At 63.1% G+C, this 57,671-nt stretch carries 43 protein-coding genes (1 of these 43 running past the window's edge); 27 read left to right on the top strand and 16 right to left on the bottom strand.

Annotation, left to right across the window (positions count from 1 at the left end):
• The 5 genes in view from BMZ91_RS13640 to BMZ91_RS13620 are tightly spaced (at most 7 nt apart) and all read left to right on the top strand, a layout consistent with a single transcriptional unit that may run on beyond the window.
• Positions 1-364, top strand: the 3' end of a protein-coding gene (locus BMZ91_RS13640) for a hypothetical protein (RefSeq protein WP_092839942.1). The gene continues 1,031 nt to the left of window position 1, outside the view; only the last 364 of its 1,395 coding nucleotides appear in the window; its start codon lies off the left edge, out of view; the stop codon is at positions 362-364.
• Between the two features lie 7 nt (positions 365-371).
• On the top strand, positions 372-1,715 hold the full coding sequence (locus BMZ91_RS13635) for a glycosyltransferase family 4 protein (RefSeq protein ID WP_425441578.1): 1,344 nt from the start codon (positions 372-374) through the stop codon (positions 1,713-1,715).
• A complete protein-coding gene (locus BMZ91_RS13630; RefSeq protein WP_092839939.1) occupies positions 1,712-3,736 on the top strand; it encodes an acyltransferase family protein in 2,025 nt (674 codons plus the stop codon). Before BMZ91_RS13635 ends, BMZ91_RS13630 begins: the two co-directional genes overlap by 4 nt.
• The gene (locus BMZ91_RS13625) at positions 3,733-5,316 is read left to right on the top strand and encodes a GMC oxidoreductase (protein WP_092839937.1); all 1,584 of its coding nucleotides are present in this window, start codon (positions 3,733-3,735) and stop codon (positions 5,314-5,316) included. The genes BMZ91_RS13630 and BMZ91_RS13625 overlap by 4 nt, the downstream gene beginning before the upstream one ends.
• Positions 5,313-6,080 carry an SDR family NAD(P)-dependent oxidoreductase gene (locus BMZ91_RS13620; protein ID WP_092839934.1) on the top strand — a complete coding sequence of 256 codons (768 nt, stop codon included), beginning with the start codon at positions 5,313-5,315 and terminating at the stop codon, positions 6,078-6,080. The genes BMZ91_RS13625 and BMZ91_RS13620 overlap by 4 nt, the downstream gene beginning before the upstream one ends.
• Here the strand turns inward: BMZ91_RS13620 and BMZ91_RS13615 are convergent.
• Positions 6,072-6,827: a WecB/TagA/CpsF family glycosyltransferase gene (locus BMZ91_RS13615; protein ID WP_092839931.1), complete on the bottom strand. Its 756-nt coding sequence runs from the start codon at positions 6,825-6,827 to the stop codon at positions 6,072-6,074. The two genes, BMZ91_RS13620 and BMZ91_RS13615, sit on opposite strands and share 9 nt — an antisense overlap.
• Before the next feature lie 252 nt (positions 6,828-7,079).
• On the opposite strand from BMZ91_RS13615, the gene BMZ91_RS13610 reads away from it, so the two are divergent.
• From BMZ91_RS13610 to BMZ91_RS13585, 6 genes are all read left to right on the top strand, one after another.
• Positions 7,080-8,198 carry a Gfo/Idh/MocA family protein gene (locus tag BMZ91_RS13610; RefSeq protein WP_092839928.1) on the top strand — a complete coding sequence of 373 codons (1,119 nt, stop codon included), beginning with the start codon at positions 7,080-7,082 and terminating at the stop codon, positions 8,196-8,198.
• Complete coding sequence (locus BMZ91_RS13605; protein WP_092839925.1) at positions 8,189-9,154, top strand: NAD-dependent epimerase/dehydratase family protein; 966 nt, start codon at positions 8,189-8,191, stop codon at positions 9,152-9,154. Before BMZ91_RS13610 ends, BMZ91_RS13605 begins: the two co-directional genes overlap by 10 nt.
• The gene (locus tag BMZ91_RS13600; RefSeq protein ID WP_092839922.1) at positions 9,151-10,401 is read left to right on the top strand and encodes a glycosyltransferase; all 1,251 of its coding nucleotides are present in this window, start codon (positions 9,151-9,153) and stop codon (positions 10,399-10,401) included. The genes BMZ91_RS13605 and BMZ91_RS13600 overlap by 4 nt, the downstream gene beginning before the upstream one ends.
• Entirely contained in the window at positions 10,398-11,363 is a 966-nt protein-coding gene (locus BMZ91_RS13595) for a glycosyltransferase family 2 protein (protein ID WP_092839919.1), read from the top strand. The genes BMZ91_RS13600 and BMZ91_RS13595 overlap by 4 nt, the downstream gene beginning before the upstream one ends.
• A 15-nt stretch (positions 11,364-11,378) precedes the next feature.
• Complete coding sequence (locus BMZ91_RS13590) at positions 11,379-13,484, top strand: NAD-dependent epimerase/dehydratase family protein (RefSeq protein ID WP_092839916.1); 2,106 nt, start codon at positions 11,379-11,381, stop codon at positions 13,482-13,484.
• A 180-nt stretch (positions 13,485-13,664) separates the two neighbouring features.
• Positions 13,665-14,780, top strand: coding sequence for a CpsD/CapB family tyrosine-protein kinase (locus BMZ91_RS13585; protein WP_143076352.1), 1,116 nt, complete (start codon positions 13,665-13,667; stop codon positions 14,778-14,780).
• Here the strand turns inward: BMZ91_RS13585 and BMZ91_RS13580 are convergent.
• The 7 genes from BMZ91_RS13580 to BMZ91_RS13550 form a co-directional block, all read right to left on the bottom strand.
• Positions 14,774-16,069: a GumC family protein gene (locus BMZ91_RS13580; protein ID WP_245736383.1), complete on the bottom strand. Its 1,296-nt coding sequence runs from the start codon at positions 16,067-16,069 to the stop codon at positions 14,774-14,776. The two genes, BMZ91_RS13585 and BMZ91_RS13580, sit on opposite strands and share 7 nt — an antisense overlap.
• Before the next feature lie 217 nt (positions 16,070-16,286).
• Positions 16,287-16,934, bottom strand: a complete 648-nt coding sequence (locus BMZ91_RS13575) for a 4'-phosphopantetheinyl transferase family protein (protein ID WP_092839911.1) — start codon at positions 16,932-16,934, stop codon at positions 16,287-16,289.
• Positions 16,935-16,938: 4 nt separating this feature from the next.
• Positions 16,939-21,522 (bottom strand): MupA/Atu3671 family FMN-dependent luciferase-like monooxygenase, encoded by a 4,584-nt coding sequence (locus tag BMZ91_RS13570; protein WP_092840137.1) that lies wholly within the window; start codon positions 21,520-21,522, stop codon positions 16,939-16,941.
• Between the two features lie 10 nt (positions 21,523-21,532).
• Positions 21,533-22,537 carry a glycosyltransferase family 2 protein gene (locus tag BMZ91_RS13565; protein ID WP_092839908.1) on the bottom strand — a complete coding sequence of 335 codons (1,005 nt, stop codon included), beginning with the start codon at positions 22,535-22,537 and terminating at the stop codon, positions 21,533-21,535.
• Complete coding sequence (locus BMZ91_RS13560) at positions 22,534-28,944, bottom strand: type I polyketide synthase (protein WP_177193870.1); 6,411 nt, start codon at positions 28,942-28,944, stop codon at positions 22,534-22,536. The genes BMZ91_RS13565 and BMZ91_RS13560 overlap by 4 nt, the downstream gene beginning before the upstream one ends.
• A 118-nt stretch (positions 28,945-29,062) precedes the next feature.
• The gene (locus BMZ91_RS13555) at positions 29,063-30,430 is read right to left on the bottom strand and encodes an oligosaccharide flippase family protein (RefSeq protein ID WP_092839903.1); all 1,368 of its coding nucleotides are present in this window, start codon (positions 30,428-30,430) and stop codon (positions 29,063-29,065) included.
• Positions 30,431-30,523: 93 nt separating this feature from the next.
• Positions 30,524-31,369, bottom strand: coding sequence for a glycosyltransferase family 2 protein (locus tag BMZ91_RS13550; protein WP_425441577.1), 846 nt, complete (start codon positions 31,367-31,369; stop codon positions 30,524-30,526).
• Between the two features lie 96 nt (positions 31,370-31,465).
• On the opposite strand from BMZ91_RS13550, the gene epsE reads away from it, so the two are divergent.
• On the top strand, positions 31,466-32,701 hold the full coding sequence (gene epsE / locus BMZ91_RS13545) for an exopolysaccharide biosynthesis GT4 family glycosyltransferase EpsE (RefSeq protein WP_092839897.1): 1,236 nt from the start codon (positions 31,466-31,468) through the stop codon (positions 32,699-32,701).
• Here epsE and BMZ91_RS13540 read toward each other — a convergent pair.
• Entirely contained in the window at positions 32,685-35,591 is a 2,907-nt protein-coding gene (locus BMZ91_RS13540; protein WP_245736382.1) for a calcium-binding protein, read from the bottom strand. The genes epsE and BMZ91_RS13540 overlap by 17 nt on opposite strands.
• Positions 35,592-35,778: 187 nt before the next feature.
• Here BMZ91_RS13540 and BMZ91_RS13535 point away from each other — a divergent pair, with 187 nt between their 5' ends.
• The gene (locus BMZ91_RS13535) at positions 35,779-36,276 is read left to right on the top strand and encodes a L,D-transpeptidase family protein (RefSeq protein ID WP_092839894.1); all 498 of its coding nucleotides are present in this window, start codon (positions 35,779-35,781) and stop codon (positions 36,274-36,276) included.
• Here BMZ91_RS13535 and BMZ91_RS13530 read toward each other — a convergent pair.
• Positions 36,273-36,926: a YggS family pyridoxal phosphate-dependent enzyme gene (locus tag BMZ91_RS13530; RefSeq protein WP_092839891.1), complete on the bottom strand. Its 654-nt coding sequence runs from the start codon at positions 36,924-36,926 to the stop codon at positions 36,273-36,275. The two genes, BMZ91_RS13535 and BMZ91_RS13530, sit on opposite strands and share 4 nt — an antisense overlap.
• A gap of 143 nt (positions 36,927-37,069) precedes the next feature.
• On the opposite strand from BMZ91_RS13530, the gene BMZ91_RS13525 reads away from it, so the two are divergent.
• On the top strand, positions 37,070-37,549 hold the full coding sequence (locus tag BMZ91_RS13525; protein WP_092839888.1) for a DUF3576 domain-containing protein: 480 nt from the start codon (positions 37,070-37,072) through the stop codon (positions 37,547-37,549).
• 68 nt (positions 37,550-37,617) lie between these two features.
• On the opposite strand, the gene BMZ91_RS13520 is transcribed toward BMZ91_RS13525, so the two are convergent.
• Positions 37,618-38,862 (bottom strand): glycosyltransferase, encoded by a 1,245-nt coding sequence (locus BMZ91_RS13520; RefSeq protein ID WP_092839885.1) that lies wholly within the window; start codon positions 38,860-38,862, stop codon positions 37,618-37,620.
• 151 nt (positions 38,863-39,013) lie between these two features.
• On the opposite strand from BMZ91_RS13520, the gene leuS reads away from it, so the two are divergent.
• The 4 genes from leuS (at position 39,014) to BMZ91_RS13500 (ending at position 43,738) form a co-directional block, all read left to right on the top strand.
• Positions 39,014-41,575 (top strand): leucine--tRNA ligase, encoded by a 2,562-nt coding sequence (leuS, locus tag BMZ91_RS13515; RefSeq protein ID WP_092839882.1) that lies wholly within the window; start codon positions 39,014-39,016, stop codon positions 41,573-41,575.
• On the top strand, positions 41,562-42,053 hold the full coding sequence (gene lptE, locus BMZ91_RS13510; RefSeq protein ID WP_092839880.1) for an LPS assembly lipoprotein LptE: 492 nt from the start codon (positions 41,562-41,564) through the stop codon (positions 42,051-42,053). Before leuS ends, lptE begins: the two co-directional genes overlap by 14 nt.
• Positions 42,050-43,078: a DNA polymerase III subunit delta gene (gene holA, locus BMZ91_RS13505; RefSeq protein ID WP_092839877.1), complete on the top strand. Its 1,029-nt coding sequence runs from the start codon at positions 42,050-42,052 to the stop codon at positions 43,076-43,078. Before lptE ends, holA begins: the two co-directional genes overlap by 4 nt.
• 72 nt (positions 43,079-43,150) lie before the next feature.
• On the top strand, positions 43,151-43,738 hold the full coding sequence (locus BMZ91_RS13500; protein ID WP_092839874.1) for a glutathione S-transferase family protein: 588 nt from the start codon (positions 43,151-43,153) through the stop codon (positions 43,736-43,738).
• Here BMZ91_RS13500 and BMZ91_RS13495 read toward each other — a convergent pair.
• Positions 43,714-44,886 (bottom strand): TIGR03862 family flavoprotein, encoded by a 1,173-nt coding sequence (locus BMZ91_RS13495; protein ID WP_092839871.1) that lies wholly within the window; start codon positions 44,884-44,886, stop codon positions 43,714-43,716. The two genes, BMZ91_RS13500 and BMZ91_RS13495, sit on opposite strands and share 25 nt — an antisense overlap.
• Positions 44,883-46,199, bottom strand: a complete 1,317-nt coding sequence (locus BMZ91_RS13490; protein WP_092839868.1) for a mechanosensitive ion channel family protein — start codon at positions 46,197-46,199, stop codon at positions 44,883-44,885. The genes BMZ91_RS13495 and BMZ91_RS13490 overlap by 4 nt, the downstream gene beginning before the upstream one ends.
• A gap of 68 nt (positions 46,200-46,267) precedes the next feature.
• Between BMZ91_RS13490 and BMZ91_RS13485 the strand changes: the two genes are divergently transcribed.
• Positions 46,268-46,567, top strand: coding sequence for an HNH endonuclease (locus BMZ91_RS13485; protein ID WP_092839865.1), 300 nt, complete (start codon positions 46,268-46,270; stop codon positions 46,565-46,567).
• A gap of 78 nt (positions 46,568-46,645) precedes the next feature.
• Here BMZ91_RS13485 and BMZ91_RS13480 read toward each other — a convergent pair whose 3' ends face one another.
• Together BMZ91_RS13480 and BMZ91_RS13475 are read right to left on the bottom strand one after the other, a co-directional pair.
• Positions 46,646-47,278 carry an enoyl-CoA hydratase/isomerase family protein gene (locus BMZ91_RS13480; RefSeq protein WP_092839861.1) on the bottom strand — a complete coding sequence of 211 codons (633 nt, stop codon included), beginning with the start codon at positions 47,276-47,278 and terminating at the stop codon, positions 46,646-46,648.
• Complete coding sequence (locus BMZ91_RS13475; protein WP_092840131.1) at positions 47,275-48,024, bottom strand: SDR family oxidoreductase; 750 nt, start codon at positions 48,022-48,024, stop codon at positions 47,275-47,277. The genes BMZ91_RS13480 and BMZ91_RS13475 overlap by 4 nt, the downstream gene beginning before the upstream one ends.
• 128 nt (positions 48,025-48,152) lie before the next feature.
• On the opposite strand from BMZ91_RS13475, the gene BMZ91_RS13470 reads away from it, so the two are divergent.
• From BMZ91_RS13470 to BMZ91_RS13455, 4 genes are all read left to right on the top strand, one after another.
• Entirely contained in the window at positions 48,153-49,679 is a 1,527-nt protein-coding gene (locus BMZ91_RS13470) for a DUF2125 domain-containing protein (RefSeq protein WP_092839858.1), read from the top strand.
• A 118-nt stretch (positions 49,680-49,797) separates the two neighbouring features.
• On the top strand, positions 49,798-51,144 hold the full coding sequence (locus BMZ91_RS13465; RefSeq protein WP_092839855.1) for a TldD/PmbA family protein: 1,347 nt from the start codon (positions 49,798-49,800) through the stop codon (positions 51,142-51,144).
• The gene (locus BMZ91_RS13460) at positions 51,131-51,910 is read left to right on the top strand and encodes an inositol monophosphatase family protein (RefSeq protein WP_092839852.1); all 780 of its coding nucleotides are present in this window, start codon (positions 51,131-51,133) and stop codon (positions 51,908-51,910) included. Before BMZ91_RS13465 ends, BMZ91_RS13460 begins: the two co-directional genes overlap by 14 nt.
• A gap of 89 nt (positions 51,911-51,999) precedes the next feature.
• Complete coding sequence (locus BMZ91_RS13455; RefSeq protein WP_092840128.1) at positions 52,000-52,920, top strand: DMT family transporter; 921 nt, start codon at positions 52,000-52,002, stop codon at positions 52,918-52,920.
• Here BMZ91_RS13455 and BMZ91_RS13450 read toward each other — a convergent pair.
• Complete coding sequence (locus BMZ91_RS13450) at positions 52,859-53,677, bottom strand: glycosyltransferase (RefSeq protein ID WP_092839849.1); 819 nt, start codon at positions 53,675-53,677, stop codon at positions 52,859-52,861. The two genes, BMZ91_RS13455 and BMZ91_RS13450, sit on opposite strands and share 62 nt — an antisense overlap.
• A gap of 342 nt (positions 53,678-54,019) precedes the next feature.
• Here BMZ91_RS13450 and rpsL point away from each other — a divergent pair, with 342 nt between their 5' ends.
• The 4 genes from rpsL to BMZ91_RS13430 form a co-directional block, all read left to right on the top strand.
• Positions 54,020-54,391, top strand: coding sequence for a 30S ribosomal protein S12 (rpsL, locus tag BMZ91_RS13445; RefSeq protein ID WP_008281863.1), 372 nt, complete (start codon positions 54,020-54,022; stop codon positions 54,389-54,391).
• Positions 54,392-54,403: 12 nt separating this feature from the next.
• Positions 54,404-54,874: a 30S ribosomal protein S7 gene (rpsG, locus tag BMZ91_RS13440; protein WP_092839846.1), complete on the top strand. Its 471-nt coding sequence runs from the start codon at positions 54,404-54,406 to the stop codon at positions 54,872-54,874.
• 19 nt (positions 54,875-54,893) lie between these two features.
• Complete coding sequence (gene fusA, locus BMZ91_RS13435) at positions 54,894-57,011, top strand: elongation factor G (protein ID WP_092839843.1); 2,118 nt, start codon at positions 54,894-54,896, stop codon at positions 57,009-57,011.
• Between the two features lie 84 nt (positions 57,012-57,095).
• Positions 57,096-57,671, top strand: a 576-nt coding sequence (locus BMZ91_RS13430; protein ID WP_143076351.1) for a GTP-binding protein, incomplete at its 3' end; no start/stop codon positions are given.

The raw sequence follows: 57,671 nt of genomic DNA, 5'->3' as shown, positions 1-57,671 counted from the left end.
GGGGCGCAATCATATCCTGAACCCCTTTACCGGGATTATTGAAACCGTGACTGACGGGCGCTGGATCATCCTGATCGGCATCTATGGCTGGGTTGGTTACATGGCCGAATTCGGATTGATCGCCCTGCCAATCCTGATGCTCTGGATCAATAGCCGCCGCCTTGCGCGGGATGACCTCTCGCCGCTTTTGGGGCCGGTGGCGCTTTTGCTGGCGGTGAACCTGATTGATATGCTGCCGAATGCGACCCTCACGCCGCTCACCTGGTTGTTTGCCGGCACGCTTCTGGGGCTTGCCGAAAAGATGCGCGATCAAAGCCCGTCGCGCAAACGCCATGGCCCGCTCGGCTGGCGCCCGGTGATGTGAGGGACGCATGATGACAGGGCAAAGACTGCGCGTTCTGGCGATTGCCGAGGCCGCCAATCCCGAATGGGTCAGCGTGCCGCTTGTCGGCTGGTCGCTGGCAAACGCGCTACGCGAGGTGGCGGATGTGCATATCGTCACGCAGGTGCGCAACCGCGACGCCTTTCTGCGCGCGGGCCTGCGCGAGGGGGTGGATTTTACCGCGATTGAGTCCGAGGCTCTGGCCCGCCCGCTCTGGGCGCTTGGGCAAAAGCTTCGGATGGGCGAAGGCAAGGGCTGGACCACGTTGCAATTGATCAACGCGCTGTCCTATCCGTGGTTTGAACATCTCGTCTGGAAGGCGTTTGGCGCGGATATTACCGCCGGACAGTATGACATCGTGCATCGCATCACCCCGCTAAGCCCGACCCTGTCAAGCCCGATTGCCGCCAAATGCGCGCGCGCAGGCGTGCCCTTTGTGCTGGGGCCGCTCAATGGTGGCGTGCCCTGGCCCGAGGGCTTTGATCGCGAGCGGCGGCGCGAACGCGAATGGCTCAGCTATCTGCGCAGCGCCTATAAGGCCCTGCCGGGGCGGCGCGCAACTCTGACCCACGCGAGCGCCATCCTTGTCGGGTCGCGCCATACCCTCGGGGAAATGCCCGAGGCGATGCGCGGCAAATGTGTCTACCTGCCGGAAAACGCGATTGATCCGGCGCGGTTTTCGCACGCCCCCGCGCCCGGGACCGGGCCACTGCGCGCCGGGTTCGTGGGTCGGCTTGTGCCTTATAAAGGCCCTGACATGCTGATCGAGGCGGCCGCGCCACTGCTGCGGGCGGGCACGCTCCGGCTTGATCTGGTGGGCGACGGGCCGATGATGGGCGATCTGCGCGCACAGGCCGAGGCGCTTGGCGTCAGTGAGGCGATCACCTTTCACGGCTGGCTGCCGCACAAGGACGTGCAGAATGTTCTGGCCGCCTGTCACCTCTTCGCCTTTCCCTCGATCCGCGAATTCGGTGGCGGCGTGGTGCTTGAGGCGATGGCGCTTGGCGTGCCGCCCTTGATTGTCGATTACGCCGGCCCCGGCGAGTTGGTGCAGGCCGGGCGTGGCTACAAAGTGCCCATCGGGCCGCGCGAGCGCATTATTTCCGGGTTTCGCACCGCCTTGGCGTTTCTCGCAGAGGATCGCACAGCCCTGGCCGAAACCGGCCAGACGGCGCGCGCCTGGGTGGCGCAGAATTTCACCTGGGATCGCAAGGCCGAACAGGTGCTTGACGTTTATCAGGCGGTGCTTTCGGGTGCGCCGTTGCCGGTATTTTTTGAACGCCCCACGCCCGCCAGTTGCGCGCCATGGGCGCAAGGCGAGGTCCCGACATGAGCGGGCAGGCTGGCGCGATCGGCTATCGCCCCGAGATCGACGGGCTGCGCGCCATCGCCGTTTTGGCGGTGGTGCTCTATCACTTTGGCCTGCCGGCGCTGTCGGGCGGGTTTGTCGGTGTCGATATCTTCTTCGTGCTTTCGGGGTTCCTGATCGGTGGTATCCTCTGGTCCGAGTTGATCGCGACCGGGCGCATCCGCCTTGGCGCGTTCTATCTGCGTCGGATCAGGCGGCTGGCGCCGGCCTATTTCGCCATGGCGGCGGCGTCGTTTCTGGTGGCATGGTTCGTGCTTTTGCCGTTCGAATTCCGCGCCTTCGGCAAGGCCCTGATTGCGGCCACGGTTTACCTGTCGAACGTGAATTTTTACCGCGAGGCGGGGTATTTCGACATCGGCGCCGAGGATAAGGTGCTGTTGCACACATGGTCGCTGGCGGTGGAAGAGCAGTTTTATATCGTCCTGCCCTTTGCGCTTTTGCTTTTGATCCGTTGGCGGCGGGCCTTGCCGACCCTCTTGGCGGGCGCGGCGATCCTGTCGCTGCTGGCCTGCGTGCGCTTGACCGCAACCTCGCCGACGGCGGCCTTTTATCTGTTTCCGTTCCGCGCATGGGAGCTTTTGGCCGGGGTGCTTTTGGCCATCGCCGGTCAGCAAAGGGGCCTGCGATGGGTGGTGCATCCGGTGCTGTCATGGGCCGGTCTCGGGCTTGTTCTGGCGGGCATCGTGTTGATCACGCCGGGGCCGGGTTTTCCGGGGCTTCAGGCGCTTGTGCCGGTGATCGGCACGGTTCTTATCCTTGCCAACGGGCGTGACGCGAACCCGGTCAATCGCGCGCTGTCGCATCCCGCCCCGGTGTTCATCGGGGTGATTTCCTATTCGCTTTATCTCTGGCACTGGCCGGTTCTGACACTCTCGCAATATTGGCGCGGGGGCTATTCGGGTGGCTTGGAAGCGGCGCTCTGGCTGGCGCTCGCCTTCGGGATTTCGGTGCTGTCCTGGCGCTATGTCGAGCGGCCCGTGCGGCGCATGCGCGGCCCCGCGACCCTGCCCTTGGTGGGCGGTACGGTTCTTGCCTCGGGGGTATTGCTGGCGCTTGGCGCGCTGATCTGGAAAGGTGATGGCATGGCGGGTCGTTTTGCGCCCTTTGTGCGCACCCATATCGAGGCCTCTGGTGATTTCAATCAGGATTGGTCGCACTGCGTGGTGGCCGAGGCCGGCCCGCTGGTCGGGGTCGAGACCTGCCCGGTTGGCCCCGATGGCCCGCCCGAGGTTCTGATCTGGGGCGATAGCCATCTGCGGGCAATGAAAGAGGGGGTCGAGCGTGCCGCCTTTGTCGCGGGTCGCCCCGCTCTGGTGATCTGGCATGCCGGCTGTCCGCCACTCTTTGGTGTCACCAAGACCGAGAGTGCGGCCACCCCTGCACAGGATGCCGATTGCACCCGCGCCAATGCCACGATCCGCAAGGGCCTGTCGCAGATCGACAGCCTGAAAACCCTGCTGCTTGTTGGCCGCTGGAGCTATTATACCGAGGGGCAGGGCAGCGGGCTTGATGCCCATAACCGCATCGCTCTTGCGCCCGCGCCTGACAGCAATCTGCCGGTCGGGCCGCAACACACGCTGTTCAACGCCGCGCTGACCCGCACGCTGGCCGAGCTTGCCCCGCAATTCGGGCGCATATTCGTGCTGCGCCAGATGCCCGAGGTGCCGGATTACGACTCGCGCCGGATCGCCCGCGCCCTGGCCCATGGCCGGATGGCGCGCGGCGATGACACCGTTTTCAAGGTGCCCCTGGCCGAGGCCCTTGCGCGCGCCGCGCCCGCCGAGGCGCCGCTTGCCGCGCTTGCCAGCGCCGGGCGGATTACCTGGATCGACGGCTGGCCGCGCCTGTGTGACGTAAATGCCTGTTCGGTGATGCAGGGCGGCGAGGCGTGGTATTTTGACAATAACCACCTCACCAACCGCGCCGCTATCGCGCTCAGCGATCTCTTCGTGCCGGTTTTTGCCGCGCCCGAGGCCGCGCAATGACCGGCGATATTCAAGATACCCTTTGGGATGTGATCGTGATCGGTGCGGGTATGGGCGGCGGGATAGTCGGGCGTCGGTTGGCCGAAATGGGGCTCTCGGTGCTGTTTGTCGAGAAAGGCCCCAACGGGCACCGCGCCGAGCGTCAGGGCCTCAATCCTGATATGGCCGATCCCGTTGCGCGACAGCTGCGCGGCTATTGGCCGGGGCCGATGCGCGCCACGATCAACGGGCGCGCATCGGAATTTTTTGGCCCCCTCGGGGCAGGCGTCGGCGGTTCGTCGGTGTTTTATGCCGCTACGCTTGAGCGCCCTGAACGCCATGATCTTGAGGCCACCGAGGATCGCCCGCACCCCACCGGCGGCTGGCCCGTAGGGTTTGATGCGATGCGCCCCTGGTATGCGCGTGCCGAGGCGCTTTTGCATGTCTGCGGTGAGGCCGACCCCCTGTCGCCGGAACCGCCCGCCGATCTGGCCAAGCCGCCGCCGCTAAGCGCGGGCGACAGTGCCCTGATGACAAGCCTGACGCGGGCGGGGTTGCACCCCTATCGCCTGCATTCCGCGATCCGTTATCTTGAGGGTTGTCATGATTGCCTTGGCGTAAAATGCCCGCGCCCCTGCAAGATGGATGGCCGTTCTGCCGGGGTGGAACCGGCGCTTGCGACGGGGCGTGCAAGGCTGCTTGATAACTGCACGGTCAAGCGGCTTTGCGGCGCGCCGGGCCGGATCAGCCATATCGAGGTGACGCGGAGGGGCGCGGCGTTTGATCTGCGCGCGCGCCGCTTTGTTCTGGCGGCGGGGGCGTTCGGGTCGCCGCGCCTTTTGCTGGCGTCACACGCCGCGCACTGGCCCGGGGGCTGCGCCAACGAAAGCGGGCTTGTCGGGCGCAACCTGATGTTTCACCTTAATGAGGTCTTCGCCCTCTGGCCGCCGCGCGCAGCGCACGCACCCGGCCCCGGCAAGGCGATATCGCTGCGCGACCTTTACCATCGCGACGGTCAGCGGTTCGGCACGGTGCAGGCCATGGGGATTGATGCGGGATACGGCGAGATCGTGCATTTCCTTAACGGGATGTTCGACCGCTCGGCGCTGCGCCATATCCGGCCCCTGCGCCAACTGACCCGCATTCCGGCTTTGATCGCCGCGCGCCTTATGGGACAGGCCAAGGTGTTTGTCGGCCTGATGGAGGATCTGGGATACCCCGAAAACCGCGTGACGTGGGATGAAGACGCACCAGAGGCGCTTGATTTCACCTATCATCTGCACGGTGAATTGCTGACCCGCCGCCGCGCCTTTCGCCGCGCCATATCGAAGGCGTTGCGCGGGCATCGACGGTTGTTTCTGACCCATCAGCCCGAGTTGAATTTCGGCCATCCCTGTGGCACGCTGCGCTTTGGCAACGACCCGAAAACCAGCGTTCTGAACGCCGATTGCCGGGCGCATGGGCTGGATAATCTTTATGTGTCGGATGCCTCTTTCATGCCCTCGTCGATGGGGGTGAACCCAAGCCTGACCATTGCCGCCAATGCCCTGCGGGTTGCCGAGGCGATTGGCACCAGCCTCCCGAAGGACGCAACAGAATGAACGACAGGATCAAATCCGGGATTGCCGTGGTGACCGGCGCGGGCGGCGGGCTTGGCCGCGCGCTTGTGCTTGAGCTTGCGGCGCGCGGCATGCGGGTGGTGGCGCTTGGGCGCAGGCGCGACGGGATCGAGGAAACTGCCGCCCTTGCGCCCCGCGACAGCGTCGAGATGCTTCAGGTCGATGTCGCCGATGCGGGCGCGGTGCGCGAAGGCCTGAGCCAGATCGCCGACGAGGTGCCGATCACCTTGCTGATCAACAACGCCGCCGTCTATCCACGGCGCGATTTTCTCGACGAGACGCCGGACAGCTTTATGGACACGGTCGCGATCAATCTTGGCGGCATGGTCAATTGCAGCCATGCCGCTCTTGAAGGGATGGTCGAGGCCGGGTTTGGCCGGATCATGAATGTCTCGACCTTCGCCGATATCGCGCCGCTGCCGGCCTCGTCCGGTTATGCGGTGTCAAAGGGCGCGGCGCGCATTCTGACCCGCGCAATGATTGCCGATCTAGCCGACCGCTTCCCGGATATTGTGATCAACGACTGGATGCCCGGCATGCTGGCGACAAGGATGGGCGTGGCGCATGGGCTTGACCCGGCGCAATCGGCGAAATGGGGGGCGACGCTGGCGCTCTGGCATGATCCGGTCCTGACCGGAACCGTGTTTGAACAAAATCGAGAAATCCTGCCACCGCGCGGAATCAAGGGGCGGGTCAAGGACGCGCTGTTGCTGCGGCGGCGTCGCCCGCAGATGATCTCAGGCTGAACCGCGCAGGCGCAATGCGCGCAGCACATGCCCCGGAAGGATCGCCGCGCAGCGGGCATAGCGCGGCACCATCCGGCGCGGCTGGCCCAGCATCCGCCATAGCCATTCGAGCGCCATCGCCCGCACCCATGCGGGCGCCCGCACCTGTTCACCGGCGATGAAATCAAGCCCTGCGCCAAAGGCGGCAAAGCCCACATGCGGCAAGCGCGCATAGGCGCGGGCGGCAAAGATTTCCTGTTTCGGCGCACCAAGCGCCACAAGGCAGAGACGCGCGCCGGAGTGTTCCAATCGGGCAATCATCGCGTCGGCCTCGGGGCCGGTTGGATCAATCCCCATCGGCGGCGCAATCTGCGCCGCGATATTGATCCCCGGCACCTGTGCGCGCAATCCCTTGGCCGCCTCTGACAGCACCGTTTCGGTGCTGCCGAGCAAGGCCAGAGGCGCGCCGCAATCCGCCGCGATCCGCACCAGCGGTATCACCATGTCAGAGCCGGGAACCAGGCCAACGGGCCGCCCGGCCAGCCTTGAGAGCCAGACAATCGGATTGCCATCGGCGACGATCATGTCGTGCCGGGCATAGGCCGCAAGAAACGCCGGATCGCGCGGCAATTTGACCAGATGATCGAGATTGAGCGTCGCAAGGGCAAAGCCGCGCCCGTCGTGCAGGTGCGCCGCGACGTCCCGCTCAAGCGCCTCGCGGTCCCGTGGGGCAATCCGGATACACTGTTCTTTGATTTTAAATTCCACGATGATGGCCCCGATACGCGACGTTTGAAAATCAGCTATACCAGCCTTGAAACATGGCTGACCAGAGGGCGAAACCGGGGTCATTTTGCGATTTTGCCGCTTCGGCGTGGCCGGTCGGCATCACGGGGTGGTAAATGCCCCGGAATTCGGGAAAATGGTCGAATTATCGCCATTTTCATGTGCTTAGCGGGGGAATGATGCAGGGTAACGGGCAATGATTCTGGTAAAAGGTGCCAAAAAAGGGCAGGCGGCATGAGCCGCATCGCGATCATAGGCTGCGGTTTCGTGGCCGATCTTTACATGCGGTCGCTGGCCGGTCACCCCGAGGTGACGGTTTGCGCCGCTCATGACCGTGATCCGGAGCGGCTTGCGGCGTTCTGTGCGCATTGGGGCGTGACGCCTGCCGCCGACCTGGGTGCGGTTTTTGCGGCGCTTGGCCCGGAGGATGTGATCCTGAACCTGACCAACCCCGAGGCGCATTACGAGGTCAATCGCGCCTGTCTTGAGGCCGGGCATCATGTCTATTGCGAAAAGCCGCTGGCGATGAAACTGACGCAGGCGCGCGCGCTTTTCGATCTGGCACAGGCGCGCGGGCTCATGCTTGCCTCGGCGCCCTGTTCGGTGCTTGGCGAGGCGGCGCAGGTTCTGGCCGCGGCGGTGCGCCGCGATGTGGCGGGGACGCCCCGGCTTGTCTATGCCGAGCTTGACGATGGGTTTATCCCGCAGGCGCCCTATCGCAAATGGCAAAGCGAAAGCGGCGTGCCCTGGCCTTATGCCGATGAGTTTCAGGTCGGCTGCACGCTGGAACATGCGGGCTATTATCTCAGCTGGCTGATCGCGATGTTCGGAAGGGTCGAAACCGTGGTTGCGGCCTCGGCCAGTGTAATCCCCGACAAGCCGGGCGCGGGCACGACGCCGGATTTCTCGGTGGCGACGCTGTTTTTCGCGGATGGCCCGGTGGCGCGGCTGACCTGTTCGATTGCGGCGCCGCATGATCACCGCATCCGGGTGATTGGTGACAAGGGGGTGTTGCAGGTGGCGCGTGCCTGGGACAACGCCGCGCCGGTGCGGTTCTTTCGCCGCCTGACGATCCGACGCCGCCTTTTGGAGCATCCGTTTGGCCGCCGCATCCGCGCGCGCGGGACGAGCCACCCCAAGCCGGGGCGATGGGGGGCGGCCTCGATGAATTTCGCGCTTGGCCCGGTTGAAATGCTCGCCGCTCTGACCGACGGGCGCGTCTGTCGCTTGTCCAATGAGATGGCGCTCCATCTGACCGAGGTCACCCTGGCGATCCAGAATGCCGGGCGCACGACAGGGCCGCAGACCATGCAGAGCGGCTGTGAGCGCATGGAGCTAGTGCCATGGGCGTGACAGCGCAAAGCGTTCTGATCACCGGCGCCGATGGGTTTCTGGGCCGCGCGGTGGTGGCCGAACTGTTTGGCCATGGCCACACTGTGCGGGCGCTTGTCCGGGCCTTGCAGCCCCGCGCGCGTGGCGACGAGGCCGAGGCGGTGGCGCTTGATCTTGCGGTGGCCACCCCTGCGCAATTGGCGCGGGTTCTGACAGGCATTGACGTGGTGATCCATCTCGCCAGCGCCCTTTCCGGCGAGTGGGCCACGCAGGAACGCGACACGCTTGAGGCGACCCGGCGTTTGACTCTTGCCATGGCCGATGCCCCCGAGCCGCCGCGCCTTGTGCTGGCCAGTTCGATCGCGGTTTACTCTGCGGACCCGGCCCTTGAAGGGCAGGTGATCGACGAGGAGACGCCGCTTGAAACCACCCCACTGGAGCGCGACAGCTATGCCCGCGCCAAGCTTGCGCAAGAGCGGATTGCGCGGGATGCGGGGCTGACGCTGACCATCCTGCGCCCCGGTGCGATCCTTGGGCCGGGACGGGTGATGAACGCGCATCTCGGGGTAGGGATCGGTCCGGTTCTGATCCGGCTTGAGACGCGTGGCGAGGTGCCGCTTGTCGCGCTGAGCGATTGCGCGCGCGCCTTTGCTTTGGCGGCGACCGGCGCCGGGGCGGGCGGGGTGTACAATATCGTCGCCGATACCTGCCCGACCCGCGCGGGCTTTGTTGCGGCCCTGCGCCGGGGCGGTTGGCCGCGTTTTACCGTGCCGCTCAGCTGGCGGGTTTTGCATCGGCTGGCGCGCGCGCTTGCGCCGCTTGGCCTGTCATTGCCGGGGCTTTTGCGCCCTGCGACGCTGCGGGCACGGATGATGCCGGTGCGCTATGGCAATGCGCGCGCCAGATCGGGGCTTGGCTGGCACCCCGAACTGCCCATCGAAACCGCAGTGCAAGCCGCGCTTGAGGTTGCGCCATGACCGGCAGAATTGCCTATCTCACCGGCGAATATCCGCGCGCCACCGATACCTTTATTCAGCGCGAGGTTGCCGCCCTGCGCGCCCATGGCACGGTGGTCGAGACCTGTTCGATGCGCCGCACCGGACCCGAGCATCACACCGGCCCCGAGCAACGCCTTGAGGCGCGCCAGACCTTTCACGTGCTTGAGGCCGCCACATCGCCGATCCGCCTTCTCCGCGCGCATCTAGCCGCATTCAGGCGGCCGAAACGCTGGCTCAGCGCGCTGTGCCTTGCCTGGCGGACAAGCCCCGGCGGCATCAAGCCGACGCTCTATCAGCTTATCTATCTGGCCGAGGCGGCGGTTCTGGCCGATCACCTGCGCCGTCGTGGCATCACCCACCTGCACAACCACATCGCCAAATCAAGCTGCACCGTCGCCATGCTGATGAGCGAGATGTCGGGCATTCCCTATAGTTTCACATTGCATGGCCCCGATATCTTTTTCGAGCCCTACCGCTGGCGCCTGGATGAAAAGATCGCCCGCGCGCGGTTTGTCGCCTGCATCAGCGAATTCTGCCGTTCGCAAGCGATGGCGTTTTCCAAGCCCCAGCATTGGAGCAAGCTTCATATCGTGCATTGCGGGGTTGATCCGGCGCGCTATGACGGTCCCGCGCCGGACGCATCCGGGCAGCTGTTGTTTGTCGGGCGATTGGCGGCGGTCAAGGGCGTGCCGATGCTGTTTGCGGCGCTGCGCGATCTGGTGCCGGCGCATCCCGATTTGCATCTGACGCTTGTCGGTGACGGCCCTGAACGCAACGAGTTGGAGCGTGCGGCGCAGGCCATGGGGCTAACCGCGCATCTGACCTTTGCGGGCTATCGCTCGCAATCCGAGGTGGCCGGGCTTTTGGCGCGATCGACCGCTCTTGTCCTGCCAAGCTTTGCCGAAGGCCTGCCGGTCGTGTTGATGGAGGCGATGGCCGCGCGATTGCCGGTGATCACCACCCGCATCGCCGGGGTGCCGGAACTTGTCGAGGATGGCAAAAGCGGCCTTCTTGTGGCGCCGGGCGATGAGGGGGCCCTGCGCGCCGCCCTCGCCAAGATCCTGGGCAATGCCGATTTGCGCCGCACCATGGGCGAGGCCGGGCGCGCCAAGGTGCTGGCCGAGTTTACCTCGCAGGCCGAGGGCGCATGGCTGGCAGAGCTGTTCCGGGGCTACGCCGCAGGCAACCCGCCAAAGGGAAAGCGGCCGGAAGGGGGCGGCGCATGACCCTCTCGATTGCCGCCGTGATCATTGGCCGGAATGAGGGCGCGCGCCTTAAACGCTGTCTTGCCTCGCTTTCGGGACAGGGCGTGCGGTTGATCTATGTCGATAGCGGATCGACCGATAATAGCGTCGCGGCGGCGCGCGCCGCGGGGGCCGAGGTGGTGCAACTTGACACCGTGACGCCCTTTACGGCGGCGCGCGCACGCTCTGCCGGGATGGCGGCACTGGCGGGGGACATGCCCGATGCGGTGCAATTCGTCGATGGCGATTGCGCGGTCGTGCCAGGTTGGATCACGGCGGGCGCAGAGGCCCTGCAAGGCGACCCCGAGCTTGGCCTTGTCACTGGCTGGCGGTCCGAGCTTTACCCGGAGCGCAGCGTTTACAACGCGCTTTGCGATCACGAATGGCACCGCCCGGCGGGTGAGATCACGGCCTGTGGCGGCGATATGATGGTGCGCGCGACCGCGTTCGAGGGCGTCGGCGGATTTGATCCAAGGGTGATTGCCGCCGAGGATGACGAGTTTTGCGTCCGCCTGCGCAAGGCCGGTTGGCGGCTTGTGCGCCTGACCCTTGCGATGACACGCCACGACGCCGATATGATGCGCTTTGGCCAATGGTGGCAACGTGCGGTGCGCTCTGGCCATGGCTTTGCGCAGGTCGGCGATCTGCACCCTGAATATTTCATGCGCGAGCGACGCCGGGTCTGGCTATATGGCGCTGTCCTGCCGGTTCTTGCACTTCTGGGGCTGATATTCTGGCCGCTTTTGCCGATCGTTCTGGCGGTCTATGCGCTCTCATATCTACGCACGGCGCAGGGATTGCGCCGTGAAGGGATGGCCCTGCGCCGCGCGCTGCATCACGCGGTTTTTCTGACCTTATCGAAATTTCCAAACCTGATCGGCATGCTGACCTATCACCTGCGCAAACGACGCGGGCGGGCAATGCGGATCATCGAGTACAAGTGAAAAGGGGGCATCATCATGGCCACTGACATAAAGGTCGGATTGATCGGGGCGGGCTATATCGCGGGCTGGCATGCCGATGCGTTGTGCGCCACGCCCGGCGTGCGGCTCACGGCGGTCTGTGACCTCGCGCTTGGCGCGGCCGAAGCGCTTGCTTCGGCTCACGGCGCGCGCGCTTTTGGCTCTGTTGAAGAAATGATCGCCTCGGGCATGGTCGAGGCGGTGCATATCCTGACCCCGCCGCAAAGCCACGCCGCCCTGGCCAAGACCTGCCTTGCCGCTGGTCTGCATGTTTTGGTGGAAAAGCCCGTGGCCCTCTCGGGCGATGAGGTGGCCGAGATCAATGCCGCTGCAAAGGCCGCCAATCGCCATTTCGCCGCCGGTCATAATTTCATGGGGCTGCCCGCCTATACCCGTCTCAAGCGCAAGGTTGCGGCGGGTGATCTGGGTCGTCTGTCCAGTGCCGAAATCACCTGGTCGTTTCCACTCGCACCCCTGCGCTCTGGCCCCTTTGGCCTCTGGATGCTGCGCGAGCCGCGCAATCTTATCCTTGAACTCGGGCCGCATCTTTTTGCCTTTGCGCATGATCTGTTCGGCCCCGTGACGGTGACGGGCCTGAGCCTTGGCAAGCCGATTGACCTGCCCGGAAGTGGCACGCGCCCGCAAAGCTGGCGGATCACGGCGCAGGCGGGCGATGTCGATATCGCCTTCAACCTGCAACTGGTGGAAACGCTGGATGATCGGTCGCTGACGCTGCGCGGCTCTTCGGGGGAGGCGCGCCTTGATTACGCGGCGGATGTCCTGACGCTGGCGCATGAGAACACCGCCGATCTGGTGCTCAATCCGTTCCGACGCCAGATGGCCGACGGCTGGGAACATCTGCGCGAAGGCACGGTAAATGCCGCGCGGCAATTCATCTCGCTAAACCGCAAATCGCCCTACGCGCTTAGCTTTCAAGGGCTGTTTGGCGGGTTTTACGCGGCCATTCGTGCCAATACCCCGCTGGATGCGCGGTTTGACGGGGTGGCCGCAGAGGCGGTGATGCGCGCGATTGACGCCACGATTGCCCTGATGCCCGATCAGGGGCGCGAAACCAAGGTGTTCCCCGCGCCGCGCCGCACACCGAAACCAACCGCCCTGGTCATTGGCGGCACCGGGTTTCTGGGCCGCGATCTGACCCGTGCCCTGGTGGCACAGGGTCGTGATGTGCGGGTGCTGTCGCGCGGCGCGCATGGCCCCTTTGCCGATCTGGCCGAGCAGGTCGAAACCTGTCCTGTGTCGCTTGACGACGAGGCCGATCTTCGCGCCGCGATGGAGGGGATCGAGGTGGTCTTCAACCTTGCCCGCGCGCTTGGCACCACCTGGCAGGAGTGCCTAGAGAATGACGTGGCGGTCTCTGATCGGATTGCGCGCGCGGCACTGGCCGCAGGGGTCAAACGCTTTGTCTATACCGGCACGATTGCCTCTTATGACATGTCCGATCCGGCCCAACGGATCACTGAGCAGACCGGTTTTGCCGCCGATATGAGCGACCGCAACCTTTATGCCCGGTCCAAGGCGGAATGCGAGGCGCGGCTTTGGGCGATGCACCGCGATCAGGGGCTGCCGCTTGCCATTGCGCGCCCCGGCATCGTGGTCGGGCGTGGCGGGCCGCTTCAACATTGGGGGATTGGCCGCTGGTACGGCGCGGGGGCGGTTCGGATCTGGGGGGCGGGCAATAACCCGCTGCCCTTCGTGATGATCGGCGATGTGTCGGATGGGCTTATCCGCATGGCCGAACAGGACGCGGCGCTTGGCCAGTCGTTCAACCTTGTCGGCGATGTCCAGCTTTCGGCGCGCGCCTATTTCGAGGCCATTCACAACCGCCTCGGCGCGCGCATCCGCGTGACGTCGGGAAATCTCACAGCGCTTTGGGCGGCGGATGCAGTGAAATCGGCGTTGAAGACCTATGCCCTGCGCCGCCCCGGCGTGACCCGCGCCTCTTTGCGTGACTGGAAATCGCGGGCGCATTTGTCACCGTTTGACAACAGTCAGCCGAAAACGGTTCTGGGCTGGGCGCCAATCGCGAACCGCGAGGCGTTTTTGCAAAAAGCGGTGGATGAGGCCAACTTGATGGGCTTCTGAGGCCCCCGGCGAGGGGCATACAATCTCTCTTTTTCGGTCTCATTGTTGCCGGATTTACCCTGTTTACCTGACCAGGCTGGCAAAGGATTTTCGAATGGCGAAACAGGGCCTTTTCAGGGTGGTGACCGTAACGTGCCGTGGCGCGTCGTTTCGCCCTGGCCGCTGTCGGGGGATGGCGCCATGAAACTGTCGCGTTATGAGGCCTACATGCGCCGCCGCGCTGCGCGCCGCGATGCTCTGGAAAATGCTCAATCCGATACTCCAGTTCAGGAAGATATCCCGATTCCCGATGCCGAGGCGGCCACGCCAGAGGCCGATGAGGCGCCCCTTGCGCTGAACCCGGAAAATATCGAGCCGCCACTGGCGGAAAAACCGCTTGCGCCAGAACCTGCCGCGCAACAGCTGCCTGAGCCTGAGCCTGAGCCTGAGCCTGACGACGCGCCCGACGTTGCAGACGAATCCGAAGGCGCGCCCGAGGTTGTCGTTGTTCCCGTGCCCGACGTTGCCGCAGTCAATGAACCTGCTAAAGCGGCATCAGGCGACGCAGCCGATACGGCGCTCGCGCCGGTGCCCCTGCTCTGGCCAAATCTGCGGCAGGTTCCGCTTGATGCCAGACATCTGGCGCGCAACCGCCTGATTAGTGCGACGCGTGAAGATCCTGCGCATGTGGCCTTTGACGTGCTGCGCACCAAGCTTCTGGCGGCCCTGCGTGCGAAGGGATGGCACCGTGTTGCCATCACCTCGCCGACGCCGGACTGTGGCAAGTCGTTTGTCGCCGCCAATCTCGCGATCAGCCTGTCGCGTCAGACCAGCGTGCATACGGTATTGATGGATCTCGACCTGCGCCGCCCGTCGCTTGCGCGCACCCTTGGCCTCGCTGCGCCGGGGCCGATGGCGTCCTTCCTGACCGGTGATACCCCGCTTGAGCAACAGTTTGTCCGCCCTGCAAAAAATACGCTGAATATCGGGGATAACCTTGCCCTTGGCTTGAACGAACGGGTTGAAACCTACGCTGCCGAGCTATTGCAGGCGCCCCATACCGGCGAGGTTCTGGACGATCTCCATACCCGGCTGCGCCCCGATGTCGTGCTGTTCGACATGCCGCCGGCGCTCTATTATGATGACGTTCTGGGATTCCGGCCGCAATTTGACGGGGTGCTTCTGGTGATCGGCGGTGGCCGCAGTACCGCCCAGGAAGTACGCGATGTCAAACGCCGGTTTGGTGCGGATACCCCCCTGCTTGGTGTGGTGATGAACCGCGCAGAGGACGGCGATATCGCGAAATACGGTTATTGATTGCCCAAAAACCGAAGCGGGATGATCCGCTCGTGGATAAAGCGCAAGATAAAGGGCAGGCTGATCACGGCAAGGACGAAGGCGGCAATTGCCTTGGCCACGCGCTTGCGTCGTTCGTGACGCAGGTGCACGACCGGGATCGTCACCACCGGGCTGATGTCAAGCTCTTGCTCAAGCTGCGCGGCGGTGCGCAGTGCCGGGTTCATGATCTCAAGCAGGATCGCAAGAACAAGCCCTAGAAGAACGCTTGCCACGCCGCCCATAAGCGCAAGCTTCTTGCGGCTGGTCGAGACCGGAATGGCGGGCGGAATTGCGGTTTCCAGGATCTCGAAGCGCTCCTGTTGCTGGCTTTTTTCTAGAACGCTCGACATTTCGGCCTCAACCCGGTTGCGGGTGATGGTGTTAAGCTGTTCCTGCAATTGGGTCTGGTTGCGGACCAGAGCCCCCAATTCGCGTTCAACGCGCGGCGCGGTGGCAATCGCCTCTTCGATCCGGGCGATGCGGGTTGCCACAAGATTGCGCTGATCGGTCAGCTGTTCAACCTGACGTGCGAACACTTCCTGGCGTTGGCGCGCGCTGGATGTTTCAAGCGCAATGATCTGGCGGTCAATCTCCAGCAGGGTCTCATTTAGCGTGTTCAACTGCGTGCGCAATTCGCCCACGCTGGCGGGAAGAGCATCGGCATTGGCGCTTTTGAACTCTGCGATTTTTGCCTCAAGACTGGCGATCTGATCGCTGACGCGCGCCTCTTCGGCGCTAAAAAATTCGAGGGTTTCGCGCACCAGGGCCAGGCGCCGTTCACGGTTCTGGGTGAGAACGGTATCGACAAATTCATTGGCGACATCGGCGGCCTTTTGCGGATCACCAAGGCGCACCGTGACGCTTAGCCCCGAGGGGGTTGTCGCCACGCCCTGAAGCCCGACGGAAATCTGTTCGATCCGCGTCGAAATCCGCAGGTTAAAGATCTTTTGCGGCAGCGGCATATCGGGGACGTCGGCAAAAAGCGCATGCTTGTCGATCACCTTGATCAGGTTGTCGCGCGCCATCAGGCGCTGTTCGATCAGTTGCAGGCGCTGTATCGCATCGGTCGGCATGGCGCGCCCGGTGAAATCGCGGCCCACCTGCGGGGTCTCGATCTGAATGACGGCGGTCGCCTCGAAGGCGCGCGGTTGGTTCAACGCGAAAAACACCGCGCCAATGCACCCCGCCAGCGTGACAAGCGCAATAAGCCACAGCCTGCGGCGCAGCATGCGATATAAATCGGGCAAGGACTGGATCGAACCCATCATCCACCTTTCAGTGTCGTTTAAAACGAAAAACCGCCTGGGGTGCGTAAACATCGGCCAAGTGTCGCGGGCAATGCCCATTTAAACACCCTGCCGACCGAATGCCCCCAAACGGCCCTGACAGATTTTAGTCTAATCTCTGCCTCAATCTAGCGATTTGGACATAATCCCGCCACAGTTTATTTACCCCGGAAAGGAAACACTCTGTTTTTCGCGGGGGTTACTGCGCAGGGAGGATCACTACGGTCAAGATAATCCCCTCGGCGATGACAATATGGCCGGGAATCCGCGCGCCCGCCTGAAAGGGCGGGCAAGCCCGCGTGAAGCAGGCCTCAAACTGTCCTTCGGCAAGATCAATGCTGGTTTCCAGATCGTGAAACTCAAGCGTCTGGCGGCTAAGCGGGTATTGTGCTTTATAGACCGCTTCCTTGGCGCAAAAGATCATCCGGCCCAAAAGGTCATGTACCGTGATCGCGTCGCGCTCGGTGCTGGTGCAGACCGTTTCGATCATATCGCGCGGCAAGGCCTCTGCCGGTTCAAGATCAATCCCAAGGCCGGTGATCGCGCCCTGTCGTGCCACCAGAGCAAGACAGGCACTGCCGCCATGGCTGATGCTGCCAACGGTCCCGGTGGGCCAGACCGGCGCGCGGTCCGGTCCGGGTGAAATCGCGGCGGCCGGCAGATCAAGCGCCTGCATCGCGGCGCGAGCGGCGCGGCGCCCGGCGGCAAATTCGCGGCGCCGGGTCGGGATCGCACGGGCCATCGCGGCGCTTTCCTCGGGCCAAAGCCCGGTCTCGGGGGCAGTCGGATCGGCGGCGCCAACCGCAACCCCCGGCGGCAGCACCGCGCGCAGCGCCGAGACCAGCATCGCCCTAGCCCTGGCGCGCCGCACGCATCGCGCGCCGCCGTTCCATTGCTTCGCTCCGCGACGCGGCGCGCGCGCCAGGAACCGCGGCGGCGGCGGTTTTCGCCTGCTCTGTCGTGGCGGCACTCATGGCGGGGGCATCGCCGCGCGCCTCGGCCACCCGTGCGGCCAGGGCCGCAAGCTTGGGAAAGCGGAAAATGTCGGTGATGCTCAGCGCGTGCGCCGCAAGCTCCTCGCGGATTTCACGATGCGCCTGCACCGCCAAAAGGGAATGCCCGCCGAGATCAAAGAAACTGTCCTGCGGCCCGATCTGGGCAACGCCAAGGATGCGCGACCAGATCGCGGCGATGTCGCGCTCAAGCGTGCTGCCGGGCGCGGCAGAGGTGGCTGCGGTTTGCGGCGCGGGCTGTGCCTGCGTCGGTGCCGGAAGCGCCTTGCGATCAACCTTGCGGTTGGGCGTCAGCGGAAAAGCGTCGATGCGCACAAAATGCGCAGGCATCATATGCGCCGGAAGCGCCGCCGCAAGCCGTGCCTTGAGCGGTTCAATCTCGGCCTGCCCGCGCAGATAGGCCACAAGACGGGTGTCGCCGGGGCTGTCCTCGCGCGCGAGAACGACGGCCTGATCCACCCCTGTACAGGCCTCAAGCGCGCTTTCGATTTCGCCCAGCTCGATCCGGTAGCCGCGCAGTTTCACCTGGGTATCGGCGCGACCGATAAACTCGATCTGCCCATCGGCACGCCATCGCACCAGATCGCCAGTGCCATAAATCCGCCCGCCGGGGCGGAAGGGGTCGGCACGAAACCGATCTGCGGTCAGGTCATGGCGATGCAGATAGCCGCGCGTTACCCCGTCGCCGCCAATCCACAATTCGCCGGGCGCGCCCACGGGCACGGGGCGCATCGCGTCGTCAAGAATATAGGCCTGGGTATTGGCAATCGGCGTGCCGATCGGCGCCACACCCGTACCCGCCACGGCCGGTGCGGTGGTCGACCAGATCGTGGTTTCGGTCGGCCCGTACATGTTCTCGATTGTCGCGCCGGAAATCTGCGCCAGCTCGCCCACAAGCGCGCCCGGCAAAGGCTCGCCGCCCAGCATCAGGTGCCTGACCTGAGACAGAGCATGGCGCGCCTCGTCATTCATCGCGATCATCCGCGCCATCGACGGCGTACATTGCAGATGCGTGACCCGGTGGCGCAAGATCTGCGCCGCGATGGAAAAATCATCCTCGGGGATGCTGCCGACGCGATTGGAGCGGTCTAGCACCTGCGCCAGCGGGCGCAAGCCGTCCAGGACCTGGCGTACCGGAATGCCGTAATCAATCAGGCAGGCAACCTCGTCGACGCCGATCCGCTTTAGCTCTTCAACCCGCGCGACGCAGTCCTCGACTGTGCCGAACAGGCCGGAATCTTCGAAATAGCGCAGAAAGGCGAAATCAAGGATGCCTTCCAATTCCTCCTCGGAGAGCGATCCGAGATCAAGCTCGAACGGATTGTTGACGCCTTCGGGTTTTTTGAAGGCGGGAAACGCCCAGGCATATTGCTTGATCAGCCCGGCGGCAGAGCGCAGGTAATCCTTCATCGGCTCGCGCGCCACGCGCTCGGCCTCGTCACGCGATTGCGCCACATAGGTGTGCAGCATCAGCGTCACGGTGAAATCTGCCGGATCATGCCCCGCCGCGCGCAGCGCCGTATGATAGAGGCCGATTTTCTCGCCCACTTCCGCCACGGATTGCCCAAGCAGATGGGTCAGAACATTGGCGCCATGCGCCCCGGCCTCTTTCCAGGTGGCGGGATTGCCCGCTGTTGTCACCCAGATCGGCAGCTCTTTTGACACCGGGCGTGGCTGGGTCACGACGCTGTGCAGGCTGCCATCGGCGCGGGGGTATTCCACCGCCTCGCCCTTCCACAATTTGCGCAAATCGCGGATTGCGTCAAACATCGCGGGTTTGTTGTCGGGCGGGGAGTTTTGCGGGCGCAGCACGAAATCATCCGGCTGCCAGCCGCTGGCAATCGCAAGGCCCGCGCGGCCATTGGTCAGGTTGTCGATCACCGCCCATTCCTCGGCGATGCGGGCGGGATGATGCAGCGGTGCGACACAGCTTCCGGCACGCACGCCGATGTTTTGCGTCACCGCCGCCACCGCCGCCCCGGTCACCGACGGGTTGGGATAGGGGCCGCCAAAGGCGTGAAAATGCCGCTCCGGCGTCCAGACCGCGCAAAAGCCGTGGGTGTCGGCAAATTGCGCGCCCTCAAGCAGGGATTTGTACTTGTCGCGCCCGGTGCCGTCGTCATTGCCCCAATAATACAGGCTGAACGCCATCCCGCGATCAGAGGTGGCAAGATGGCCCGACGAGACAAGCGCGCGGGTCTCATCGCCGCTCAGCACAAGTTTGAAGCCACGCGCCAGGGCATAGAACAGTTCCAGCACCGAAATGTCGAAATTGAGGCTTGTCACCGCCAGCCAGACCCCCGGCGGATCATGCGCAATGCGCCCGTCCATACCGGCAAAGAAATTCGCCAGATTGCGATGCTCGACCATCACCCCCTTGGGCCGCCCGGTCGAGCCCGAGGTATAGATCACATAGGCCAGATCATCCGCCGTCGCCCCCCCCTCGGGTGGGGTGCCGGGGGCGCTTTCAAGGCGCGGATCGGCGTCAAGGCAGAGCACCTCGGCGCTGGTTTCCGGCAGGGTCTCGGCCCGCGAGGCGTGAGTGATCACCACCGGCGCGGCGCTATCTGTCAGGTAAAGCGCCAGCCGCTCGGTGGGATAGGCCGGGTCCATCGGCACATAGGCGCCGCCCGCCTTCCAGATCGCAAGCGCCGCCACGATCATATCGGCCGAGCGCGGCAGGCATAGCCCGACCAGAACACCGGGGCCAACCCCCATCTGGCAAAGAACATGCGCGGCGCGATTGGCGCGCGCCTCAAGGGCCGCGTAAGAGATCGCCTGATCCTCAAACACCAGAGCCGTGGCATCGGGGCTGCGGGCGCTCTGTGCCTCAATCATTCTGTGCAGGGGCAGGGCGTCATAGGCGTGCGTGGTGCGGTTCCAGCTTTCGGTTACAAGCACGCGCTCGGCCTCGGGCAGGGGGGGCAGATCGCTCACCCTGCTGTCCGGCGTGGCGCGGCCAAGCCCTTCAAGCCGTTTGGCCAGAAGATCGGCCATCGCGGGCGAGAGACGCGCGGGATCATAGGCAAGCGTCGGCGTTGTGGCGAGGTCGAGCGTCGCCACCGTGCCGGGGATAAGGCCGGTTCCGGCAAGGTTCAGGCCAAGTGTGGGCCGATGGGTCGCCTCAAGGTCGGGATCACGGGCAAAGAGATCAAGCGCGAAGGCGCCTTTGGCCTCGGCCCTGGCAAGGGTGGATTGCATCGCGACCTGCAAACCCGCCATGGTCTCGGCCTCGGGCAGGGTCAGCGGCACCCAGGGACAGGTATGACCGGGCTGCTCTGCCTTTGTGACCGCCGTGCCACGATAGGCCAACGTCGCGCCGACCTCACCGCCAAGGCGCGCGGCCCAGACGGCAGCCGCGGCCAGGGCAAGGTCACCGGACAGATCAAGCGCGCGGCGCTCTTCGCCCGCCCCATCCCCCGCCGCAAGCGGCAGGATCACCGGCTGCATGGTGCGCAAGGCGGCGCGCCAATAGCCATCGTTCGGGGCAAGATCGGCCATGATCCGGGTCAGATCGCCCGATGCCTCGGGGCGCGTCAGGACCATGCCTTCTGTGGCCAGCTTGCCGGGATCGACCGCCGTGCCATCCCCGGCGCGCAGATCGCTCAGCCGCAGCGCGCCGACACGTGTCGCAACGCTCAGGTGGGTGTCGGCAACGCCAAGAACCGTGCCGGGGGGGGCGCTTGCAGCGGCCGCGATCTCGGCCTTGCCGACAAGAACCACCTGATCGCCAATCACGATGCGCGCCATGCACAGCGGGTTGAAATATCCGCCATGATCAAGCGCGCGCACCAGCCGGGCAAGATCGCTTGCGGGCTTTGTGAAATCCAGCCAGGCGGCGGCCTCGGGGCGGTCAGCGCGTGCAAAATAGGATCGCGCATCAAGGTCCTGAGCCACGGCGCCGGGCAAGCCGCGCTCAAGCTGATCCATCACGGCGGGAAAGCTGTCAAGCGCCGCACCATAGCATTTGGCGTTGAGGGTCAGGGCGGTGTCGTCGGGCGCGATATCAAACAGGCGTTGTTCGACAATCCGGCCCTCGTCAATCCCGCCTTCGATCAGATGCCAGGTGATGCCGTGCCGCGTCTCGCCATTCATCAGGGCCCAGACCGGGGCGTTCAGGCCCGCATAGCGCGGCAATGGCCCGTCGTGGAAATTGACCGCGCCCTTGGTCGCTTGCGCCAGCACCGCGTCTGGCAAAACCGACAGGTTGGCGATCGAAAAGAGCCAGTCGAAAGTGACCCCGTTCAGCGCCTCGGCCACGCCCGCGCCGGGGGCGATCACGCGCAACCCCTTACCAGTGGCCCAGGCCCGGACATCGGCGTTGCGCGTGACAACCGTCGCAATTTTATGGCCGCGCCCAAGCCAGGCCTCGCCACAGTGCAGGGCCAGTGATTCATTTCCGATCAGAAGGGCGCTCAGCATCGTCTTGTCCTCATTTTTCGGCCACAGGGCGCGCGCTTTTGGGGGCGCTTTGGGGGCCGCGACCGGCAATACACCGCAGGGCCGCGCGCAGATCACTTACCATTAAACTTCGCAGAAAATGCGGCGGGCCAGTAATCGGTTTGCGCCGGAGCACCCGCCAGACCTGTCCCAGAATGCCGCCGCCCAAATGCGCCAGCGTTGCGGTGACTGCATAGGCGCGCCCGTGATTTTTCACAAAATAATGGCGGCGCGAGGCAAACCAGTAATCTGGCACCCGCGCCCATGTTTTCATACCGGTGCTGACCGAGCCGATATGCTCGACCTCGCTTGTGCGCACGAAATGGGTCTGCCAACCGGCCCGCGCGGCGCGCAGGCAAAGATCGGTTTCCTCGAAATAAAGGAAAAACCGCTCGTCAAATCCGCCGATCTGATCCAGCACGTCTTGCCGGATCATCAGGCTTGCCCCGGCCAGCCAATCGACCGGGCGGCTGGCCTCTGGCACGGGAAGGGGCACGATATGGCGTTTCAACAGCCGACTGACGGGGCCGATGCGCGCCGCGCCTTCAAATTCACCGGCAATCGTGGGAAAGCGGAAACAGGTGACATGCGCCGCCCCGTCGGGGCCGTGGATATAGCTGCCGACAAGACCCGCCTCGGGCGTCGCCTCAAGATGGGTCAAAAGCCGGGCAATCGCATCGGGGGCCGGAAAGGCATCGGAGTTCAGGATATAGACATAATCGGGCGGCGCGCCGTCGGACAGCCCGGCGCGCATGCCCGCGTTATTGCCCGCGCCAAAGCCGCCATTGCGGCCCGATTGCACCACGCGCATCCGGTCCTGGCCTTTGGTGGCCGCCTGCATGATCTCGAAGGACCCATCGCCCGACGCGTTGTCGACCAAGACGATCTCGCCCGAGATACCCTGCATCGCGACCTGCGCCGCGCGACAGGATTTCAGGCTCATCTCCGGCGTGCGCCAGTTCAGGATAATGCACAGAACGCGGGGTGTGTCGGTCATTCCGCGGCCCTTTGAACAACAGGCGACGGGGGGATATCCGCCTCGGCGGCATGAATCGCGCGCCGGATGCGGGCGGCCAGAACCCGCACATTGGGCTCAAGCACCATGGAATCGTGATCGCCCGGCACCTCTGTCACCTGCACCTGTGGCGCATAGCGGGTCCAGTCATTGTCGGGCAGCACATAGGCGCGCTCTGAATTCACCCACAGCCCGTTCGAGACCTGCCATTTGCCCACAAGCGGCGGGCGGAACAGATGCAGCGGCCCATCCCATGGGCGCAGGTCATAGCGCGCAATCGCGCGATAGAACGCTGCCTCGATCTCGCTGTCGTGGAACTGATGCCCGGTGGTTGTGGCGGCCTCTTGCGGGCGACGCTTGGCCATCTCCCATTTGATGCGGTTGCGCGCCCAGTGCAGCGGATAAAGCGGGCCGCGCGCGCGCAATTCCTGCCACTGGATAAGCAGGCGATCCTTGCGCGACAGCGCGCGGCGTTGTGGCAGGGGGGTGTCGAGCATCACGACCGCCGCCACCTCTTCGCCCGCCGCGCGCAATTGCTGTGCCATCTCATAGGCGGTGATCCCGCCGCCGGAAAAGCCACCCAAAAGGTAGGGGCCATGTGGCTGAATCTGGCGCATTTCGGCAATATAATCGCGCGCCGCCTCGACCAGATCGTCATGCGGCGCCTCGCCGCCATAAAGCCCGCGCGCCTGAAGCCCGTAAAAGGGCCGGTCATCGCCCAGCAAATGCGCAAGATGCCGCAGGTTAAGGACATTGCCGAACATCCCGGCCACGAGGAAAAACGGCCGCTTCGGCCCGCCTTCGCCCCGGTGCATCGCCACCAGATGGGTAAAGCGGCGTTCCGGCGCGCTTGGCTTGGGGGCATTACTGCGGGCCTCCTGCGGCCCGATGCGCGCCTCGATCAGACCGGCACAGGCGCGGATTGTCGGGGCCTCGAACAGGACAGAAATCGGGAAATCGACCTGCCATGCCTTGCGGATCATCCCGAACAGGCGCACGGCAATCAGGGAATGGCCGCCAAGATCAAAGAAACTGTCCTCGGCACCGACGGTTTCAAGGCCAAGAAGGCTGCTCCAGAATTCGGCGAGGCGGGTTTCGATCTCGCCCTCGGGGGCGACGAAATCGCTGTCAAGATCGGGGCGGTCGAATTTTTGCCCGCTCTCCTCGGGGGTCTGCGCGCCATGCTCGGCCTGCGCGCAGAGCGCCGCGAGATCAAGCGAGGATACCACCACCTGGTTTAGCCCGCTGGCAAGTGCTCGGCGAAACGCCTCTGGCCCCTCACTGGGCAAAATCCCCTGTTCCAGATTGTGCTGCAAGCGCTCTTCGGCGGGCGAGAGGGGCGGTGCCTCGCCGCTCTGACCGGGATCAAATTCAAGGTCTTGCGCGGTGGGCGGGGCGAGGGCAAGCCCGGCCTCCTGACGGCGGATCGCGAAACCGTGGATATCGACAAGAACCCGCCCGGTTGCGTCGCAGATCGTGATATCAAAACTGGCCGTGGCCGCATCGGCGTGGTTTTCACCGGCATTGCGCACCCAGCTATAGATCTCACCGGTCAGCGGCGCATGCACCCTGACCGAGCCATAGGACATCGGCACCCAAAGATGCGTCGGCGCATAGCCCTCGATCAGGTTCATCGCCCAGCCGGTGGCGATATCCAGCAGCGCCGGATGCAGCAGATAGCCCTGCGCAAGGTCGCCCATTGCCCCCTCTGGCAGGCGCAGATGCGCAAGGCCCTCGCCCTGGCCGAACCCCGTCGCCTGCAACACCCGCCAGCGCGGCCCGAAATCCAGGTGCGCCTCTTGCGGGGCCGTGAGGGGGGTATCACCGGCCTCTTGCCAGCTTTCCATACGGGTGCGAATTGATGGCAGGTCAAGCGGCGTCGGGGGCGCGAGCGGTAGAAGGCTCACACCGGCCTGAGCATTGCCTTGCCAGCCATGCCGCCCGGCCAGGGTATGGTCGCTTTGCACCTCGACGTCATAGCCCGCTTCGCTGCGCGCCAAGCGCAGGCGCATGTCGCGGCGGCCTTGATCGGGCATGTCAAAGGGGCGCAGGAACCACAGGTCGCGCACTTCAAACGCGCCCTCTTCGCCCTGTGCGCGGAGCGCCTCGGCCAAAAGCTCAAGATAGCCGGTGCCGGGCAAAAGCGCCTGACCGGCCTTGGTGCGATGCTGATCGAATGCCCAGGTGTCGGCCGCGCTATAGCTGGCGTGAAACAGTCGATTGCCCTCGGCGTCATGGCTTGCCGTGTCGATCATCGGCGCCTTGACGGGAACGCGCGGCGCGGCGATCTCCTCGCCCTTCTGGCGGGCAACTGCCTCGGCGGCCATGCCGACCTTGGCCCAGATGCCCCAGTTCAGCGCAAGCACCCGCGTCTTGCCGCCATGGCGCGATTTGGCATAGGCGTTGAGGTATTCGTTGGCCGCCACGTAATCGACCTGCCCCGCAGGGGCGGTCACCGTCGAGGTTGAGGAAAACAGCACAAGCCAGTCAAGCCGCCCATCGGGAAACACCTGTTCAAGCACCTGAGTGCCATGGATTTTCGGGGTAAACACATCCTCGATGCTGTCCGGCCCCTTGCTCAGAAGCGGCGCATCGGCGATCACCCCGGCGGCGTGGATCACGCCGTTTACTCGGCCAAATCCGGCCTCGATCCGGTCGCGCGCGGCGCTCATATCCTCGATGTTACAGACATCGGCGGTGACCACCATCACGCGCCCGCCAAGCCCCTCTAGCCGCTCGATCGCGGCGATCCGGCGGGCAACGGGATCGCCCGCGCCATGGGTCGCAAGATAACGCGGCCAATCATCGCGCGCAGGCAGCGCGCGGCGGGACATCAGCACGATATTGGCGTTGTTCCGGCGGATCAGGTCTTCGGCCAGCGTCAGCCCGATGCCGCCAAATCCGCCGGTGATCAGAACCGTATCGCCATCGGAAATCGGCGTCTCGCGCTCGGGGATCGGGTGGGCGCGATAGGTCTGTTCATAGCGCCGCGCGCCGCGCAGCGCCGCCACGCGGTTTCCGGGGTCCTGCAACAGATCCTCAAGCACCTGCGCGACAAGCGTATCGGGCACACTGCGCCTTGTGTCGGGCAAGGTCAGATCAAGACTGGCGCAGGTCACGCCGGGCATTTCGCGCGGGATCACCCGCAGCGGGCCCATGATCGTGGCCTTGGCAGGATGATCGAGCGCCTCGCCCTTGACCTGCGCCGCACCAGAGGTGACGGCGCTTATGTGAAGCGGTGTCGGCATGCCCTCATCGGCCATCGCCTGTGCGAGAAACAGCAGGCTATAGAACCCCTGTTCCTGAAGCCGGTGGAAAAAGCTTGATCCGGGACGGTGGCGTTCATCCGCCGTGACCATCCAGAAATGCGCGATCCGGGTGGGGGCACGGCCCTCGGCCACAAGCGCGCGGATCAGTTGGTCATAGCCCTCGCGCCCGCGTTCCGGCGAGAGCGCATAGCGCCCCGGTGCAAGTGCGGCAAAGCCGTCGCCGGGCGTAACATACGTTACCGTATGCTCGGCGCCCTCAAGCCGCGCACCGATCGCTTTGGCAAGCCCGGCGTCATCCTCGAAGATAAGCCAGGTTTCGGTCGGGAGCGCGGCAAGATCGGTCTCGTCGCCGAGATCAACCTCGGCCAGCTTAGGCCGCCAATGGGGTCGATACCCCCAGTCCGCCAGATCGTCATGCCGCAGCGGCCAGTCGGGCGCGGCTTCGCTGCGCGCCGCGCCCGGCGCGATGAAATAAGGTTTGTGCTGAAAGGCATAGCTGGGAAGTGGCACGCGGTAACGCCGTGCCTCGCCCCAGATCTGATCCCAGTCGATGTTGATCCCGACCGCCCACATCCGACCCAGCATCGTCATGAAATATTCGTCATCCGGCACCAGATCATCGGGGTGGCGCAGGGTGCTGATCACCTGATTGGTGCTAATCGCGTCATGTGCCTGCGCCAGTGACGACAGCGCCTTGCCCGGCCCCACCTCAAGAAACACCCGCTCGCCCCCTTCGGCGAGGCGGCCAAGGCCGCTTGCATACTCAACCGTATGGCGCAGATGGCCGACCCAGTAATCCGGATCGGTGGCCTGCTCCGGCGTCATGTAATCGCCGGTGCGGTTTGAGATCAGCGGGATTTGCGGCGCGTTGAGTGGGATGGACTTGAGATAGGCGCGAAACCGGTCAAGGATCGGCTCCAGCATCCGGCTATGGGCGGCGATGTCAATCGGGATGCGCTGTGCCTCGATCCCCTCGGCGGCGAGGCGCGCGGCCAGATTGTCAAGCTCGGCCTGCGGTCCGGATGCGACCGACAATTCCGGCGCATTGACCGCCGCCAGATCAAGGGCGTCGCCAAGCCAGGGGCGCAGGGCCTCGGCGGCCAGCGGCACGCTGAGCATGCCGCCCGGTGCGACCTCGTCAAAGAGTTGCCCGCGCAGATGCACAAGGCCGATGCAATCCTCGAAACTCATCACCCCGGCAAGGCAGGCGGCGGTGTTTTCGCCCATCGAATGACCGATAAGGGCGGCGGGGGTTACGCCCCAACTCTGCCAGAGTTGCGCCAACGCAAATTCGGTGATCATGATCAGCGGCAGCTGCACCGAAGGGCGCTTGAGCCGCTCTTGCGCCTCGGCCAGTCCGGCAGCATCCGGCAACCATATCGCGCGGATGTCGTAATCGAGCCTGGGTTGAAGCAGATCAAGCCCGCGATCCATCCATTCGGCAAAGACCGGCTCGGTTTCATAGAGGTCGCGCGCCATGCCCGCATATTGCGCGCCGCCGCCGGGGAACATGAATACCACCTGCGGATCATGGCCCAATACCTCATGGGTGAAAACCCGGCGCGGATCGCCCTTTTCCAAAAGCGCGGCGGCGGCCTCGTGACTATCGGCGACGACAACGCGGCGGCGATCAAAGGCGCGCCGACCCTCTTTCAGGGTCCAGGCGACATCGGCTAGCGGCTGTTCAGGATGCGCGCGCAGGTGGCTTGCAAGCCGCGCCGCGCCATCGTCAAGCGCGGCCTTGGTGCGCGCCGAGAGGGTGAAAAGCTGAAACGGCCAATCGCCGGGCTCGGATGCGGCGCGCTCTGGTGGTTCTTGCAAAACCGCATGGGCATTGGTGCCGCCAACCCCAAGCGAATTGACCCCGGCGCGGCGCGGATGGGTGCGGCGCGGCCAGGGCGTAGGTCGGTCATTGACGGTAAAGGGGCTGCCATCAAAACCAATCGCGGGATTAGCCGCTTCATAGCCAAGCGAGGGCGGCATTTCCTTGTGATAGAGCGCCAGCGTCGCCTTGATCAGGCTGGCCACCCCGGCGGCGGTATCGAGATGGCCGATATTGGTTTTCACGCTGCCGATGCGGCAGAAATCAACGGCTTCGGTGGTTTCGCGAAAGGCCTGCGTGAGGGCGGCAACCTCGATCGGGTCACCAAGATAGGTGCCGGTGCCATGGCATTCGACATAATCCACGGTTTCGGCGCTTACTCCGGCAATCGCCTGTGCCTCGGCCACGGCAATCGCCTGACCGTCGACCGAAGGCGCAAGGTAACCGGCCTTGGCCGCGCCATCATTATTGACCGCCGTGCCCTTGATCACGCCCCAGATATGATCGCCATCGGCCAGAGCATCGGCAAGTCGGCGCAGCACGACAACCCCGGCGCCCGAGCCAAAGACCGTGCCTTGGGCGCGGTGATCAAAGGCGTGGCATTGCCCGTCGGGCGACAGGATCTCGCCGTCTTTGTAGAGATAGCCGCGCTTTTGCGGCAGCTCGATGGTGACACCGCCGGCAAGCGCCATATCGCATTCGCCGTTGAGCAGCGATTGCGCCGCATAATGCACCGCCACCAAAGAGGTGGAACAGGCGGTCTGAATCGACAGGCTCGGCCCCTTGAGGTCAAGGATATGGCTAAGCCGCGTGGTCAGGAAATCCTTGTCATTGCCGGTATGGCGCAACAGGAACATGCCGACATCATTTACCAGATCGGGGTTGGAGCAGAGGTTGAAATAGAAATAGCTGCCCATGCCGCAGCCTGCAAAAACCCCTATGTTGTCGTCGAAATTTTCCGGCGGGTGCCCGGCATCTTCAAGTGCCTCCCAGGCGGTTTCAAGAAAACGGCGATGCTGGGGATCGAGAATGGCGCTTTCCTTGGGGCCAAAGCCGAAAAACTCGCCATCGAACATCTCGAACCCGTCCAGCGGTGCGCCGTAGGGAACATAGTTTTTCTGGCGGATCATGTGCTGGCTTTCGCCTGCGGCCAAAAGCTCTTCTTCCGACAGTTTGCGGATCGAGCTTATGCCGCTGCGCAGGTTCTCCCAATACTGTGCCACCGTCTGCGCACCCGGAAGATGCGCAGCCATGCCGACAATGGCAATGTCATTGCCGTCGGCCGATGGGGGGATCATGTCATCTGTCATCAAATCCACTGATCAGAAATATAGGTCTGATGATATCGCCAAACAATGCGAAGAATTTGGGGCAACTCCTTGGCAATACCATAGTTTTTGTCTCCCGCTCTGTGCGCTACCACCCCGAGGCGCGGGCCAGTTCGCTGACCGCGTCAAGATTGACCTTGATTGCCAGAACGCCGATCCCAAGCCCGACAAGCGCCATCAGCGCATCATGCAAGGGGTCCCAGGCCCGCATCCGGCGCGCCAGCCAGACCACCACCGGATAGGCAAAAAGCATGGCAACGCCATAACTTATCAGTGCCCCCATAAGGCCGCCCCACTCAAGGCCAAGAATAAGCGCGGCGATCATCACCACGGCTTTGGCCAGCGTCAGGATGAAAAAGCGGCGCGAATCCCCGGCGGCAAGCGAGGCCTGATCATAGGTCATCACGATGATCTGCGGGATCTGCATGATCGCCATCATGACCACCACCGCGCCTGCCATTTCATAACGATCATCATACATCACCCCGACAAGCCAGCCCCCCAAAAGCGCAAACAGCGCCGCAAGCGCCAAAAGCGCAAGGCTGACGGCAAAGCGCATCTGGCGCAGCTTGGCAAAGTTCTCGGGGCTCTCGCCGGGGGGCAATTCACGGTAAATCGGGATCAGCAACCGCCAGGTCAGCATGTTGCCCAGAAGCATCGGGAAAGAGGCCAGGAAAAAGCCGATATTATAGACCCCGAACACCGAGAAACTAAGGTATTTCCCAAGGATAAGCTTATCCGCCTGATTGAACAGAAAACCACAAATCGTGCTCAGGAAAATCCATTTTCCAAAGGTGACAAGCTCTTGCGCGGCGGGCTTTTCCCACATGATCCGGTTGCGTAGGCCGGGCAGGAACACCCAGTAGAGCACCAGCCCCACAAGCGCGCTGACCAGGCCCGAAATCACCAGCGCCCAGACCGATTGCAGCCACCAGGCAAGCCCCACAGCGGCCAGAATGCCCGCAATCTGCACGGCAAAATCAATCGCCGTCACCCGGCCAAAGCGCAAATGCCGCTTGGCACTGTCAAGCCGCGTCGGGTTAAACCCGGTGATCAGCAAAGACAGCCCCGCCACCGGCAAAAGCTGGAGCAGGAGGGGAGCGTCGTAAATCTGCGCCACCGGCCAGGCGAGGGCACAGGCCGCCAGCCACAGGCCAAGCCCGCGCATCATCTGAATGGTCCAGGCGGTGTTCAGGAAATCCGGGTCGTCGCCGCGTTTGCTCTGCATGATTGCCGGGCTGACGCCAACGTCAGAGAATTGCATCAGGCCCTGAATGATCACGCTGACAATCGCCATGATGCCAAAGGCCTCGGGAAACAAAAGCCGCGCCAGAACAAGGTTCGAGGCAAGTCTGAGCACCTGAGAGCCGCCAAAACCGGCCACGGTCAGCGCCGAAGAACGCATCGCCCGAGCCAAAAGCCCGTCCCCTGAGAAAACCTGCGTTACAACGCGCACTCTAAACCCCGTGTTAACCTTTATGGCGGCACCAAACTGATTTGCCCCAGCATTACGGCAGTTTTGCGGAGAATCCATTGAAATCGCAGGGCATTAGCGCCCACGTGTCCATTCGTCGCTGCCTTTGCCCATGCGCACGGCAAGGGCGACGGCGACATAGGCCAGAAACGCCAAAGGCGCGCGCAGCGCGGCACCGATGATCCAAGAGCGCCCCGAGGGGCGCCTGTCGTCATTGGCCAGAAGCGCCGGATAGGCCCGCGCGAGCTCATTTACGCCGCGATCCTGCCTGCGGCGCACTTTGACCAATGCGCCAAAGCCCTCGACGATGGGCCAGCGATACCCGGCCCTGACCGCGACGCGTTCCTCGGGGGCAAAGTTGAGCCGTGCAAAGGTGTCATCCGAGATGATCACGGGCCAATCTCCCCACCGCGCCCGCCCGGCGCGGTTCATGGCGAAAAAACCGCATCCCGGCACGCCGTGGTGAAAGAACGGCACCTGACGGTAAAACCGCGCGTAGAGGCGGCTAAAGGCGTTGTGCGGCGGCGGGATGATCACCTGCCCGCTGGCATAACCGGGGGCGCTGCCGACCAGAGCCTGCGCGATCTGTCCCAGCAAGGGGGGCGCGATTTCTACATCGGCGTCAAGGTAGGCAAGGATCGTGCCGCCCGCCACCCGCTCGCCTGCATTGAGCGCGCCGGGCTTGCTACCCTCAGCCAGATCAAGGACCTGCATCCTCCAGCCGCGGGCCTCTGCGGCGGTGCGCCGGGTTTCGGCCTCGGCCAGGGTGGTGTCGGTGCAGCCATTGGCGACGACGATCACCTCGACCCCGCCCCCGGCCCACTCCGAGGCCAAAAGCGCGTCAAGGCAGGGCCCGATCAACCCCGCCTCGTTATGGGCGGGGATGATGACGCTAAGCGTGGGTTCGGCGTGATCCGTCACCAGAGGGGTTCCAATTCTTTTGCGAGCAAATCTTATGCGCCCGCGCGGCCTGTGCTAAGCCCTTATTTAGAAAACCTTTCAAAAGCGAAATAGCAGATGCCCGAAACCCCGACGATAAAACAGGATGCGCCGCTGAAACTTGGCTATCTCGTGCCACAGTTTCCGGGCCAGACGCATATCTTTTTCTGGCGCGAGCTGGCCGATCTGGCGCGGCTTGGGGTCGAGGTCACGCTATTCAGCACCCGCCCGCCGCCGCCGGGGCTTATCTCGCATGACTGGTCGGCCGAGGCGATGGCGCGCACCACCTATCTTGGTGAAATTGCGCCGGGTCCGGCGCTTGGCGGCATGCTTCATGCGCCATGGCGCGATATTCTGGGCGAGGGCGGCGGCAAGGCGTTTTTACGCGACGCTCTGATCTGTCTGCCCGCTGCGCGCCGCTTGATGGCCGAGTGCCGGGCGCGCGGGATTGATCATGTGCACGCCCATTCCTGTGGTCGCGCCGCGCTGATCTGTGCCTTGGCCCGGCGGATGGGCGGGCCGGGCTATAGCCTGACCTTGCACGGGCCCTTGTCGGATTATGGCCCCGGTCAGCGGTTCAAATGGCGCCATGCCGACTTTGCCACCATCATCACCCGCAAATTGCTGGCCGAGGCCGAGGCGGTGCTTGGGCCCGACCTGCCGCGCGATGTGATGATTCAGCCGATGGGCGTCGATACGGAGGATTTCAAGCGCACAACGCCATACGCTCCGCCCAAACCCGGCGCGCCGTTGCGGCTTTTTGCTTGTGGGCGGCTCAATGTAGTTAAGGGCCATCAGGATTTGCTGACGGCGGTGCGCCTGTTGCTTGACCGTGGCATTGAGGTAGAGCTTGATATCGCGGGCGAGGATGATGCCGGCGGCGCGGGCTATCATCAAACTCTTCAGGCGCACCTTGAAACGCTTGGCCTTGGCCAGAACGCCCGCCTTCTGGGCGCGATAAGTGCCGCCGAGGTGCGCCGCCATCTGCTGGCGGCGGATGTCTTTGTGCTGGCAAGCTGGCACGAACCGCTTGGCGTCGCCTATATGGAGGCGATGGCCTGTGGCGTGCCGACCATCGGTACCGATGCGGGCGGCGTGCGAGAGCTGATCACCGATGGGCGCGACGGCATGCTTGTGCCCCCGAAAGAGCCGGAAAGGCTGGCCGATGCAATTGCCGCTCTGGCCGCCGATCCCGGGCTTTGCGCGGCTTTGTCAAAGGCGGGTCGACAAAAGGTTGTGGATCAGTTCCGCTCGTCTTTGGGCGCCGACGCGTTGATCAAAGGCATGCGGCGCGCGCTTAGATCAGATCGTTAATGGCAAATTCCGCGCCCGGCTCGGCAGTAAATGTCACTGCCTCGATCGCCACAAGCGTGACCTCGCCCTCGGGGCCTTTCAGGATCACGCGCGGGCCATCGCGTCGGCTTGTGTAATCGGCGTGCGCGCCGCTCAGGATCGCAAGATCATGCCCCGCCCCGCCATGCAGCCGGTCATTGCCGCCATGCCCGTGGAGGATGTCATCGCCCGCCCCGCCCAACAGGATATCGGCCTTGGCGGTGCCATTCAGCATTGCGCCGCTGTCACCTGCCCGTCGCGTCAGGCCTTGCAAAAACGTGCCTGACGCGCGGGCGGCGGCCCAACCCGGGGCGGTCTGATTGGCGCGCATCAAGGCATCCCAGCGGGGGTTGGTGTCGTTGAGATGGCGCAGCGCGCCCCAGCTTCCCCATTTTGAAGGCGCGGCAACATCGACAAAGGCATTGAACAGGGTGCCGCCCGCCTCTGACCATCCCGCCAGCAGGTCGTCATAAAGCGCGCCCATCTGCGGGCTGTAATTGAATGCGGTAAAAAAGCCGGTCAGCGCCTCGTTATCCACCGCCGCGCCATGGCCGGTCACATGGCTGCCGCCTTCATACATCACAAGGCGCAGGTTGTGGCGGTGGGCCGCTTCGGCGTGATAGGGCAAAAGCTCCTGCATCAGCTCGCGAAACGATCCCTGCCGCAGACTTGCCGCCGCCAGATCATAGGCCAGATCGCTTGCATGGGCGGCAAGATACGCCTCGCGCGCGGCGCCTGATAACCCCATCTCGACGGTCTTTGCCTCGGCCACCGCGCGGCTTGCCGCGATCCATGACATCACGCGCTCAACCGTGTCCTCACCGCCGAGATCATGGCCGAAATAGCCGGTGACACCATAGGCATCGAACGCCTCGGCAGGGGGGAGCTTCAGCTGCCCGGCCTTGATCGCCAAAGGCGCCTGCAACAGCGGCTCTTCCAGACCGGGCCAGCCGGTATGGGTGGCCGCCACCATGATCAGACGCGCCTTGGCTGCATCGCCAAACACCTCGCGCCAGATCGCCGACATTTGCGCGCCGCGCAGGCCGGTGTATTGAATCCAGCCATCCTCGCCCGCCTCTTCGCCCCAAAGGGCGGTTGCGGCGTCGCGGGCCCAGACCGCCTGTGGAAAGATGAAATTCCAGACCTCGTTCGAATATTCCACATGCGCGCGCAGGTTGGGGTCAAGGTGGTCGCGGACATATTCGGCGAAGGCGCGCATATAACCGTCATCGGCGGCGTGGGGCATGTTGAACCACGGATCGGCCCCGACCTCATTGGCAAGCGCCACCATTACCTCGACCGGAACACCGCGCCAGACATAGCTCGCATCGCTTGGCGTCGGGCGATCCTGCCATGCGGTCTGAACCGAGCCATTGGTGAACATCCAGTCCATGAACCGCAACAGGCGCATATCGGCGATGCGATCGAGCCAGAGCGGGTTGAAGATCACGCCGAGGTCAAACAACGCCAGTTGATCCTCGCGCACAATTGTGATGTTGCGCAGCGGATCGTCGGGATCGGTTTTCAGCAAGCTAAGCGCGACCGGCCCGTCGCCGGGGGTGACATCAAAGCGCACCTCGCGCAGGCGGTAGTTATAGCGCAGGTTATCGGCGCGCCCGGTCACCCGGATCACGCCTTCACCCTCATAGCGCAACAGGTAACGGCCATTGAGATGGCTGGCGCCGGTCGGCTGGTCGGTCAGAATAAACGCCTCAAGCGCCCGCGCGCCCTCGGGGATTGCCAGTGGCCAGCCATTGGCGTCAAGATATCCGCCCGCTTGCAGCGCCTCGGTGCTAAACGCGCCCCATTGGTCGTCGCTATGGCCGATCCAGGGGCGGGCGGTTTTCATCACGTCAAGAAAGGGATGCTGGCTTGACCAGTCGGATATGCCATTCAGACCCATGCCAAGGCTTGGGTTCTGCACCCCGATGCCGGGCAGGACGGCGCTTGCCGTCTTTGGGTCTGCGTCGGCAGGAGCAGCATTTGCCTGCTCGGCGTTCAGTCCGAGCGCCTTTGATATCTCGTCAACGATCTGCGGATAGTTTTCGCGCACCAGCGGGTGCAATGTGTCGGGCAGGGCAAAATCCCTGGGCGGGGGGGCCTCGTAAAACGCGCCATAGGTGACGAGGGCGGCGAGGAAATACAGCGTATCGGTGCCATGCGGCGCATTGTCGGTGAATAGCGCCTCGACGGGCATATCGGCCAAAAGCCCGGTTTGCAGGCCCGACAAGATCGACGAGATCGGAATCAAGGTCACATCCACACCGGGCCGCGCGGCGCGCAACGCCGCGACATAGTCGTCATACCAGTCGCGATACGCGCCCGTTGCATGGGCATGCCAACGCCGTAAACCCCGCTTTGAGGGCGGAAAATTGCGGGCAAATCCGGCCATATCGGGCCAGCCTTCATAAATCATCACCCGCGCGCCGGGCCAGGCCTCCTGGGTCCAGTCCAGCACCTTGAGTGTGGCGGAAAGCGGGCTTTGGGCGTCGGTATTTTCACCCTCATAGGGCGCATCGGGCGCCTGATACTGAATGAAATTCGCGGGGTTGATCATCACCGTGTCAAACCCGGCACCGGCACGCGGCGCGCCCGCCGATTTGACGCCGGGAAAGGACCAGTTCGGCTTGGGCGGTAGCCTGGCAAAATCACGCAGAAAGCCCCATTGACCCGCCGTCGCGAAAGACTTGCCATCTGCGCGCGCCAATTGGGCGAGCCAATAGGGCACCGCGGTGCCGGGGCTGTCGCTGAGGTGATTGATCAGGCTATTGCCGAAAATATAGCTTTTGACGCTGTCACGCTCGGCCAGGGCCGGGGCGGCGCCCGCCGTCAGCACGGCGAGCCCGGTCAGCAAAATCCGTATCCAGTGCATGTTGTTCCAAAGCCCCCACAAACCCCTACCTGGGGCAATATAGCGGCAGTGGCTGTGCCTTGCCACAGTCGGTATCGCCCGAGGCAGGCAGGGGTTTTGAGTATTTTTGGAAAGATGAAAGATAGCCCTGCGAAAAACAGCTCTGTCGCGGCTTTCCCTGAGGTGCGATTTCCGACAAAATGGCGGGATGACGCCTGATGATCTTGTTCTGAGTCCGCTTGGCCTGCGCTTTCGCGGGGCGCGCTATCCCTGTAGCATCGGGCGAGGCGGAATCTCGGCGCGAAAGCGCGAGGGCGACGGGGCGACGCCGGTCGGGGTGCATCGGATTGTCGGCATGATATATCGGCCTGATCGCATGGTCCGCCCTGCCGATTGGGCGGTGCCAATCCGGCCCGGCGATCTTTGGTCGGATGATCCGGGCGATGGCGATTACAACAGGATGGTGCGCGCCCCCTATCGCCATAGCCACGAGGCGCTGCGCCGGGGTGACCCTCTCTATGATCTTGTGTTGGTGACCGACTGGAACTGGCCCTATGCCGTGCCGGGGCGGGGGTCGTGCATCTTTATCCATCGCTGGCGGCGACCGGGGTATCCGACGGCGGGATGTATAGGCCTGCGCCCCGATCACCTGCGCCGGATTGCCGGGAAGATCACCTGTGGGTCGCGGTTGATCGTCAAGGGCTAGCCGTGCTCGCGTTCGCCAAAGATCGCGCTTCCGACGCGGATATGTGTCGCGCCAAGAGCGATGGCGCGCTCAAAATCGCCGCTCATGCCCATCGACAGGCCGCTTATCCCGTTGCGCGCCGCCATTTTCGCCAGCAGCGCGAAATGCAGGCTGGGTTCTTCATCGACCGGCGGGATGCACATCAGGCCCTTGACCGGCAGATCAAGCGCGCGGCATTCGGCCACAAAGCTATCGATGTCGCCCGGCAGAACGCCGGCCTTCTGGTCTTCTTCGCCGGTGTTGACCTGAAGAAACAGATCGGGGCAATGACCGACCTCTTGTGCCAGCCGGGCGATGGTGCGGGCCAGTTTCGGGCGGTCGACCGAGTGGATCGCCTGAAACAGATCAAAGGCCTGACGCGTCTTGTTGGTCTGGAGCGGGCCGATAAGATGCAGGTCGATCCCGTCAAAACGTTCGCGAAAGCCGGGCCATTTGCCGGCCGCCTCTTGCACCCGGTTCTCGCCAAAGCAGCGCTGGCCCTGGGTCAGCACCGCCTCGACCCGCGCATCGGGCTGCACCTTGGAAACGGCAATCAGGGTGACGCAACCCGGCGCGCGCCCTGCATCGGTTTCGGCTTTGCGCATGCGGTCTTTGATCTCGCTCAGGCCCACGGGTCATTTCCTTTCAGAAGTGGCGGTGTTTTACCCATGCCACAGCCCTCGGGGCGGGCACAAGTCCACGCAAGCCTGTCAAACGCCTTGCCCCTCTGGCCCAGCTTGGATAGTAGGGAAGAGAAACAGTGTCGGACGGTGCCATGATCAAATCCCGTATGAATATTGCTGGCCTTTGTGTGGCTTGCCTTGTGCTTTTGGCCGGATGCGGTGGCGTCAAGGATGCAAGGCTTGACCCGGATGCCATGACCGTCAAAGGCGGGCGTGAGGCCAGGCGGCAAGGCGATGGCAGCTCGGTTTTTGATGTCTTCAAGGGGGCCAAGGATGAGGTCCAGGTAAACCGCTTTCTCTGGACGGCGACGCTTCAGGTGCTCGATTTCCTGCCTGTTGAGGCCGCAGATCCGTTTACAGGTGTGATTTCAACCGGTTATGGTACACCTCCGGGGGGTGGTCAGGCCTATCGTGCCACCGTGTTGATCAGTGATCCGGCGCTGGATGCACGGTCTCTGAACGTGGCGCTGCAATCGCGGGGCGGACCGGTCAGCGCCGCCACCGAGCGCGCGGTTGAGGATGCGATCCTGAGCCGGGCGCGTCAGTTGCGGATCAACGCGGCGCGGTTCTGATCCTGAGCGGGCACGCCGGGGCGCTTCCCCGGTGTGGCGTGTCGGGGCAGTCGCAAGCCGGTCCTCGGCTAGAGCGGCTGGTCCATCACATCACCGACCCAAGCGACCTGTCGCGGCAGGCAGATGGTTTGAAGATCATAGCGCGCGCGGATCATCGCACGTGCCGTTTCCCCCAAACGCCTGCGCGCCGCATCGTCATCAAGCAGATCGCAGACCTGATCGACCAGGGCATCACCGTCAAAGAAATCGACAAGCCGCCCGGTTTCATCATCACGGATCACCTCGCGCACCGGTTCAGTATCGCCCGCGACGATTGCCGCACCACAGCTCATCGCCTCAAGCAGGCTCCAGCTCAGGACAAACGGATAGGTGAGATAGACGTGGACGCGGGTGACCTGAAGCAGGCGCAGGAACTGATCATAGGGGATGCGCCCCAGGAACCGGACCCGCGCCCAATCGGCATCTGAAATCTGATCGCGCACCTCGTCGATGAAAATCTGTTTCCAGGTCTTTCCCTTGGGCGCGCGCGCGCCATAGCTTACCTCGTCGCCGCCCACGACAAGCACGGTCGCATTCGGGCGTTCGCGCAAAAGCCGGGGCAGGGCGCGCATGAAAATGTGATAGCCGCGATAAGGTTCCAGATTGCGGTTCACAAAGGTGATTACCTCATCCTTGCGGGTGACGTCGCATTGCCCGTCGATCGTCAGGCGCACATCCGGATCAGGACAGGCCTGAACCGTGTTGATTCCATCATGGCTTAGGGTGATGCGCTCGCGGAAGGGGGCGGGAAAGGTATTGGCCTGAAACGCTGTCGGGCTGATGCCGGCATGGGCAAAGTCGAAATGCAGATGATTGTTGAGGTTCTTGAGCCGAATGCGCAGCGGCTCGGTCTCGGGGGATTTGCTGGCAAATTCAGGGTCAAAGTCAAGATGCGGAAAGCCGGCGTGATGATAAAGCTCGCAATAAAGCCCCATCCGCGCTTTTGGCCAGACATCGCGCAGAAACATCGATTCGCCCCAGCCGGGATGCGCAAGAATAAGATCCGGTTCAAACCCCGCGTCGCGTATTTTGCAGGCCGCGCGATAGCAGGCCTCGCCGCGCGTGACCTTGGTATCCAGATCGACAAGCCAGGGGTGCAGTTTCTGACCATCGCGATCCGGCAGGGCATAGGGCAGAACCCGCACCCCTTGCCAGTCGGTCGGCTTTTTCACCCGCAGGGTCAAAGCCACGCATTGATGGCCCTGTCGCGCCAAAAGCGGGGCCAGATGTTTGTATTGTCCGGGGAAATTCTGATGGATAAAAAGGATTTTCATGAATTCTGCCGCTGCCTCTGTCGTTCGGGTGTTATAATGTGGCTGTTGCACGCTGCAAAGCCCCGCATTTTTGGCCCTAACCACTGGACCCGCGCGCAGCGAGCGCCTATCACCGCCCCAACACCGTGATCACAGATAAGGGGCGCCGTCCATGTCGCGCTATTCAGCCGCTGAAATCGAAGCGAAATGGCAACAGGCCTGGGATCGGGCCGGTATTTTCAAAGCCACCCGCGAGGGCGACAAGCCGAAATACTATGTGCTGGAAATGTTCCCCTATCCGTCGGGGCGCATCCACATGGGCCATGTGCGCAACTATACCATGGGCGATGTGGTCGCGCGCTATAAGATCGCGACCGGGCATAACGTCCTGCACCCGATGGGCTGGGATGCGTTTGGCATGCCGGCCGAAAACGCCGCGATGGCGAGCGGCGGTCATCCCAAGGACTGGACCTATGGCAACATCGCCGACATGCGCGCCCAGATGAAGCCGCTCGGTCTCAGCATTGACTGGAGCCGCGAATTCGCGACCTGCGATCCGGAATATTACGGCCAGCAACAGGCGCTGTTCCTCGATATGCTGGCCGAGGGGCTGGTTTATCGCAAGAACGCCGTGGTCAACTGGGATCCGGTCGATATGACCGTTCTGGCCAATGAACAGGTGATTGACGGCAAGGGCTGGCGCTCGGGCGCCGAGGTCGAGCGGCGCGAGCTGACGCAGTGGTTTTTCCGGATTTCGGACATGGCCGAAGAATTGCTTGAGGCGCTTGACGGGCTTGAAAACTGGCCTGCCAAGGTGCGCCTGATGCAGGAAAACTGGATTGGAAAATCGCGCGGGCTTCAGTTTGCCTTTGGCCTGAATGAGGGCCCCGACGGGCACGACCGGGTTGAGGTCTATACCACCCGCCCTGATACATTGATGGGGGCGTCTTTTGTCGGCATTTCGCCTGATCATCCGCTTGCCAAGACGCTTGAGCGCGACAACCCGGATGTGGCCGCCTTCTGTGTCGAGGCCCGCAAGGGTGGCACCACCGCCGAGGCCATCGAAAAGGCCGAAAAGATGGGTTTCGACACCGGGCTGCGCGCGCGCCATCCGTTCGACACATCTTGTGAATTGCCGGTCTATATCGCCAATTTCATCCTGATGGACTATGGCACCGGGGCGATTTTCGGCTGTCCGGCGCATGATCAGCGCGACTTTGAATTTGCCACCAAATATGGCCTGCCGATCATCCCGGTGTTCGAGCCGGTCGAGGCCACGGACGAGCCGCTGACCGAGGCCTTTGTGCCACCGAAATCCGAGAAAACCCGCTTTGTGCGCGGCTTTGCCGGCGACGAAGTGCAGACCGGCGATGCGGCGGTCAATGCCGCGATTGAGTTCTGCGAGCAGAATGGCGTCGGGCAGGGCGTGACCAAGTTCCGCCTGCGCGATTGGGGCCTGTCGCGTCAGCGTTACTGGGGCTGTCCGATTCCGGTGGTGCATTGCGAGACCTGCGGCGTGGTGCCCGAGAAGAAAGAGAACCTTCCGGTCCAGTTGCCCTATGACGAGGATGGCACGCCGATTGATTTCGGGGTTCCCGGCAACCCGCTTGACCGCCACCCCACATGGCGCGATTGCACCTGTCCTGCCTGTGGCGCGCCCGCGACCCGCGAAACCGACACGATGGATACCTTTGTCGATAGCTCGTGGTATTACGCGCGCTTCACCGCGCCGCATGCCGCGACGCCGACCGATCTGGCCGAGGCCGAATATTGGATGAACGTCGATCAGTATATCGGCGGCATCGAACACGCGATCCTGCACCTGCTTTATTCGCGCTTCTTTGCCCGCGCGATGCAGATCACCGGCCATCTGCCGAAAAAGGCGATTGAGCCGTTCAATGCGCTGTTCACCCAAGGCATGGTGACGCATGAAATTTACCAGACCAGTGATGCCAAGGGTCGCCCGGTCTATCACCTGCCCGAAGACGTCAGCGACGGCAAGCTGGCTGATGGCACGCCGGTCGAGATCATTCCTTCGGCGAAAATGTCGAAATCCAAGAAAAACGTCGTTGATCCGGCCAGCATCATCGCCGCCTATGGCGCCGATACCGCGCGCTGGTTCGTGCTGAGCGATAGCCCGCCCGAGCGCGATGTGGAATGGACCGCCTCGGGCGCCGAGGCGGCCTCGAAACACCTTGCCCGCGTCTGGCGCATTGCCTCCGAGGTCGCCAACGCCCCCGAGACGGCCACGCCAGAGGCCGACGAGGCCCTCTTGCGCGAAATGCACAAGGCCATCGACGAGGTCACCAAAGGCGTTGAATCCTTTGGCTTTAACGCCGCCATCGCCCGGCTTTACGCCTTTACCAACACGCTTGCGCGCTCAACTGCGGGCAAGGCGGCCAAGACCGAAGCCAGCCTTACGTTGGCCCAGCTTATGTCACCGATGACGCCGCATCTTGCCGAAGATATCTGGGCGATGCTGGCGGGCACGGGGCTTGTCGCGACCGCGCCCTGGCCGCTGGCAGATCCGGCGATGCTGGTGGATGAAAACATCACTCTGCCGATCCAGATCAACGGCAAGCGGCGCGCCGAGATCAGCGTGCCGCATGATATGCCGAAGTCGGAGGTTGAAAAAGTCGCGTTGGCCCATGATGCTGTGATCAAGGCGCTGGATGGGGCCCAGCCCAGGAAAATCATCGTCGTCCCCGGACGGATCGTGAATGTTGTCATTTAACCGCCGCCATCTGCTTTTGCTTGGGGCCGCTGCGCTTGGGGCCTGCGGGTTCACCCCGGCCTATGCACCGGGCGGGACGGGCGATGCCCTTCGCGGGCAAGTCGAGGTCGATGCGCCCAACTCCCGCGCGGGATATCTTCTGACGCGTGCGCTTGAGGATCGCTTTGGGCGAACCTCTGCGGCGCGATATGGGCTTAGCTATGGCATTGATCTGCGACAGGATTCGATTGCGATCAGCGCCAGCAACGTGGCCACCCGCTTCAACATGCTGGGCACGGTGACCTATGCCCTGCGCGATCTTGAAACCGGGGCGGTTGTAACCTCGGGCAAGGTTGACAGCTTTACTAGCTATTCCGCCGCGGGCACGCCGGTTGCCACCCTCGCCGCCGAACGCGACGCGGAAACGCGCCTGATGAACATTCTCAGCGAACAGATAAGCACCCGCCTTCTGGCCGCCGCGCCAGAACCGGCGCAATGAAGCTTTCGCCCCGCGATGCGCCGCGCTATTTTACGCGGCCCGAACCGGGGCGCACCGGCCTGTTGATCTATGGCCCCGATGCCATGCGCATCGCCCTTAAACGGCAAGAGGTGATTGCCGCCCTGATCGGCCCCACCGGCGAAGAGGAAATGCGCCTGACCCGCATGTCGGCGGGCGATCTGCGCAAGGACCCGGCCCTGTTGCTGGATGCGATCAAGGCGCAGGGGTTTTTCCCCGGCCCCCGTGTCGCCTTTGTCGAGGATGCGACCGAGGTGCTGTCGGCGCCGATTCTCGCCGCCCTTGCCGATTGGCAAGAGGGCGACGCCCAGATCATCGTAAGCGCCAATCAACTCAAGGCGACCTCGAAACTGCGCAAGGCGTTCGAGGCGCATGCAAACGCCTATGCCGTCGGAATTTACGACGATCCGCCGTCGCGCGCCGATATCGAGGCCGCGCTCGCCAAGGCCGGGCTAGGCAATGTCGGCTCGGGTGCGATGACCGATCTTACCGCGCTTGCGCAGGATATTGATCCCGGCGACTTCCGCCAGACCATGGAAAAGCTGGCGCTCTACAAACTCGGCGATGACACGGCGGTGACGGCCGATGACATCACCGCCTGCGCGCCAGCCTCGACCGAGGCCGATCTTGATGACGTGCTCAATATCGTCGCCGAGGGCCGCTCGCCCGAAATCGGCCCGGTGATGCGCCGCCTCAAGGCGCAGGGCGCACAGCCGGTGACGCTTTGTATCGGTGCCACCCGCCATTTTCGGGCGCTTTACACGGCGGCCTCTGATCCCGGCGGTGCGGCGCAGGGTATTGGCCGCATGCGCCCGCCGATCTTTGGCCCGCGTCGTGACCGTATGCTGCGTCAGGCGCAGGGCTGGGGCGCGCCAAAGCTTGAGCAGGCGCTGACGATCCTGACCGATACCGATCTGCAATTGCGCTCGGCCGGGCAACGCGCGCCGGGCATGGCCCTTGTCGAGCGCGCGTTGATCCGTCTGGCGATGCTGGCGGCAATGCGCTAGGCGCTATGGCATTGCACCTGCCCGCCGTTTGGGCGAAGTTGCGCCAACTATTCATAACAGGGATATATCGTAATGTATGACGTCATCGGCACCCGCGCCAGCCGCGCCTTTCGCGTGCTTTGGATGCTAGAAGAACTTGGTCAGGAGTATACCCACATCCCGGCCGCCCCCCGCTCGGAAGAGGCGCTTGCCGCCAATCCGTCGGGCAAGATTCCGGCGCTGCGCGATGGCGATGCGGTGCTGACCGATTCCGCCGCGATCATGACCTTTCTGGCCGACAAGCATCGCGCGCTGACCAATGCGCCCGGCACCATTGCACGCGCCCGTCAGGATGCGTTCACCCACCAGATTCTGGATGATATCGACGGCGTTCTCTGGGCCGCGGCACGTCACAGCTTTATCCTGCCCGAAGAACAGCGCGTGCCTGAGGTCAAGGATTCGCTCAAATGGGAATATGCCCGCAATATCGCGCGCCTGTCCGACGCCCTTGAGGGGCCGTTTCTGATGGGCGAAGAGATGACTGTTCCGGATATGCTTTTGACCCATTGCTTGGGCTGGGCGCAAAAGGCGGGCTTTCCCGATGCAGGTGAGAAACTGAACGCTTACGCGGCGGCCATCATGGCGCGCCCGGCGTTTCAAAAGGCGGCTGCTTTGCCCTGATAGGCAGCGGCGTGGCGCCCGGCCCAACGCCCGGTCGAGAGGCAAGCGGTCAACAGATATCCACCTGTCGGCGCCTCCCAGTCAAGCATCTCTCCGGCGGCAAAAACGCCGGGGCGGTGGCGGATCATCAAGCCCTCGTCGAGGGCCTCGAACCGCAGACCGCCAGCGGTTGAAATCGCCTCATCCATTGGGCGCATACCGCTGAGACGGATGGGCAGGGCTTTCAGCGGCTTTGCCGGGTGATCGGGCAGGGGGCGGCCAAATTCCATCAACAGCGCCTGTTTCACCGGATCAAGCTTAAGCGCCTTGCGCAGCCGGTTTTGCAGGCTGTCGCGGCCTCGGGCCTTGTTCAATCTGTCGGCGATCTGGGCCTCTGTCATATCGGGCAAGAGATCAAGCACAAGCGGCGCGCCGCTCCGCAGCGCGGCGCTGACCTCATAAATCCCGCCGCCCTCTATCCCGCTTGCGGATATGACAAATTCGCCGCGTGATCGCTGTGATCCAGCGCCAAGCGCGACGCCTTTGACAGGCCGCCCGAAATGGCGTGCCATATGGTCGGACCACTCCACCAGAACCCCCATGTTTGCAGGTCGAAATGCGGCGATGTCGTTGGGGTCGAGGTGTTTGGCCCAGGCCCCGTCCGATCCGAGCCGGGCCCAGCTTGCCCCGCCACATGCCAGAACCGTCACATCCGGAGTAAGCCGTTGCACCCCCTCGGGCGTGTCAAACACATAGCCCGCATCCCAGCCCGCCCAGGACCAGCGGGTGCGGATATCAACCCCGGCATCCCGCAGCTGATTTAGCCAGGCGCGCAATAGCGGCGAGGCCTTCATCGCGCGCGGGAAAACCCGCCCTGTGGTGCCGGTAAAAAGATCCTGCCCAAGGTCGCGCGCCCACGCCTGCACCGCCTCTGGCCCAAACTCGGCCAGCATCGGGCGCAGGTTGGGGGCGGCCGCGCCGTAAGCGGCCAGAAAAGCGCCGAACTCTTCCGCCTTGGTCAGGTTCAACCCCGATTTCCCTGCCATCAGGAACTTGCGACCGACCGACGGTTTGGCCTCGGCCACCACAACCCGGTGCCCGGCGCGCGCAAGCTCGCCTGCTGCCATAAGCCCCGCAGGCCCGGCGCCGATGACAAGCGCCCCTGTCATGACGGCGGGTTGACCCCTTTGTGATGCACGACGCGCTGCGGATAAGGGATTTCGATAGTATTGGCCTTGAGAACGTTCCAGATTGCGAACAATACGTCAGAGCGGTATTTTCCGGTCAGATCCTCTATCCCCTCGACCCAGTATTCCACGCTGAACTCCACGCCGCTATCGGCAAAGGCCTTCAGTTCGCATTCAGGGCCTTCGGGCTCTTGCAGGATAAAGGGAAGCTGGCGCACGGCGGCCTCGACCATCTCGGGAATGAGGTTGATATCGGTCTCATAGCTCACCGAAAACGCTGCCTCATAGCGATGGCGCGTGCCGGCATCGGAATAATTCACCACCCGGCTGGTGATGAAATCCTCATTTGGCACGACGATCCAGCGCCCGTCGATGGTTTCCAGAATGGCGGCGCGGGCGGTCATTTTAAAGATCGTGCCCTCTTCGCCATTGTCCAGCACGACGTAATCGCCAACCGTGGTCTGGCCCTCAAGCAACAGAATAACACCCGAGACGAAATTCGCCGCGATCTGTTGCAGGCCAAGTCCGATGCCGACGCCAAGCGCACCGCCCAACACGGCGATTGCCGTCAGGTCGATGCCCATGATCGACATCAGCAACAGGAAGGCCGCACCGAAGATCACGATCTGGCTGGCCTTCATTGCCAGTTCCCGCGTGGCGGGGCGCAACTCCTCCTGGCGTTTGATGTAATCCTCGGATTGGGTGTGCGACCAGCGCCCGAGCCAGAACAAGAGCGCGCCAGAGACCGCGCCGCGGATCAGCGCAAGGAGGGAAAAGCTGATATTGCCAAGATTGACCGAAATCGCCGCAAGCCTGGCATTGGCGACCTCAAGGAGACCGAAGAGATACAGAATGGCAACCGGCATAAGGACAAACCGTCCCAGCATGCGCAGGAACGGGTCGCTCAGAATGTCACGCACGAAAAGCCGCGCGGCGAGAAACAGGAACAGGCGCTTGCCAAAGGCAATCACCTCGCCCGAGCCAAAGATCGAGCGGGTCACACTCTCGCCGATCCCGGTCAACCCATAGGCCAGAAGCGGCATCAACAGCGGCAGAAAGATCAGCACAGAGCGCCGCGCCGAGGCGAGGATGTTGTCCTGCCCTGCGGGTGGCGTCAAAAGACGGGTCAGGCCAGGGGCCAGGCGACGGCTGATCAGCACGGCCAAAAGATAGGCGGCAACCAAAAGCGCGAACTGCGACCATGCGGCGGGGCTTAGCAGCCAGCCCTGGGCCATCTCCCACCCTTCAAGGGCATATCCCATCGCCTGGGTGATAATTTCTGGCTGCCCGTCCATCACATACCTCTTGTCTTTCGCGCCCTGCGCGCCATCCTCTTGCCCGCAGTGGATGAAAGGATCAAGTCATAGCGTCAGAATTACCAATCTGCCCGCTTTGTGACCGTGCCATTCCGCCGGGCGCGCGGCAAAGTCTGCACCACCTTGTGCCGAAACTTAAGGGCGGCAAGGGCGGCGCGACCGTTTTATTGCATCAGATTTGCCACAATGAGATACACGCAACCCTGACCGAGGCCGAATTGGCGCGCGACTATAGCACGATCGCCGCGTTGCGCGTGCAGCCGCGCCTGGCAAAATTCATCGCCTGGGTCGCAAAACGCCCGCCCGATTTCCACTCGAAAACACCGGGCGGTCGGCGCAAGCGCTAGCCACGCAGAGCCCAGAAAATTTAAAGAATTTTCTGGAACATTTTCTTTTCAAAAGAAAATGGCCGTCAGCCCGCAATGTCAGTGCATGCCGGGACAAAGGTGTTTGATCGCGGCTGCATGACCGGGGCTTGCGGCCAGCGCATCCCTCGCCAGCTCATGCGCCGTCCCGATCAGGGTGTCGCGTGGCACCACCCGGTCGAACAGGCCCCAGCCAAGCGCCTCATCGGTTTTTATCTTCGCCCCCGCCAGCAGAATCATGCGCGCCCGCGCAGGCCCGATCAGCGCGGCAAGGCGCGCGGGATCACTGGGTTGCGGCAAAAAGCCAAGCTTCATCACCGGATAAAAGGCGCCTGCGCCCTCAACCGCAATACGAATATCACAAGCCAGAACCATGCCCAGAGCGCCACCCGCAACCGTGCCATTGAGCGCGGCGATGCTCAGCCCTGGCAGATTGGCAATCGCGCCGGACAGGCGTTCCCATTCCGGGCTGGTGGCAAGACCGGCGCGCGCCGCGTCAAGATCGGCGCCGGCGGAAAACACCTTGCCCGCGCCGGTCAGCACAAAAACCCGCGCCTCTTGCGCGGCCTCGGCAATATCGGCCAGCTTTGCCAGCATCGGCTCGGTCAGGGCATTGGCCTTGTCGGGTCGGTTGAGAGTAGCTGTCCAGAGCCCGCCATCGCGCGTCAGCGTGACACGCTCAGAGCCGCTCATGTCAGGCCAACGCGCTTGCGGATATCCGCATCGCGCAGCGAGATTTCCTGGCCGATGAACTCATCCGCGGCCGCCGAGCACATCCACAAAAGCGCCTCTGCGGGCCATTCCGGGGGGATGTGGTCGGACCAGTCAAGCTGACTGACGGCATTTATGCCGCTTTTCTTGATCTCGCGCTGCATGTCGGTGGCCACCGTGCCCGGCGAAAGGCCCATGACACGAATACCGTGATCGCGATTTTCCAGGTCGCCGCTTCGGGTCAGCATCGCCGCCCCCGCCTTGGAGGCGCAATAGGCGCTCCAGCCGTCAAGCGCGTTGTGGGCGGCGCCGGAACTTATGGTGATGATCGTGCCCGAGCCTTGCGCCTGCATGCCGGGCAGCGCCGCACGCATGCCGTTGAACACGCCCTTGAGATTCACGTCAATCGCATGGCCCCAGGCCTCGGGATCGGCGGTGCCGAGCGAGGAAATCGGATCAATCACCCCGGCATTGCCGATCAACACGTCAAGCCGTCCAAAGGCGGTGTGGCAGGCCGCGACCGCCGCCTCGACCTCCCAATAGCGGCTGACGTCGCAGGGGAGGGCGATGGCGCGCTCGCCTATTTCACCTGCAAGCTCTGCCACCGCATCGCCGTTGCGCGCGGCAAGCGCCACATTGGCCCCGGCGGCGGCGAAAACCCGCGCAGTCGCGGCGCCTATTCCCTTGCTGGCGCCGGTGATCAGAACGCATTTGCCCTGCATGGTCATGGTCATCCCCTCTTTTGTCTGCACCCAACTTAATCCCTGCCCTGCCCAAGTTCCAGCCAGATCGCCACTTGACCCGACCGGCGCGACAGCCGAAGCTATGGCCGAATTCGAATTTGAAAGGTGTCATCATGGTCGCTCTCCGCTCCCTCATCGCTTCGGCGACGCTGGTTTCTTTTGCGTTTACCGGCACGGCGGCCTTGGCCGATGTGACGGCTGATCAGGTCTGGCAGGACTGGAAGGCCTATCTTGCCACCTTCGGGTATGAGGTGAGCGGCGACGAGCAACAGTCGGGAAATACCCTTGCCATCAGCAATATCGCGATGACAGTGAGTGTGCCCGACACATCCGGATTTGCCACCCTGCGCATGAGCCGGATGGACCTGACCGAGAACGACGATGGCACCGTGTCGATCATCCTGCCCGATACCACCCCGATTGCCCTTGTGACCGAGGTCGAGCCGGGCAAGACCACGACCGCCACGATGGAATTTGGGCAAAGCGAACTGGATATGACGGTCTCGGGCACGCCGGATGCGATGCAATATGATTACGCCGCTGATGCGATCTCGCTTGTTCTGAACGCTTTGGATGTCGATGGCGAAACGATTGATATTGGCGCGGCGAACATCACCCTCGCCAATATCAAAGGCAGCAGCACAAGCCTTGACGCAGGCGAGACCCGCGATGTCCGCCAGAAAATGACGGCGGGCCCTGTGACCTATGAACTGGATTTTACCGACCCGACCGAGGGTGGGCATCTGGCGCTCACCGGATCATTTGCCAATACCGCGTTTGACAGCGAGGTCAGCCTGCCGCCAGAGATCGACAACACCGACATTGCCGCAAGCCTGGATGCCGGGTTTCGCTTTGACAGCGGCATGACCTATCAGGATGCCGGCGCCGCCTATCGGATCGAGGGCGATGGCGACACGCTTGAGGGAACCACCGCCTCGGCAAGTGGCTCAATCAGCTCCGCCATTGGCGTCGATGGCCTTGAGTATGAGGCCGAGGGGCGCGATATCAGCGTCGCCCTCACCGGTAGCGACCTGCCGTTCCCGGTGACCTTTGGCATGGCGCGCAGCGGCGTTCGCATGCAAATGCCGGTGTCTCAGGGCGAAGAGGCACAGGATTTTGCCTTTGCGATGGAACTTGGCGATTTCACCCTGTCCGACACGATCTGGTCGGTGTTTGATCCGGCGGGCCAATTGCCGCGCGATCCGGCGACGATTGCCTTTGATCTGAGCGGTAAGGGGCGGCTGTTTGTCGATCTTCTGAATGCCGAGCAGATGGAAGACCTTGGCGCCAGCGGCGATACGCCCGGCGAGCTTCAGTCGCTCAACCTCAATAGTCTGGTTGTCGCGGCGGCGGGGGCCATTCTGACCGGCGATGGCGCGGTCACATTTGACAATTCCGACCTGACAAGCTTTGGCGGTGTGCCGGCCCCCGAAGGGGCGGTTGATCTCAAGCTGGTGGGCGGTAATGGGCTTTTGGACCGGCTGATCGCCATGGGCTTTGTGCCTCAGGAACAGGCGATGACCGTGCGCATGATGGTGGGGATGTTTGCCGTTGCCGGCGAGGGGGAGGATACGCTCACCTCGCGGATTGAAGTCAATGAACAGGGCCATGTTATGGCCAATGGTCAGCGGCTGAGGTAATCACGCCAGCCTTGCAGGGGGATCGGGCCGCAAGCACCGCTTGCGGCCTTTTCGCAGGCCCGACCCTTGCGCGACCCTGCGGCGCGGTCTACCTCTGAGCCGCAACAAGGAGAGCGTCATGTCTGAACCCCTCAACGATCTGACCCAGGCCCTGATTGAGGCCGCCCTCAAGGCCGGTGCCGGGGCGGCGGATGCCATCGCGGTTCGGGGCAGCTCGGTCACCATCGACATGCGTGGCGGCACCCTTGAACAGGCCGAGCGCGCCGAAGGGGTCGAGATTGGGTTGCGGGTGTTGATCGGCGGGCGACAGGCCAATGTTTCGGCCTCTGATACCCGCCCCGAAACCCTTGCCACCCTGGCAGAGCGGGCCGTTGCCATGGCGCATGAGGCGCCCGCAGACCCCAATGTCGGGCTGGCCGATCCCGATCAGCTTGCGCGCAGGTGGGACATAGCGGCGCTGGAGTTGTGTGACCCGGCGGACGAACCCGCCCCCGATGCCCTTGCGCAGATGGCGCAAGAGGCCGAGGCGGCGGCGCTTGGCGTGAGTGGCGTGACACAGGTGCAATCGGCCAGTGCCGCCTATAGCGGGCGGACGGTGCATATCTCGGCCAGCAACGGGTTTTCCGGCGGCTATGCGCGCACCGATACCGGCCTGTCCTGTGTGGCGATTGCGGGCACCGGCGCCGGGATGGAGCGCGATTATGATGGCGACAGCCGGATCTTCGCCAGTGATCTGCGCCCGACCTCCGGTATTGGCAGGATCGCAGGCGAGCGCGCGGTAGAGCGCCTTGGCGCGCGCAAGCCGCCCACGGGCAGCTTTCCGGTGCTGTTTGACGAACGCGTGTCGGGCACTCTGATCGGTCACCTTCTGGCGGCGGTCAATGGCGCGTCGGTGGCGCGCGGCTCGTCCTGGCTGCGCGACAAAATGGGCGAGGTTGTCCTGCCCGAGGGTCTGTCGATCATCGAGGATCCGCATCGCCCCCGCATCGGCGGCTCGCGTCCGTTTGATGCCGAGGGCCTGCCGACACGCGCCCGCAGCATTGTGGAAAATGGCGTACTCATGGGCTGGACGCTTGATCTGGCGAATGCCCGCAAGCTTGGTATGCAGTCCACCGGAAACGCGGTGCGCGGCACGTCCGCGCCGCCCTCGCCGGGGACGTGGAACATCGCGCTGACGCAAGGGCCGCATAGCCGCGACGATCTTATCGCGCAGATGGGCACCGGGCTTTTGGTGACCTCGATGATCGGCTCCACGATCAACGCCAATACCGGCGATTATTCACGCGGCGCGGCGGGGTTCTGGGTGGAAAACGGCGAAATCACCTATGCGGTGAACGAATGCACCATCGCAGGAAGCCTGCCCGAGATGCTAAAGGCGATCATCCCCGCCAATGACGCGCGCGCCCATCTAAGCCGCGTCGTGCCCTCAATTCTGGTCGAGGGGCTGACGCTTGCCGGCACCTGATCTGAGCCTGTTGATCGAGGCCGCCCAAGAGGCGGGGCGCATCGCGACGCACCATGCCAAAGGGCCGATTGATCCCTGGGAAAAGCCGGATGGCACCGGGCCGGTGACCAAGGCCGATCTGGCGGTGAACGCGATGCTGGCCGAGAGCCTGCGCGCGGCGCGGCCCGATTATGGCTGGCTCTCCGAGGAAAGCGAGGACACCGCCGCGCGGCTTGGCCATGATCGGGTATTCATCATTGACCCGATTGACGGAACCCGAAGCTTTATCGAGGGCTCCGAGACCTGGGCGCATGCGCTTGCGGTGGCCGAAAAAGGCGTGGTGGTGGCCGCCGTGATCTATCTGCCGCTGCGCGACAAGCTTTATTCCGCGGCTGCGGGGCAGGGGGCTTTTCTCAATGGTGAGCCGATCCGCGCGGGCGCGCGGGCCGATCTTGCCGGGGCCTCTATCTTGGCGACCAAAGCCAATTTCACCGCAGAAAACTGGCTTGGCGGCATCGTGCCAGACCTCAAGCGCGCCCATCGCCCGTCGCTGGCCTATCGCCTTAGCCTTGTGGCCGAGGGCAAGTATGATGCGATGATGACCCTGCGACCCAGTTGGGAATGGGACATCGCCGCTGGTGATCTTATCCTGCGCGAGGCGGGCGCGCAGACCTCTGACCGCAAGGCGGGGCCGCTTATCTTCAACAACCCGGTGCCGCAGGTGAATGGTGTGGTCGCCGCCAACCCGGCGCTCCACCTTGCGTTGCACAGCGCCCTGGCCAAATAGGCGCGCCCGCCCGGTCATTTGGATTTCTGCTTGCATCGCGCCCTGATCCGGGTCCAATGCGCCGACAGGTGACTGGAAAACAGGCAGAAATGACCCGCTCGGACAATCTTACAGGCGCGTTGCTGATGATGGCGTCGATGGCGGCCTTCACGTTCAACGACGCGTTGATCAAAATGCTTGCCGGGGAAATCCCGCTATTTCAGGTGATGTTCATGCGCGGCGTGCTCACCACCATCGCGGTGGCGATTATCGCCTGGCGCATGGGGGTTCTGGGGCGGCCTTTGCCGCGTGCGGATTGGGGGCCGGTGTTTTTCCGCATGGTGGGCGAAATCGGCTCGGCCTATTTCTTTGTCACCGCGCTTTTCAACATGCCGATCGCCAATATAAGCGCGATCATGCAGGCGTTGCCGCTGACCATCACGCTTGCGGCGGCCCTGTTCTTTCGCGAGCCGGTGGGCTGGCGGCGGATGCTGGCGATTGCCGTGGGGTTTGTCGGGGTGATGCTGATCGTGCGGCCCGGCACCGAGGGCTTCAATGTCTATTCGCTTTACGGTCTGGCGGCGGTGGCCTTTGTCACCCTGCGCGATATGGCCACCCGGCGCCTGTCGCGCGAGGTGCCGTCGATGACGGTAACGCTGATCACCTCGGTTTTCATCATGACCTTCTTTGGCCTAGCCAGCCTGTCCGACCCCTGGGCGCCGGTCGATGCCCGCGCCGCGCTTTTGACCGGCGGGGCGGCCTTTATGATCGTCGGGGGGTATCTCTTTTCGATCATGGTGATGCGGGTGGGCGAGGTCGGTTTTATCGCACCGTTCCGCTATACAAGCCTGATCTGGGCGCTTGCGCTTGGCTGGCTGGTGTTTGGCGACTGGCCGCAGACCATTACTCTGATCGGCGCAGGGATCGTGGTGACAAGCGGGGTTTTCACCCTTTACCGCGAAATGCAGGTCAGTCGACGCGCGCGGGCGGCGCAGAAAAGACAGCTTTCACTTGGTCCTCGTCCACGTTGAACTGTGCCTTGAAAAGGGCGCGTTCCTTGTCTGTGAGCGGATGCAACGGGCCGGTCTTGTAATTGGCGGCGGAATCATTGTCGTCATGCTTTGAGCGCAGATACATGTAAGGTGTCGGATTGATCACCGTGGGCATGCTGTGATGCAGCTTGTGATGGGCGAAATTCATTACCGTACGCGGATCGCTTGCGCGAAACAGAACCGCCAGCCCGCAGGCCCAGAACGGGGTCAGCACGTCTTCGGCCATGATCCCCTGATCAGAGAGCTGCACCGAATAGCCGTGATTGAACTCTATCGCCATATAGCGCCATTTCCGGCGCATCGCGGCGCTTTGCTTGACGAACCAGCGCAGGCTGCGGACAAAGTTGACGCCGACCGCATCATCGTCATCAAGCCGGAACTGGATTGATTCGGTCTTGTCGTCGCCCAGCTCTTCCTTGATCGCAAGTTGCATCGCAAGACGGTGGCGCATCGGCACGCTTTCCACGATCTTGACTTGCTCAATCCCCGAGGTCAGATCATAAAGCCGGTCGCGGTAAGGTTTCGGAAGACTTTCGCCGATCAGCACCAGAAAGGTGAAATCCTTGCGCTTCTGGCCGGCAATCGACGGCAGGGTCAGGGTTTCGAAGTGGCGAAACCGCAATTCCATACGCTCCGGCGCATATAAATAGGCCTCACGATCCTCGATCGTGTCATGCATCCGCTTGAATCCGCCAAGGGCAGGATAGGAAAACCGGCAAATTCCGATCACTCGCATCGCAAATCGCTCCAGATGGCGGCCCTTGTTGTCCGCTCTCGTGTCGGATACATCGCACCGAGAGGGCTTTGGTGCAAGCGCGGTTCGGGCTGTTGACAAGCTCTGCGACTCCCCATATACGCGCCCCATCCCGGCACTGGGGGTCGCCCCGTCGCCGATATCAGAACTGAAGTGGTCAAGATCCGGGCCTGTGCCCCGATCCTCTGGAAACCCACCGCGTCGGACCCAATTTTACCGGGTGCGATTGCGGTCTTTGCGTATTGCGGACGCGCGATATGTATTTGATTAACCGCACGTGCGAGCGTGCAGACACATGTGTTGAGAGACGGGGAAAGAACCGGAATGCCAACGATCCAACAGCTGATCCGCAAGCCGCGGCAGCCAAAAGTCAGAACCACAAAGTCACAGCACCTGCAGGGTTGCCCGCAGAAACGTGGCGTTTGTACACGCGTCTACACCACGACGCCGAAGAAACCGAACTCGGCCATGCGGAAGGTTGCCAAAGTGCGCCTGACCAATGGCTTCGAGGTCATTTCCTATATTCCCGGTGAGAGCCACAACCTTCAGGAGCACTCTGTTGTCCTGATCCGTGGCGGCCGTGTAAAAGACCTTCCCGGTGTGCGTTACCACATCCTGCGCGGTGTTCTGGATACTCAGGGCGTCAAGGATCGTAAACAGCGCCGTTCCAAATACGGCGCCAAGCGTCCGAAATAAGAGGATTAAAAGATGTCACGCCGTCACGCAGCAGAAAAACGCGAAGTTCTGCCCGACGCCAAATATGGCGATCGGGTTCTGACAAAGTTCATGAATAACCTGATGATCGACGGCAAGAAATCTGCCGCCGAGAAAATTGTCTACAACGCCCTCAATCGCGTCGAAGACAAGATCAAGCGCGCCCCCGTCGAAGTGTTCCACGAAGCACTTGAAAACATCCAGCCCTCGGTCGAAGTCCGTTCGCGCCGTGTGGGCGGTGCCACCTACCAGGTGCCGGTCGAAGTGCGTCCCGAGCGTCGGGAAGCTCTGGCGATCCGCTGGTTGATCAACGCCTCGCGCAGCCGCAACGAGCACACGATGGAAGAGCGTCTTGCCGGCGAATTGCTGGATGCCGTTCAGAGCCGTGGTTCGGCTGTTAAAAAGCGCGAAGACACCCATAAGATGGCCGAGGCGAACAAAGCCTTCAGCCATTACCGCTGGTAAACCCTAGAGGCAATTCATCATGGCACGCGATTATCCGCTCGACCGCTATCGCAACTTCGGCATCATGGCCCATATCGACGCAGGAAAAACAACCTGCTCGGAACGGATCCTGTTTTACACCGGCAAATCCCACAACCTTGGTGAGGTGCACGATGGTGCGGCCACCATGGACTGGATGGAGCAGGAGCAGGAGCGCGGGATCACGATCACCTCGGCGGCGACCACCACATTCTGGGAACGTACCGAGACCGGCACCGAGCCCGATTCCGAAAAGCACCGTCTGAACATCATCGACACCCCCGGTCACGTCGACTTCACCATCGAAGTCGAGCGTTCGCTGGCTGTGCTTGATGGCGCTGTCTGTGTTCTTGACGCCAACGCCGGTGTCGAGCCGCAGACCGAAACCGTCTGGCGTCAAGCCGACCGTTACAAAGTTCCGCGCATTGTTTTCGTAAACAAGATGGACAAGATCGGCGCAGACTTCTTCAACTGTGTGCACATGATCGAAAGCCGCACCGGCGCGATCGCCTGCCCGATCCAGATCCCGATCGGTGCCGAGAACGAGCTTGAAGGCATCGTTGACCTCGTCACTATGACGGAATGGGTCTGGGAAGGTGAAGATCTTGGCGCAAGCTGGGTTAAGAAGCCGATCCGCGACAGCCTGAAAGATCAGGCTGACGAATGGCGTGCCAAGCTGATCGAGAACGCGGTCGAACAAGACGACGTCGCGATGGAAGCCTACCTTGAAGGCGAAGAGCCCGATCTGCCGACTCTTCGCAAGCTGATCCGCAAGGGTACGCTGTCGCTGAGCTTTGTGCCGGTTCTGGCTGGCTCTGCGTTCAAGAACAAAGGTGTACAGCCGCTTCTGAACGCCGTGATTGATTACCTTCCCAGCCCGCTGGACGTTGTCGATTACATGGGCTTTGCGCCTGACGATGAAACCGAGACACGCGACATCCCGCGCCGCGCGGATGACACCATGCCGTTCTCGGGCCTGGCGTTCAAGATCATGAACGACCCCTTTGTCGGCACCTTGACCTTCACCCGGATCTATTCCGGTGTGATGAAAAAGGGTGACACGCTTCTGAACGCCACCAAAGGCAAGAAAGAGCGCATCGGTCGTATGATGATGATGCACTCCAACAACCGTGAAGAGATCGAAGAAGCCTTTGCCGGCGACATCATCGCACTTGCGGGCCTGAAGGACACAACCACCGGGGACACGCTTTGCGATCCCAAAGAGCCGGTTGTTCTGGAAACCATGACCTTCCCCGACCCGGTTATCGAAATCGCGGTCGAGCCGAAGACCAAGGGCGACCAGGAAAAAATGTCTGCCGGTCTGGCACGTCTTGCCGCAGAAGATCCGTCCTTCCGTGTTGAGACCGACCTTGAGTCCGGTCAGACCATCATGAAGGGCATGGGCGAACTTCACCTCGATATTCTGGTGGATCGTCTGCGCCGTGAATTCAAAGTCGACGCCAATATCGGTGCGCCTCAGGTGGCCTATCGCGAAACCATCGGTCACGAGGTCGAGCATACCTACACCCACAAGAAACAGTCGGGTGGTTCGGGTCAGTTCGCCGAGGTCAAGATGATCATTTCGCCAACAGAACCGGGCGAAGGCTTCTCGTTCGAGAGCCGTATCGTCGGCGGCGCCGTGCCCAAGGAATACATTCCGGGCGTTGAAAAAGGTATCCGTTCGGTGATGGACAGTGGCCCGCTGGCCGGCTTCCCGGTCATCGACTTCAAGGTCGCCCTGATCGACGGCAAGTTCCACGATGTTGACTCCAGCGTCATGGCCTTCGAAATCGCCGGTCGCATGGGCATGCGGGAAGGTCTGCGCAAGGCAGGGGCCAAGCTGCTTGAGCCGATCATGAAGGTCGAGGTTGTGACACCGGAAGAATACACCGGTAACGTCATCGGCGATCTGACATCGCGTCGTGGTCAGGTGTCTGGCCAGGAACAACGCGGCAATGCGATCGCGATTGATGCGAAGGTTCCGCTGGCCAACATGTTTGGCTATATCAACACGCTGCGCTCGATGTCTTCGGGGCGTGCCCAGTTTACGATGCAATTCTCGCATTATGACCCGGTCCCGCACAACATCTCGGAAGAAATCCAGTCGAAATACGCATAACTGCGGTGGGCCACTGGCCCACCCTACCATCCCCCGTAGGGTGCGTGAGGTCACGCACCGCACACGACAATCAAGGAGGCCACCATGGCTAAGGCAAAGTTTGACCGCTCAAAACCGCACGTAAACATCGGCACCATTGGTCACGTTGACCACGGCAAGACGACGTTGACGGCGGCGATCACCAAGTATTTCGGCGATTTCCGCGCCTATGACCAGATCGACGGCGCGCCCGAAGAAAAGGCCCGCGGGATCACCATTTCGACGGCGCACGTCGAATATGAGACCGAGAACCGTCACTATGCGCACGTCGATTGCCCCGGCCACGCCGACTATGTGAAGAACATGATCACCGGTGCGGCGCAGATGGACGGCGCGATTCTGGTTGTGAACGCGGCCGATGGCCCGATGCCCCAGACCCGCGAGCACATCCTGCTGGGTCGTCAGGTCGGCATCCCCTATATGGTCGTCTACATGAACAAGGTCGACCAGGTCGATGACGAGGAACTTCTGGAACTGGTGGAAATGGAAATCCGCGAGCTTCTGTCGTCGTATGATTACCCCGGCGACGACATTCCGGTCATCAAGGGCTCGGCCCTGGCCGCGATGGAAGGCCGTGACGAAGCGATCGGCGAAAATTCGATCCGCGAACTGATGGCGGCC

The sequence above is a fragment of the Roseovarius lutimaris genome, assembly GCF_900115165.1.
GTDB lineage: Bacteria > Pseudomonadota > Alphaproteobacteria > Rhodobacterales > Rhodobacteraceae > Roseovarius > Roseovarius lutimaris.
This window is presented reverse-complemented; position numbering and strand designations above follow the sequence as displayed.

What these genes read in the sequence shown, in the direction of transcription:
- BMZ91_RS13610 (WP_092839928.1), top strand. Translation starts at nt 7,080, where the DNA reads ATGAGCCGCATCGCGATCATAGGCTGCGGTTTCGTGGCCGATCTTTAC.
- BMZ91_RS13490 (WP_092839868.1), bottom strand. Translation starts at nt 46,199, where the DNA reads ATGGACGGGCAGCCAGAAATTATCACCCAGGCGATGGGATATGCCCTT.
- holA (WP_092839877.1), top strand. Translation starts at nt 42,050, where the DNA reads ATGAAGCTTTCGCCCCGCGATGCGCCGCGCTATTTTACGCGGCCCGAA.
- BMZ91_RS13630 (WP_092839939.1), top strand. Translation starts at nt 1,712, where the DNA reads ATGAGCGGGCAGGCTGGCGCGATCGGCTATCGCCCCGAGATCGACGGG.
- lptE (WP_092839880.1), top strand. Translation starts at nt 41,562, where the DNA reads ATGTTGTCATTTAACCGCCGCCATCTGCTTTTGCTTGGGGCCGCTGCG.
- BMZ91_RS13495 (WP_092839871.1), bottom strand. Translation starts at nt 44,886, where the DNA reads ATGACAGGGGCGCTTGTCATCGGCGCCGGGCCTGCGGGGCTTATGGCA.
- leuS (WP_092839882.1), top strand. Translation starts at nt 39,014, where the DNA reads ATGTCGCGCTATTCAGCCGCTGAAATCGAAGCGAAATGGCAACAGGCC.
- BMZ91_RS13540 (WP_245736382.1), bottom strand. Translation starts at nt 35,591, where the DNA reads ATGCACTGGATACGGATTTTGCTGACCGGGCTCGCCGTGCTGACGGCG.
- BMZ91_RS13570 (WP_092840137.1), bottom strand. Translation starts at nt 21,522, where the DNA reads ATGCTGAGCGCCCTTCTGATCGGAAATGAATCACTGGCCCTGCACTGT.
- BMZ91_RS13520 (WP_092839885.1), bottom strand. Translation starts at nt 38,862, where the DNA reads ATGAAAATCCTTTTTATCCATCAGAATTTCCCCGGACAATACAAACAT.
- BMZ91_RS13585 (WP_143076352.1), top strand. Translation starts at nt 13,665, where the DNA reads ATGAAACTGTCGCGTTATGAGGCCTACATGCGCCGCCGCGCTGCGCGC.
- BMZ91_RS13575 (WP_092839911.1), bottom strand. Translation starts at nt 16,934, where the DNA reads ATGCTGGTCTCGGCGCTGCGCGCGGTGCTGCCGCCGGGGGTTGCGGTT.
- BMZ91_RS13470 (WP_092839858.1), top strand. Translation starts at nt 48,153, where the DNA reads ATGGTCGCTCTCCGCTCCCTCATCGCTTCGGCGACGCTGGTTTCTTTT.
- BMZ91_RS13635 (WP_425441578.1), top strand. Translation starts at nt 372, where the DNA reads ATGATGACAGGGCAAAGACTGCGCGTTCTGGCGATTGCCGAGGCCGCC.
- BMZ91_RS13590 (WP_092839916.1), top strand. Translation starts at nt 11,379, where the DNA reads ATGGCCACTGACATAAAGGTCGGATTGATCGGGGCGGGCTATATCGCG.
- BMZ91_RS13475 (WP_092840131.1), bottom strand. Translation starts at nt 48,024, where the DNA reads ATGACCATGCAGGGCAAATGCGTTCTGATCACCGGCGCCAGCAAGGGA.
- BMZ91_RS13595 (WP_092839919.1), top strand. Translation starts at nt 10,398, where the DNA reads ATGACCCTCTCGATTGCCGCCGTGATCATTGGCCGGAATGAGGGCGCG.
- rpsG (WP_092839846.1), top strand. Translation starts at nt 54,404, where the DNA reads ATGTCACGCCGTCACGCAGCAGAAAAACGCGAAGTTCTGCCCGACGCC.
- BMZ91_RS13450 (WP_092839849.1), bottom strand. Translation starts at nt 53,677, where the DNA reads ATGCGAGTGATCGGAATTTGCCGGTTTTCCTATCCTGCCCTTGGCGGA.
- BMZ91_RS13465 (WP_092839855.1), top strand. Translation starts at nt 49,798, where the DNA reads ATGTCTGAACCCCTCAACGATCTGACCCAGGCCCTGATTGAGGCCGCC.
- BMZ91_RS13605 (WP_092839925.1), top strand. Translation starts at nt 8,189, where the DNA reads ATGGGCGTGACAGCGCAAAGCGTTCTGATCACCGGCGCCGATGGGTTT.
- BMZ91_RS13580 (WP_245736383.1), bottom strand. Translation starts at nt 16,069, where the DNA reads ATGATGGGTTCGATCCAGTCCTTGCCCGATTTATATCGCATGCTGCGC.
- BMZ91_RS13480 (WP_092839861.1), bottom strand. Translation starts at nt 47,278, where the DNA reads ATGAGCGGCTCTGAGCGTGTCACGCTGACGCGCGATGGCGGGCTCTGG.
- epsE (WP_092839897.1), top strand. Translation starts at nt 31,466, where the DNA reads ATGCCCGAAACCCCGACGATAAAACAGGATGCGCCGCTGAAACTTGGC.
- fusA (WP_092839843.1), top strand. Translation starts at nt 54,894, where the DNA reads ATGGCACGCGATTATCCGCTCGACCGCTATCGCAACTTCGGCATCATG.
- BMZ91_RS13455 (WP_092840128.1), top strand. Translation starts at nt 52,000, where the DNA reads ATGACCCGCTCGGACAATCTTACAGGCGCGTTGCTGATGATGGCGTCG.
- BMZ91_RS13625 (WP_092839937.1), top strand. Translation starts at nt 3,733, where the DNA reads ATGACCGGCGATATTCAAGATACCCTTTGGGATGTGATCGTGATCGGT.
- BMZ91_RS13560 (WP_177193870.1), bottom strand. Translation starts at nt 28,944, where the DNA reads ATGATCCCCCCATCGGCCGACGGCAATGACATTGCCATTGTCGGCATG.
- BMZ91_RS13535 (WP_092839894.1), top strand. Translation starts at nt 35,779, where the DNA reads ATGACGCCTGATGATCTTGTTCTGAGTCCGCTTGGCCTGCGCTTTCGC.
- BMZ91_RS13500 (WP_092839874.1), top strand. Translation starts at nt 43,151, where the DNA reads ATGTATGACGTCATCGGCACCCGCGCCAGCCGCGCCTTTCGCGTGCTT.
- rpsL (WP_008281863.1), top strand. Translation starts at nt 54,020, where the DNA reads ATGCCAACGATCCAACAGCTGATCCGCAAGCCGCGGCAGCCAAAAGTC.
- BMZ91_RS13600 (WP_092839922.1), top strand. Translation starts at nt 9,151, where the DNA reads ATGACCGGCAGAATTGCCTATCTCACCGGCGAATATCCGCGCGCCACC.
- BMZ91_RS13525 (WP_092839888.1), top strand. Translation starts at nt 37,070, where the DNA reads ATGATCAAATCCCGTATGAATATTGCTGGCCTTTGTGTGGCTTGCCTT.
- BMZ91_RS13620 (WP_092839934.1), top strand. Translation starts at nt 5,313, where the DNA reads ATGAACGACAGGATCAAATCCGGGATTGCCGTGGTGACCGGCGCGGGC.
- BMZ91_RS13565 (WP_092839908.1), bottom strand. Translation starts at nt 22,537, where the DNA reads ATGACCGACACACCCCGCGTTCTGTGCATTATCCTGAACTGGCGCACG.